The following is a 57,671-nucleotide window of genomic DNA, read 5'->3' on the forward strand; positions in this document are numbered from 1 at the left end:
ATATGTCGAATTGATCTCTTAATTAGACGGTCATCTGTGGATAAAAATATATCGGCACAGCTTCGTTCAGCACTGGCGATGTGGGTGGCATCGTATCCAGAGAATCCTAATTGGACAAGTTCTCTAGAACGGTTTTCTATCCATTGGCTACTGATTACCTTAATTTTAGCAATGCTCAGGATTGCCTTGACGTTCTTGAGTTTTTCAAAATCGGGAGTTTGAGCGAGTTCTGCATCTAAGGCGGCGCTAGTGATAAGTTTCCATTGTCCTGATTGGCATTGGCTCAAGATAGAGAGAATGGCTGGAGTTTCTAAGGCGATTCTAGACTGGGTTTGGTCGTCAAATGGGCGATTGAGGCAGCAAGCATCTAGATAAATTCTGTAACTTTCACTCATAAATCTGATAGCCTTTTTTTCTTACCTCCAGTAGGTCATAATTGATCAATTATCATCCTCCTCCGGTAACGCTGACTCTAACAATCGCTGCCAATCCTCATCCGTTGGTAGTAGCCCCTGATATTCCTCCGGCACCTGTGGGTAAAGCTGGTACGTCGCCACCCCAATCGGATTCGTCTTTGACTTCAGGCTAAACTCTACCTCTAGCCTATCCTTCTCTGCACAGAGAATAATTCCAATCGAAGGATTGTCATCCGAGGCACGTTCTTTCTCATTCAACACCTCCAGATAAAAATCCATCTTGCCTGCATATTCTGGGCGAAAGCGTCCGGTTTTGAGATCAATCGCCACCAAACATTTCAAAAAGCGGTGGTAAAATAACAGATCGAGAAAATACTCATTCTCTCCCAACGTCAACCGATACTGACTGCCAATAAAACAAAACCCATAACCCAACTCGATTAAAAAATCCTTGAGTCGAGCAATCAAATTTCGCTCCAACTCCTGCTCGTGAACCGCCTGCGTCAAGCCCAAAAACTCTAAACTGTACTGACTCTTTAGCGTTTCTTCAGCTTGTTCTGCCAAATATTCCGGTAACGTTGTCGAAAAGTTATGGCTTTTGTCTTGCAGGCTCACCTCATAGGCACCTGCTTTAATTTGGTTGAGCAGCACATTGCGCGTCCAACCTAACCGAGCCGTCGCTTCCAGATAATAATAGCGAGCCGCCTCATCCTTAATGCGCTGCATAATCAAAATATTATGACCCCAAGGAATTTCTGCAACAAGCTGTTTCAGAAATTCAGGTGCTTCAGCATAGGCTTCATAAAACTGCTTAATTAACCACAAATTGCGCGGCGAGAACCCAGTTATTTGAGGAAATTCAGCCTTGAGGTCAGCCGATAGCCGTTCTACTACAGCTTTACCCCATCCTAATGCCTCCTGTCGCTCTACAATCAACTGCCCCAAAGACCAATACAACCCAATCAGTGAGCGATTAACCGCCCGCGCTGCCTCAATCCGGCTTTGCATGACCTGAGTTTTGATTTCCTGGAGAAAATCCTGATAAGCACGATCAAAAGAAGGTTTAATGGTACTCATAATTAGGGTCTGCTGAATCCCTCTTGTGGTGGGGAGAGGCAATAGGCAATAGGCAATGGGCAATGGTTTCAACCCTCTGTCGAGGGAAAATTCGGCGCTGAGGTCGGCAAAAATTCCAGGATGCAAGACGGTTATAGTGTAAAAACCTTGCACTTTCTTGACTCGCTTCCACCAAATTCAGACTGTAGCCTAATATAGCGCTACGCGCTAGGCTTTCTTGCAATAGGCAATGGGCAATAGTGAAGAAAAACACTTACCTTACAAGGGATTGAGCGATTTAAATTTTTCTTCTTTTGTCCTAACGTGTGTGCGTAGTGCTATAAGTCTTAATTAATTTTATGGCTAAACATCCAATCCGATCACCCTAAATTCTGGCAAATACTCCACCGTAAACTGATAGGACAACTCCTGACAAGCAAGAGAAGGCAAAGTTAGTAACCATTCCAACACACCCAACTCACCGATTTCCAGATGAGGATTAGCATCAGTCAGCCGAACTTTGAGTTGGGAATGACAACTCACCGGGAGTTGTTCCATCACCTTAACCTGTGCATCTTGCTCCCGTGAATTCGCCACCGTTAACCGATACCCATACGTCACCGCTTCCCGCTGCTGATTGCCTATCAACTTCTTATCTACTTGTCGTTCCACCAGATACCGCTCAATTTTCAGCCCATCGTCCACGCCTAAATCGAGTTGAAACTCTTGCCCTGGGGCAATATTCGGGATTTCGCTAGTGCCAATAAACGTATTATCGCGAAAGATGGTAATCTGTCCCGGTAATAAAGTAACGCCATTCAACGGATTCGTCACCGTTGCTTTCAGGTAAGCAAAATTAAGTTGGCGCGATATCGCCACATATTCAGCCCTACAGGGATAATCATCTCTGTGGAAAATGGCAACCTTATGACTCACCCCGTCACTGGGAATCGTTGCTTTACTGTCAAGGGTAAAGGTAACAATACCCTTTTGTCCCGGCTGTTCCCCCAGTTCCTTTTCGGCTCTCAACCGCTCTAACTCTTCATCTATCGACGGTTCAGGTTCTGGCGCTATCCCCGCAAAGGGCATATTCATCAATGTAGGGCGGGGTGAGGTATGTTCCTTTGGAGTTGTGGTGCGATTCGCCAAGGCGTTAGACTGTTGCAAATCAATATACCAGGGTGTAATTGGCGGAATTTGTCGCCCTACTCCAGGCTGAGCGGTGGAAAGGGTAAGCGCTACACCTAACCAATCCTCACCTGTGTTTTGGGTAATTTGAGCCAGGTAACTGAGTCTGGCGGTTTGCTGGCTATCTTGCCAATGGACATCATAGACGGGTTCCCAACTTGCCCCCTTAACTCGGTAAGAAACTAAGAGCGCCAATTCACCCGCCCCCGCTGGTTCTAGGGTGACAATAATATTAAAGCTGTCATGAATCTGGGGCGTAGAGAGCTGCTGAAACTGCCCTCGCACCGCCTGCAACTGAGTGTTAACCTGTTTCTGCTCCTGATCCTGTTGCGCGATCGCACCAGATAAATTCTGCCACCGTTCTCCCACAAAATCCAGCAATTCCCCGATTTGAGTTAAGTTGAACGGTTCAGGGTTTTGGGATTTTGTCAAGCGTTCCAGATACTGATTACCTAAATTTTTGATAAAATTCCGCTGTAAATTCAGCAACGTCAGCATATCTTGTCCCTGACGTCTTTGATCTTCTAACTGACCAATTTCTTCAGACAGTTGGCTAACTTTGGGGTGAGTCGCTTCACGAGTAGTGGTTTGTTCCGTCCGCACCTCCAATAACTGCCCCCCTGCATGACCCGTACTCGACACCTGAACGGACTCACTCAGCAGGGTTACGGGCAAATTAGCAATCACCAGTTCCCGTTCCTCACCCGTTAGCTGTACAACCCCTCGGCGCGTGACTAGCGCCTGGTTATCATACACTGTAACGTTACAAATTTCGGTATCTACCGTCTTATTCATCCGTTCCTTTGTCCTCAAATCAAGCTCCTAACCTTAGTTCAGAGCTTGAATATAAACCCAAAAATTAAACGTCAACATCCTTGCTGTTCAAGAGATGATTTTTGACGTTTTAGCTACACCTGATTTATCCTCATTCCCAGTCGGTCAATCAGGACATTGCCTGGAAGGTGAGCCATTGCCCACTCTATCAGCCAATATCTCCTGACGAATGCTGAAAGACCTACTCTTAACCACGATTACTGTCTCTTTCCCTACTCCCAGACGTGCCATGGCACATCTAGAACATCGCGATCGCAACCGAAAACATTTCGGTCTATGAAATTCATTTTACCGATTCAGAGGTGGGATTTCCGCTAAATCCAGAATCTGGGGAATCAAATCTTCTCGCTTAATCACCATAATATGCACACCCTGACACAATTGTTTCGCGAGTTTGATTTGTTCAGCGGCAATTTTCATCCCTTCTTGCAGGGGATCGGTGGCTTCTGCCAGTCGATCAATAATTGATTCGGGAATATTAACACCGGGAACATATTTATTCAGAAATCGAGCATTTTTCGCCGATTTAATCAAAAATATCCCCGCTAAAATCGGCTTATCGGTGTCAGCCGCAATCTTATCCATAAACTTTTCCAGCCGCTGGAAATCAGCAATCAGTTGACTCTGGAAAAACTGGGCACCCGCTTCTAGTTTACGCTCAAACCGACGTTGTAATCCAGACCAACTTTTTAACTGAGGGTCAACAGCGGCTCCAGCAAATAACTCTGTATTGCCATCCGACAATGGCTTGTCGTTAGCATCGAAACCGCGATTGAGTTTACTGATTAGCTGGAGCAAACGTACTGATTCTAGATCAAAAACGGGCTTGGCGTCAGGATGATCACCGACTTTTACCGGATCGCCAGTTAGGGCAAGAATGTTACGAATGCCCAAAGCCTGCGCCCCCATCAGATCCGCCTGTAACCCCAATCGATTGCGATCGCGGCAAGCCATCTGACAGATCGGTTCTATCCCATGTTGGACTAAAATAGCGGCGGCGGCTAAAGAAGACATCCGCAACACTGCCCTAGATCCATCGGTAAGATTAACCGCATGGACACGATTCTTTAGTGGTTTTGCCAGATTAATCATCTGACTGGCGTCACCTCCCTTGGGGGGGCTAACCTCTGCCGTAATTAAGAATTCCCCTGATTTAACGGCGTCTCGGAATGAGGGTTTAGTAAGGTTTGTCATTTCTTATTTGTTATTTGTCATTTGTTATTTGTCATTTGTTATTTGTTATTTGTCATTTGTCATTTGTCATTCGTCATTTGTCATTCGTCATTTGTCATTCGTCATTTGTAATCCGCTCCCCCTGCTCCCCCTGCTTCCCCTACTCCCCCTGCTTCCCCTGCTTCCCCTGCTCCCCCTGCTCCCCCTGCTCCCCCTGCTTCCCCTGCTCCCCCTGCTTCCCCTGCTCCCCCTGCTTCCCCTGCTCCCCCTGCTTCCCCATCTCCCAGACGCGCCATGGCACGTCTCTACAGAGGTGTAGAATACCCCATAGCTGCCTTGACTCTAGATAGGGTTGAGAGAGCGATCGCTTCTGCTTTCTCGCGCCCTTGACGTAAGACTGACTCTAGATAGCCTTTATCGTCCATAACCGCTTGATAGTTCTGCTGAATTGGTTTGAGGGCTTCAATCGTGGCTTCACTCAACACCGTTTTGAACTGTCCCCACCCCATATCCTGACATTCGGCGGCGACGGCTTCCTGGGTTTTCCCCGAAAGTAGGGTATAAAGGGTGAGTAAGTTATGACACTCTGGACGTTCAGGATTGTCAAATTCTAGCCCCTTAATCGGATCAGTTTTACAGCGCTTAATTTTCTTTTGTATCTCCTCTGGAGAATCCAGTAGATTAATCCGACTCATTTCCGAGGGGTCAGATTTGGACATTTTCTTTGTGCCATCCGTGAGACTCATCACCCGCGCTCCTTCTTTGCGGATCAAGGGTTCTGGCAGTTTCAGCACGGGCTTTTTCTTGCTGCCATACTGGTCATTAATCCGAATCACAATATCACGAGTCAGTTCGATATGTTGCTTTTGGTCTTCTCCTACGGGTACTAAGTCCGCATCATACAGCAAAATATCGGCTGCCATCAGCACCGGGTAATCCAGTAAACCCGTACTAACATTTTCGCCCTGCTTCACCGCCTTTTCTTTAAACTGAATCATCCGTTCCAGCCAATTGATTGGCGTGACGCAGTTAAACAGCCAGGTAAGTTCACAGTGAGCGGGGATGTGAGATTGAACAAAGATGGTGGAATCGTTCAAATCCACGCCACAGGCTAGATATAGCGCCGCGATCGTGTAGGTATCGGCGGCTAGAGTTGCTGGATTATGGGGAACCGTAATCGCGTGTAAATCGACGACGCAAAAGAAATTTTCATACTGACTCTGGGCTTCTACCCAATTACGGATGGCTCCGAGATAGTTACCCAGGTGAAGATTTCCAGTTGGTTGAACTCCAGAGAGAACGCGCTTTTTGCCCATTGATATTTAAGGATTTGTCCAGCAAAGGTGGCGATAGTCCCAGGCTTGTACCTGCTTTCGGGTCAAGCGCTGGAGGAATCGCCGTGAAACGGTGCAGATTTTTGGCAGGAACCTGAAAAACCTTCTCCTCTAAGGGGGGTAAGGTGAGCCAGGATTTACCGAGCTACGCTAACGCCAATGAGAGAGCGATTGATAATTTTTTGATGATCTGCTCTATCAATTTTGCCATTACCTCGGTCGTTATGGCAGGAAAACGGTATTTTTTTGTTAATTGTAAAGTTTTTGCTAAAATCACTATGAAATCTAAACGCCAAAATCGCTTGCTGTTCTCAGGTAGGACTAGATGGGCGGAGATTAAACAATCGGTGATCAGTGTCTGGACGCTCAAGACGCAGCAGTTCCTCGGGGTTGGACGTAGAACTGGATTCACACCTTGAGGAAATTTCCAACTCCAGTCGTTGTGCAAATGGCAAGCACGGCTGATCATTCAATTGGTGATAACCTTCTTAAATTTTGATTGAACGGCTCATGGCTAAAATTCAATTTATTAAAGGCATTGACGAAGAAGTTGTACCTGATGTGCGCCTGACTCGCTCTCGTGATGGCAGCAATGGTACGGCAACATTTTATTTTGATAATCCCAAGGCGCTTAATGGCAACTATGGTGAAGAAATAACAGGTATATACCTGATGGACGAAGAAGGAGAGCTGGTCAGCCGAGAGGTTAAAGGCAAATTTGTCAATGGACAACCGACGGCATTAGAAGCAATTGTGATCATGAAATCGCAAGAAGAATGGGATCGTTTTATGCGTTTCATGGAGCGCTATGCTGAGGAGAATGATTTAGGATTTAGTAAGTCTTGATTCTCCCACTGCTCAAAGGATGAGTAACTCAGTGGTATTCTTGTGGGCATTGAACCTGTAGATCTCAATTCTTTGGGATCTACGGGACTTTAGTCTCAGATGCTAGCTTAGATATCCCCTGGATCAGCCTAAAGACCGCCGATATGACTCATCAGCCTCATCCCGATACAGGCTCAAGCTCGATCGCTTGTGCTGTGGTAACTGTTAGTGATACGCGATCGCCCGACTCTGATCGCAGTGGTTCCTGCATCCAGCAATTGCTGTGTGATGCAGGTCATTCGGTTGTCGCTTACGAAATTCTTAAGGATGAACCGAACCAGATTCAGACGTATCTGCAAGTCCTCGCCCAGCGTTCGGATATTCAGGCGGTTGTGGTTAACGGGGGTACAGGGATTGCGGAGCGAGATACCACCTATGATGCCTTAGCGAGGTTGTTAGAGAAGACCTTACCCGGATTTGGTGAGGTCTTTCGTTGGCTCAGTTACCAAGAGATTGGCTCACGCGCGATCGCGTCACGGGCTGTCGCTGGAGTGTATCGCCGTAAGCTAGTTTTCTCCCTTCCTGGTTCTACGGGAGCGGTCACCCTCGCCATGGAGAAGCTTATTTTACCAGAGTTGATTCATCTGGTCACTCAGTTGGAGAAATAAATTTTCCCGATTAATTTTTTGGCTCAGGAGTTGACAAGCCCAAAAATGTTCGTTATATTTATTAAGGTCTGAGAAACAAGCCCCCATCGTCTAGAGGCCTAGGACACCTCCCTTTCACGGAGGCGACAGGGATTCGAATTCCCTTGGGGGTATTAAAAGATTAAAGGTAGAGGCGTTACAGGTAACGTCTCTACTATTTTTTTGTGTACTATTTTGGGCGTTGTGGCTTGGAACTGGAGTTTATACCAAATCCGCCTTTACAGCACTACGAGGTACGGAAAGGACATCAGTTAGTCCAAGAGGGAACAGGGAACAGGGAACAGGGAACAGGGAACAGGGAACAGTTCAGTTTAATTGTGTTCACCTACTTATCACGCCTACAATCCTGGTATCTCTGGCGTTTCCGGTGTTTCCGGGTTTTCTGGTGTTTCCGGGTTTTCTGGCGTTTCCGGCGTCTCTGGCGTTTCCGTCGTTTCCGGCGTTTCCGGGTTCTCTAGCTGACTGGATATAGTTTGAAACCGCTCAGGCGAACCCAGGGAGTAATCCTCTAGGCGAAAATCCCCAAAGGGTGTCTGTTCCAAGCGCGATCGCAAGGCTTCATCGACAATCACACCAGGGGTTTTATTTTTCACGCCGATAATAATAATACTACGTTGGTACGACGTAGCATCTTGATCCGGTAAACAATCGTCTCGGTTAAATTGACCCAGATTTAAGAGGCGATAGTTGTCCACCGAGGCAACATCCCGAAATAACTTTTTCGCTAACAGTTGGATTTGCTCGGCGCGTTGAAAGGCTCGCTGTTCTTCTCCCACGGGCGTTCCTTCACAAGAAGCGGTTCCCACAGAAATAATTTCACTGGGATTTTCCATCAAACTTTGTATCCCTTCATCCTCTAAATTTGACCGTAACGCATTAATAGGGATCATCTGCTGATTATAGTTAACTTGAAACGTACTCCCCAGTTTCCATTTATATTCCCGCGACAGTACCGCCACACTAAATTCAGCCGTTCTCCCTTCACTATCGGCTCCCTCCACGTAAGGAAAATAATCCACATCTCCCTTTCGTTGCGGTGCTTGCGCTGGGGTAAATATCCAAACCCATTGAGAATTTAACCCGCCTGAACCGATAATTCCAATCCCTAAAATAACCAGTATCGCTAACACTAAAATCACCACTTGCCAGCGCCCAGAGTGGCGTTCTGGGGCGGGTTCGGATTGAGGGAGGGGAGCGACTCCCACTCTCAGAGTTTCGGTTAATGTGGAAGTTTGGTCATCTAAGGTGTCCAGGCGTTGTAGAATAGCTTGGGCAGTTGGCGGGCGATCGCGAACCTGTCGCGCCATCAATTCATCGATAAACTGCAATAGGTTTGGGGAAATCCCGGTGGTATGATTCCGCCAGTTTAATGTATCCGTTTGAGCATCATACAACTGGCTGGGATGATGTCCGGTTAACAAAAAGACGAAAGTACGTCCCAAGGCAAAGAAATCCGATTGTCTTACCGCTTCCCCATTCATTTGTTCGGGGGCGGTATACCCGGATGAAATAACGGCTGTAATCCCGCCGCCAGCGCCTACTTTAGCTAGATAGGTGCGGGTAACTTCTCGCGCTGTACCAAAATCAATTAACACCAACTGCCCATCAGGGCGGAGCATAATATTAGAGGGTTTAATATCCCGATGCAGATACTGCTGATCATGAATAAGCTGTAGAATAATCGCAAGCTGTTTTAACCACGCGATCGCTTGCGCTTCAGAAATGGGTCGATTGTGCTGTTGTTCTAACCACTGCTCTAAGGTGGGTCCGTCTATCTTTTCCATCACCAAGCAGTGCAACCCCAAACTATTGCGCGTCTGATAGAGGAAGGAACTATCTACTTGCGGAATCCCCGGATGATTCAGTCGCCCTAATACAACCGCCTCTTGTTCAAACAATTCCACCGCCTTAGCGTCTTGGTTGAGATGATCCTTGAGAACTTTTAGGATTTTCGGTGTACTTCCTTCGTAGACTTCGTAGATATTGCCAAAGCCACTCTTATCACTAATCAGACGCATCACCCGATAACGCCCATTCAGCAGCAATTCTGAGCCACAGCTTTGACAGAAACGCTGATGCTCATTCTCTGAGGTGTCGGGTTTTGGGCAGGTTGGGTTAATGCAAAGGGGCATAGGTGGCGATAGAATAGCGACAGTCTCCCTATCTAACTATAAATGAATCGGGTTAAACCCCCTCACTACGGCTCAACAGCCAGGAGAATCCGCCACCACCTGTCCCACATCACCCATTCGTAGCAGCGCACGGCGTACCATTGGTGTAGGGGAACGGCAATACCCATCCGTGTCAACTTCAGACTTTGTATGACTAGCGCTCAAAGTTTAGATCCCCCTAAATCCCCCTTCAAAAGGGGGACTTTGATTACAGGGGTTTTCAAGTTGGTGTTAGCTGATTAGCATTTCTTTAAATTCTTCTCGCCTCGACCAATATGCAATATCAGATACTTTTTCTAAAAGGCGAATATTTTCTGAATTCCATACATCCAATCTATCATCAAACAATGAGATAAAGCGTGAATTACTTTCTGATTGTTTTAAGTAGCTGAGGTCAGACCAAGCACTAAAAACATTATCAGCTCTGTTATTCGCGACTGTCTTACTTCCTATACTAAGAACATTTATTAACGAATTATGTCGAGGAGGTTGGGTATAAAAATCTAATTTTCGAGAACGACCAGAGCTACCCGTGATTTTTTTGTCTTGTTCAAAAGGTATTTGTGCTTCTTTTAAGAATTCCACAATATCCTCAATAATTGGCTTAAATGCTCTTGTTTTAAAGGTAAACCAAATATCAGAAATTCTCAACGCTGCTTGAGATAAACGTGTGATTGCCGAAGCTAAATTTTCTTCTTTTTGTATCCGAAGTATAAGCATTCCCCGGGATCGCTCGATTCCATGAGTTAAGAGGGTATCTTGAATAAGGGTTTCTTGCTTCTCGGAACGCTTAGGAGATCTGGTTTGCATGTGCAACCAGCGTAGAGTTTCACCCAAATCTGTTAGTACATACTGTCCGTCTTTCTCTTTTAAAAAGAGATCAATTACGTCACCGTCTGGGTAGAGGTAGGGGGTGCGGATACGGATAAAGCCGTTGACGGTAGAGCAGGTAAACAGCTCTCCGATGGTTTTAGCTATTTCTTGGCAAACGGTAGACATCAGAGGAACAGATCCAACTGTAACGGTGGTGGTTCTTGCATAATTCCATTATGGGTGATGCTTGACTCTAAACAAAACTGCTGCCATACTGTGACTGGCTCAGTAATAAGAGCCGTTATGTCGGGTGGAACATAGGCTTTTTTATCTCGATAAAGTTCGTCCCAGCGATGCTTGTGTTTTTCTCCTACTTGTTCGCCATCGGGATTTTTGTGGTCTTGCCCTAAATCTAAGCCATAAATCCTACCAGCAGCTCGATGTATGATAACATAGCTAAGCTTCTGAGCAAATGCGTTATAGCTTCCTTTGATAGAAATTGGATAACCAGCATCCGAAACTACCTCTGCACGAAACTCTACAGCAGGAAAATGATCCTCATCATTATTCCATAAGATATCTCCTTCTATTCGTTTAGTTAAATCGCTTATTATTTCCTCAAATTCATTTTGAGATAGCATAAATGCCGCCTGTATAAACGGTATCTTTACTAAGATAAATCTAAGGGGGTGAAAAAATCAACTAAAAAGTAGATTATACGAGCAAGTTTAGCGGCTTATAAATGGGATATTAAGACTTCTAAGCAGTCTTGTAAAGCTTGTTTGTCATTAATTACTTTGATTGTCATCTTCTATCTCCAAAATAAAATTATCCTTAAAACGGAGGAACCTCATTTCCTTAATACTAGCCATATTAGCAACTTGCCCAGCCGCGCGATCGCACGCACGCTGACGCCATCTCTTTTTATGCTGCATAGCGGATAATTTCTACCTCTATCCCATTATTCACAGCCACCTCTGCTCGTTGTAGTACCTGCTCTGTAATCAAATCACTCAGATAATACTCCCCACAATTATCACAAACCTCTGCTGGTACCCGCTTGATCATCACAATACTTTCGTCTCGTTCTAGAGTCACAGTCACCAAACCAGCTTGTGTTTCGCCATGCTTACAAATTACACACCTCATTTTTTTATCTCCGAGTTCTAAAATATTTGTCCAAAGATTCGGATCAGGACGATAAGCCGTTACCACATATCCTGTATCCGTAGATTCATCATAGGAAAATACAACATGAATGGGTTTACCTTCGACAAAATACAATAAAAGATAACTAGGAAACGGCGTATCATCTAGATTTTCTTCTATCACTTCTCCATAAGCAACAACAGTTTTTACATCACCTTTACTAATCCGGCGCAGAAACATCTGTTGGATAGCATGACGTGAAAAAACTAGATTTTGACAATCCATAATTTATTGCTTAACACATATACCCCAATCCCTTCAAAGTATCCCGAATCTCGGCTTCTAGTTTGGCACTTAGGACAAACTTTTTCTCCAACTTCACCCTCAACCGTTCGTTCCATTAAACTATCTTGCCATCCCTCAGCCTCACGCCTCATAGCACTACAGCCTCACGGCATACGCGAATCTGTTCTTCCCTCATTCCCAACTCGACTCTGCACGTCTCCTGAGCAAATCCTCCACCGACACCTGACAATCAGGAAACGCCAAAGGTGCGATTAAATCCGACTCAGCCAACACAACGAAATTAGCATAACCCTCCACCCCTGGCTCCCGATACACATATAATTGACGAGCATTAACATCCAAAATCCAATACTCCCTAATCCCAGAACGCCCATAAGCCGGAGCCTTTAAATCCCTATCCCGCTTCAATGTCCGATCAGAAACCTCAATCAATAGATAAATTTCCGCTGGCGTGGGATGATGGTCTTCATAATCCAACGGGTCAGGTCGCACCACCGCCACATCCGGCTCAGGCTCTGAATCATCACTTAACCGCACCGGGTCTTGAAACCGCAGCAACACCCGATTTCCTAACCGTGTCTCCAGCAACCGTTTTATCCGAGTAATTGCCGCACTATGAAACGTCCCCTTCGCCGCCATCTGATAAAGCTGTCCTTCAATTAACTCCACCCGCTCATCCGGTGCCAGAATCCCAGCCTCTACCATGCGATGGTAATCTTGCACACTCAAGCGCCGAATTTCTACTGCAACCGTCATCGTTTTTATCTCATTCCTCCTGATCAATGTCTACCGAACATTATGACCCCAAGGAATTTCTGCCACAGCCTGTGGCAGATTTTGCCCATCCAATTCTGCCACAGGATTAGACAGTTCTTGTACCTGCTGGGTATAAGCCAGATAGCGCGATCGCACAATCCTCTATAGTGGTAGCATCATCGTGAGTCAGCCCCTGGCGTGGCAGGAACCGAAGTATCATTAACAGTCCTATTGGAAAATCTTAATAGGAGTAGCAACTCCTGTAGACTCTGAACAGATTCAATCAGTATCCTACAAGTCCAACGGTGCAGTTAGTTTGATAGTCTATGTCTACTTCATATAATTTTGCTGATGCTCAGCAATTGCTCATAAAACCATTCGAGAGACTCAAATTTGTCATTCTTTTTATACTGATTACGGCATTGAGTCAAGTTGCCGCTTATTTCGTTGAATCTCAGCCCGCCTTTGACCTTCTCTGGGAACAAAGTCAACTGCAATATGGAGTTGTGATTGGACTCATTCGAGGTACGCTAACAGGAGCGGCTCAATGGTTTATTCTTCGCAAGTATATATCAGATTGGAAATGGATTTTAGTCGTGGCTACTATGACGACATTTGGAAGCTGTATCCGAACAGCTTTGAATATGTGGCAAGAGTCCCTTTTTTTCTCTGGTAGTGGATTTACCACACAAATAATCCTAATTTATCTAGTTACCATTTTAATGGGAATTGGGACACCCTTAATTTATGGATGGCTACAGTGGTATGTTTTGCGCCCATATATTATTAATGCCAGATGGTGGATTTTTATTCCACTGATTGCAGGGCTAGCAAATATTTTTCTATCTGTCCTTGCAGGTTTACTCTACTATATGGAATTTTCTCCTGATGTCTGGCTACAATTCAATAGGGCTATTATTCACCCAACCCTACTGCCAGCAACTCAAGCTATTGGCTTTTGCCTGCTGAAGAAGAAATCTCTAAGTGAGCAGAGTCTACTTCATTCTCTTTTAGCTTTAGCCACTGATATTGCTGACTATTGGGACGTTAAAAAAATAGAAAAAATCCTGTATTCCAGTATTAAGCAAAGATGGAAAACGAATCTCAGCACATCTATCGGCAAACTAAAATATCTGGTTGGAGTTAACCGTAATGGCAGCATGATTATTTATGAACCCATCAACCCAGTTTCGAGTGACAATGTTGACCAAACTCCATTACCTGAATTAGCTAGCGATTCTAGTTGTGTTACTTGGGAAGACGAACATTTAACGGGCTTTGCTAAGTTTAAAGTTGTGTTTATTCCACCCGGTATACTTCAAATTTACTCTTGGAGAGGTATTCCTCTACTTTGGCTTGGGGTAGCTGTTTATGGAGGAATTATTGGGATTAGTATGTTGTCTCTATTGGTATTGTAAACTATAACACTTCATGATGAGTCAATCCCTGGCGTGGTAGGGGCGCACCGACGTGCGCCCAATGCTGACAAAAAACTGTAACGTTACCCCCCTATCGCCTGCGCCCCAAGCTGACGCCCAAAAAAACCATCCATTTACCTGATCATCTTTTGGGCAAACTCTCCAAATTCGATACAATTAAAACCATACCCTTGGGCAATGCCATTTTTACAGGTTTTAGCATTTAACCTGTTCATGCAGCCTTATCCCAAACTATTGGCATTCAGAACGTCAACTAAATAATTAATAAACCCAGTTTTCTATTCCTTATTCCCTATTCCCGCTAACCTATCATGTCTAATCGCGCCGAAACCCTAACCAAAATTATAGAACAACGCCAACCCTTGGTTCAGAGCATCGCTGATGTCGAGGAACATCTGAGAAATCTGACCAACTTGCTCCGCTCCCTAGATCAACGGCGTCATATCTTAAAGGATAAACTAGACCAACCCGAAGTGTGCGATCGCCTCACCCAAATCGACTTTTCCCCATTGCGCTTACAGATTAGCACGCAACTGGAGCAACTGCATCAACTTCGCGATCGCTTCTCCCGCCCTACCTTAAATATTGGCGTCGTTGGACTCATGGGTCAAGGAAAAAGTACCTTCCTCCAGAGTATCAGTGGACTCACCGATGATGAAATTCCCGCCCTCCGAGGCGGTGCTTGTACCGCTGTTCGCAGCACGATTTATCATCAACCCGGAGAACCCTACGCCGAGGTAACAGTTCATTCTGAACAGACTTTTTTACAAGAAGTCATTCAGCCCTATTATCAGGAATTAGAATTAGATCATCCTCCCAATACCATAGATGAATTTGCCGGAACTTTGCCAGAATTTTCGGGAACAGATGCGACCAAAAAGTCAATGTATGAGCATCTCAAAGAAGATTATCATAAACACTTACCCATGTATAGACACTTACTCCTGTCTGGCGCACCCCGAAAACTACCCCCCATTCCCAAAGAACGAATTCATGAATATGTCGCCCAACGCCGCTTTCCCCAAGGCGAATTAATTACCTTTGACCATTTAGCCGTTCGCGAAGTTAAAATCTTCTGTCCCTTCAAAAATTCTGATGTCGGTAAAATCGCCTTAGTCGATGTACCCGGTTTAGGAGATACTCGTTTAGGCGATGAGAAACTCATCCTAGAAACCATCGGACAAGAGGTGGATTTAGTAATTTTTATTCGCCGTCCCGATAGACTCCGCTATGGCTGGGAAAAACGGGATACAGATTTATACAATACCGCAGCCGAAGCATTAAACAATCTAGAGAATCGTTCATTTATGATTCTCAACCACGTTACCGGAACCGATGACAACATGGAAGCCTGTCAGAAACATCAAACCAGTATTCATGATAAACATATTGATGTCATCCGCTGCAAAATTGCCGATTGTGCTAATCCAGAGGAAACCAATGCCATTCTCGACTTAGTTCTCAACTATCTAGCCAATAACATCACCTACTTAGATGAGCAACATGCCCGCCTCTACCAGAAAAAACTCAAGGAACTGCAAATTTTAATTAATGCGGAACTAGAGAAAGCCCGTCTGGTTTGGTCAGGTGGATTAATTGTTGATGACATCAATGAACAAGCCAAGTTTTTGCGCCTATTCAATAAACTCTGGGCAAATCTAACGCGGGGGCTGGAAGAATTATTAGATCACCTGGATTTGGCAAAAGATCGCGATGAACAAGATATCTTTAAGCAACAGGTTGAAGCCATTATCCAAACCTGCAAAAGCGATACCGGAATTCCCACAGAGGAACCCCTCAACGAAATCATTGCCCGACGGTTTGAAGAAGGGGATTGGCAAACCACTTATGCCAAATATCTCCATGAAATCCGCAATCATCTCACCCGACATTTCCACGCCATGGACATGGGGTTAAAAGAGTATGTGGAACAGGCAAAATCTCAGGTAACTGAGGTACTGGTGAATCAAGGACAATTAAGAGAACTCACACCAGCCAAAGGGTCAGAGTTTCTGCAAGCCATGGCAGAACGGATTCCCGATAATTTAGTCCGACTTAAGCACGCTTTCCATACCCTATCAAATTTTGAAATGTCGTATAAAGCCAACTTTCACTATCGGATTCGCCCTCATTTAGATAATCTCAATCCTGATAAAACCAATCTGCGTTTATCTGCATCGAATGCTACAGAGTCGCGGGAGATTAAGGCACAGGAAATCTTCACCTATTTAGAAACATTACAAGAAGAAGCCGTGTTTAAATGTCAACATGCCTTAGAAAATTTTTATGGCGAACCCGGTCAAGCGGCGTTTGCTGAAGTTGAAGAGTTTGTTGATCAGGTGCTGCGAGCAAAAGACGTTAAAAATGAATGGCAAATCTTTCTGTTTCAAGAAAAAGATCAGGTTTGGTCGAAGGAATTTGGCGATAACCAAGAAGGTGATGATCGTCAGCAATGGCTATCGTTAGTGGATCAAGCAATAGCGGCTAATTCCCTAAAAAAACTCCAGTTTCTGAATTGATTTAGACTTGGCGCGATCAATTCGCTCGTAGTGAGCGCTTTAGCGCCTCCGTTCGTAGTGAGCGCTTTAGCGCCTCCGGGTGGCGATTCAAAAAAAGCAATCCGCTTTCATAAGAACTGGATTTCAGCGACTCGCCCCTACATCCTACATGAGATACACAGACTTGTTCGAGAATTATATTAAAATTAAGGGCAGGTTTTGTATCAAAGAAAAAAAACAATCAATAGTTAATCCCTAAACCCGCCCCTACAAACGTGTCATAGCACGTCTATACCCAAAGGATGGAGAAAGATGGCTAAAGAACTGAATATAACAATGCTAGGTGCGAGTGGTGTCGGCAAAACCACATTATTGACCTCAATGTATGAGCAATTTGAGGCAACCAGTCGTCAAGCCAATCTGCACCTAAAACCCGATGTTGAAACAGCAGCAATTCTAGAACGGTATCTCGCTCAACTCAAAAGTTTAACCTACGAATTTAAAGCCGATGAACGCACCAAAGGAATTCGCGGCACCTTAGCCGTCGCTGGACCCGAATCCTTACCCTCTTACCGTTTTGATTTAGGGTTAAATGACAAAAACGATGATCTGCGGCTACAGTTTCGAGATTATCCTGGTGGCTATATTTTACCCAGTGATGTGGCGGGACGGCGATTTGTGCAGAAGATGTTGCGGGAATGTGCAGCGGTTATTGTGGCAATTGATACGCCAGCGCTGATGGAACTGAATGGCAGATGGCATGAGGTGAGAAATAAGCCGGATGAGATTATGACATTGTTTAAGACAGCCTACCAAAAACTGGACGAACCCAAGTTAGTCATTTTGGCTCCTGTCAAGTGTGAAACTTACATGCAAGATGAAGTATCTGCCCACAATCTGATTAAACGAATTCAAGAAAAATATGCCCCATTACTGGAATTTTTTCAAGCGCCAAGACGAGCCGATAAAATTGCCGTGGTGACAACGCCAGTGCAAACCGTTGGCTGTGTGGTGTTCTTGAAAATCGAGGTAGAAAATCTGAATCAACCCCGCTTTTATTTTCGCAAGACGAGTTTTGATGCCCAATATAGTCCCCAAGACAGCGAACAGTTGCTGCGGTATTTACTGCGATTTTTGTTAAAGGTCTATATTCAAAATCGCAGTTGGTCGATGTTTAACGTGGTTCGGGAATTTTTCAATCCGGATGCTCAACTCAAGCAAGCGGTAGAGCAATTTGCTCAAGGGTGCAAAACCAAAGGAGGATTTGCTGTACTACAAGGTAAATCCTTGTTGACACTTTAGAATTTGTAATTTGCCTATATAGCTCAAAACTATTTTTAAATTAGGAATCAACTGATGGATATCTATATCCAGAGTCGCGGCTTTGAACAAGATTATGATTACCGTTGGCTACAGGTTGGTAACGATGGGTCAATTCAACCCAAATTGCCACCCATCGGATTAACGGTACCCAGTTTAATCGATCGCGAAACACCAACGGTTGTGTTAGAACGATTAGTGGATAACCAGTTGCTGCTGCTACTGACAGGGCTTGAACCCAAAGGACGAGTCGATTTTCTAGACCGCCAAATCCGCATCGCTATGGCTTGGGTGGGTGCAACGGCTGACGAACCCCTGCTGCGAAGTTTAGCCGCATCTGCATTAATTGACGAAGAGTATCACCCCCTCGTGGCACAACTCAATCAAGCGGTATGCTTAGGCGGTAACTATGGCTTTCAGGTGTCATTACCGGAGATGAAGCGATTGATTACCGTAATCCGAAATCCCCAGCAACTCTCCAGTCAACCGCCGACTCTCACCCCCAAAATCGGACGAAATATCACGACACTGAGACATGAATTAGCCGAAGAACTACGCACCTATCATTTACCGCCAACTCCCGGTATTCTCATCGTCGTCACCGGGATTAAAAAGCCCGAAGCGCTGCAAGAGGCTGGTGTGTGGCGCAGTTTATCGTTATTGGTAGAGGGCGAGAGTTGGCAGGAGTTCTCGCCTCAACCCGGGTTTTTGCCCGCCAATTTTCAGGAGGGAATCCGCTCCAAGAATCCCCTAATTTGGCTGATGGTGTTGATATCGATTCTCTCCTACTGGTTAGCATCGCTGGTGAAATTGCTCTCTAGCCAAAAAGATACTTAGTGCAAGACGGCAAAAGTTGATGATTACCTTAGTGCATACAGAATACTGTTGGCAAATTACCTCAAACTGACTACAGAACCTAAAAACAGTAACGTACACTACAAAATCAGCTAAGTTGCGTGACAGGTCACTGCTGAGTGGGGAGCATCCCAATTTGGCAACTTGGCTTTTTGAATGGGGCTGAAACCATTGCCATTACGTTACTTGAGGTAATGCTTTGTCCAAAACGGGATGCTCCCATCTCTTATACGTATATTTTGTAACAAAGCTGTAACAATCTAGTGATCCCTTGTTCTATAAAGCTTGTATCGTTTAAGAAAGAGGTGACAAGACGATAAAGGGGAGGGGGGAAACTTTTTGATGATGTCTGTACCTGCTCTGGAAGCAGAAGCACGGGTGGGGGATAGAAGTAATTTTTATAGTAATTCCGGTTGTCATAAATTCAATCAGACACCCTGAACATCATCTTCACATAAACTTTATATGAAATTCATCGTAACTTTATAGACAACTTCAAGAATCCAGTCTACGATTTATTTAGTCGAAAGAAAATCACAACTTTAGACAATCCATCAAACATTAAACCAAGTCTTTACAGATTAAACATCTACTCACTCTAGGGAACCACATCATGAAATCTCTCTCAACTCTTTTCCGCCATTCCGCTACCGTTGCCTCGCTGATTGCTGCATCTACAGTAACTGCAGGTCTCATAGCTCCTTCTGCTTCCGCCCTCGTCCCCCAAGCGGAAGGCGAAGTTGAGCTTGTGAATTTAGCTCCCCTGCCTGGTGTTCCAGTTGTTACGCTGCCTGGCCTAATCACCAGTGTAGAGAGTTTAGCCAATCCAGATGGCACATTCAGCCGTCTATTCGTTGACGACCTAGACACTGATAATGACTATGGCAGCATAAAGTTTGACAGCGAACAAGGTACTTTTCCGTCAGGTTTTTGGTATCGTCCTTCAGAAGGAGTGGAAGCCAAGGGACAATTGGAAGTCGGAACCTTTAAGTTCACTTTCAAGGAAACTCTTCCAGAACTGACTGTTAGATATTTCGATACCGAGTCTTCTGACACAACTGGCGTTCCTGAATTCTTCGCCGATGCTGACACTGACGGAATCTTGGTCAGCGGTGTGAATCCTGTTCCTGAAGGAGAAGATGGAAATATCTATACCCAAACTTGGGAAGATGTTAGCTTTATTACCCTAAAATTAGGTAATGATACGCCAGGTGGTCTAGGTGATGGTGTTAACTTCCAGTTAGAAAGCGTACCCGAACCAGGAACCGTCTTGGGCTTAGGTACTCTGGCTATGGCAGGTGGTCTCGGCTTACGCAAGCGCAACAAAAAGTCTGATGCCTAAATTGGCTAAACAGGTGCTATAGTTTTCAACCTTTAGCACCTGAACGAATTTGTTAACTCCGCTATTAAAATCTAAATAAGAAATTTTTAGGGATTCGAGGTGTTCATCTCCAATCCCTATTTAGTTGCGTATACCACATCACTAGGGTGTGGTATACCTGATTTTATGCATTAGATTGGGTTTGTAGTCAGGGATGCGAGTCCTGAGTTTTGTTGGGTTTCGGCGCGTCAACCCAATTTACAGTACCATCTCCCTAATAGTACATATAAACTATATGTGATGGTTATAATACACTTAAGAATTCTTAATTAAATCAATGGTGATCAACCTGCGAACTGTAGGGACTTCAGATGTCTATTTATAACTGGGTGGCAAAAACCATTAAACTATTGGTATCGGGTCTCTCGGCAAAATGCCCCAACAAAACAAGGGCTACGACGCCGAGCGCTCCACCTATTGTGCATCAAGCAACGATTATTGAAACCCAAACTCAGGGTGTTATTCAAAAAGGGGACTCTATGCCAAGTAAAAAACTTTTTAACCGAGATGTTTTCATGCTCATCGACCAAAGTGGGTCAATGGTGAGAAGAGATCCAGAATTTAATAATAATATTCGCTGGAAAGTTCTACCGGAAGTCATTGAAGGGCATGTTTATCGCATTCTCAATGAAACCAGTCTGGATGGGGACAAGGTTTGTGAGGAGATTGCCTTAACCTTTTTTAGTCCCAATCGCCCTTGTGACAAAATAATCTACATTGAAGATACCGCTCAGGTTCCTAGTGTCTTTGATGAAAATCAACCCGATAGTAGCACGTTTATCACACCAACCCTTGAGCAAGTGATTAATCAATGGTTTGCTAATCGTGAAGCAAATCGGGAAGGGTTTATTGTTATTTACACCGATGGTCAGTTTGATGACCGCGATAAGTTTTTGAACCTGATTCAGACCACCAGTGCCAGATTGAAAAGTCAGGATGAACTGAAAATTGTGATTATCGGGTTTGGGAGTGAATTGAATCCCAAGTTTTATCTGGAACTGGATAAAAATGTCAGAGGATTCACCGATTCTAAGGGATTAGATTGCAATATTGTGGTGTTTGATTTGTTAAGTAAAATGCCCAATATTATTGAGCTACTGAACCGTCAGCTTGAAAACCCAGCCGCCGGTTTGCCGATGTGGGCTAAGGAGCAATATCCCGATTTGTTTACTTGACAATCAGCCCTCACTCCCCGCCTCTCTCTATCTCCCCCTTACCCATTTTTGAATCTCCCTCTACCCAATTAGATCCCCCTTCCGTCCCACTTTTGATCCCCCTTTTGATCCCCCTCCCGTCCCCCTTATAGATCCCCCTCCTGTCCCCCTTAAAAAGGGGGAAGCCAGCGGATGCTTCGCTTTTGGTTCCATGGGGGAAGCCAGAGGATGCTTCGCTTTTGTTCCATGGGGGAAGCCAAAGGATGCTTCGCTTTTTTTTGCACGGGGATGGCAGAGGGGAGCCGGAGTTTTGTCAGATGAACTGAATAAATTAATCGGAATTTCTGGTTGCTTCTAAGAGGTAAGAAAAGTAAAACTGGGTACTGGTCATTCCTGTGCGTTGAATGGAAAAGCCGTTACGCTCCAATATTTTGATAATATCGGCTTTGCGGTGTAGGTAAGCACGAGTGGTTTTAGAAGGACCGGGAAACAATTCGCCAATTTTCTTGAGCAAACTGTAGACAATGTTTTTGGGAGCAAAGCTAAGAATTAAGCGCGACTCCGCTAGAGAAGCAAGATGGGAGATCATCTGATCAGCTTTATCTTGGGGATAGTGAATCAGCACATCTAGGCAAATAACGGTGTGATAGCTACCACTCAAGTCTTCCAAATCCTGCACGGCAAAGTTAAGCTTGTCAGAATTCGCCAAGCTAGCGCCAGCCTTTTCCTTGGCTTCACCGACCATTTTTTCGGAGATATCACTGGCAAAGACTTTCGCACCAGCTTCGGCTAGGGGAATGCTGAGACTTCCCACACCACAGCCAGCGTCACAGATGGATAACTCAGCTAAATTGCCATCAGCCTTGAGCCAGCTTAGAACAGTATCTACGGTTTGCTGGTGTCCGTTACGGATATCCAGTTGGACTTTATTTACCTCGCCCTCGCCGTAAATCCGCCGCCAGCGGTCAAATCCAGTGGCGTTGAAATAGTCTTTAACTACGGTTTTATCATCAACGGTCTTCATAGAGTCAGCTTGGATGGAGGAGTTAGGACGATTAATTACTTTACCATGAGCTAGGGGGGTTACTGCCATCATGCCTTTATCAAGAAATATCAGCCAGAGGGCAAAAGGCAGAGAACTTACAGAAAATGATGAGATGTTTGATTAACGTAATGTTCTCATAAAATGGAAATAGAATGTTGGGATAGTTGATGTATTGTGAGAGAACGTGCCAGGTAAAGCCATGGGTGTAGGTGAAGTTAAAGCAAAAGTCAAGCTCACCAATCCAACGGATGACGAATTAGTACGGCGAGGACAACTAACGGCTGATCAGGTTCGTGTATACGAAACAGAAGCTGTGATTGATACAGTTGCAGTCTGTTCAGTGCTTCCTATTCATGTCGTGCAGTGTCTTGGTTTAACCATTCGCGCTCAACGAGTAGCCGGTTATGCTGATGGACGAACAGAAGCTGTAGGCGTAGTTGGAGTTCTAATTGATTGGCAAGGACGTGATACATTGGAGGATGCGTTAGTTTTGGGTGATGAGGTGCTGATTGGTCAAACTGTATTAGAGAAATTAGATTTGTTGGTCGATTGTCAAAATCAGCGATTGATCCCCAATCCTGCCCATCCTGATCAACCTGTTAATAAGGTGAGACATCTCAAGTATGAATTATGAAGGATAAATTATGAGTTCTCCCTTACTTAACAAAGGACAAAGGACATAAGACTAATGACAAATCATCCATTGAATGGTAAACGCTGCCAACTTAATTTTGATCTGTCCTCATGCCAATGCCATCGCAACAAATTGGCAGGTTGTCCTACTCCAATCCCAGGTAAACCGATCGCATATCGAGGAGACTCCGTTGCTAGGGCGATCGCACTCTCAATTCCACACACACCCCACTCTACCAAATTCTGGACTCCCACCAATAACGGTAAGGTGGTTCCCGCCAATGTACCATCCGCTAATCGTGCCGTACCCTGTTTCACTTCAATCTGACGCTGATCCCAGGGATAAATCCCATCGCCTAATCCTAACGGCGCTAACGCATCACTCACCAGAAACAATCCCGCTTCATCCCGACTCGCTTGCAGTAGAATCTGTAACATTGTCGGACAAACGTGCTGTCCATCGGCAATCACCCCACAGCGCACTTGAGGATGAGTGATGGCGGTACCCAATAATCCGGGTTGCCGATGGTGTAATCCCGGCATCGCATTAAAGGCATGAGTCACCATCGATGCACCTAAGGCAAAGGCTTCCTCCGCCTCAGCCGCCGTTGCTTGGGAATGACCTAAACTCACGGTAATTCCTAAAGAACGCAAATAACTAATCGCCTCACCTGTCTCGTCTAACTCCGGCGCTAGCGTCATCACTTTAACCAGTTTGCCATAATCCCCCAAAACTTGCTTGACATTTACTAGGTTTAATGGTAATAAATATTCTTGAGGATGCGCTCCTCGCTTCTGAGGATGTAGAAAAGGTCCCTCTAAATGCACCCCCAAGATTTGCGCCATTCCCGCCTGATAGGAAGCGGTGGTTAAAAAATCAGCAATCACCGCCAGCGATTGTTGAATTTTCTCAATCGAGGTGGTTACCAAGGTGGGTAAAAATCCATCAATCCCCTGATTCCCCAAAAATTGGCAAATATCCTGTAATTTCTGGCTATCCCCCAGCGTTAAATCAGGAAACGCCAAACCCAGCGCCCCATTAATCTGTAAATCGACCCCAGCTAAGGAGAGCCAATCGCCTGTAATATCGAGTGTATGGGAATCGGGGGCAATATCCGTCATGGGTGCGATCGCGGAAATTTTTCCCTCAGCATTAATCCTTACCTGTTGCAAGCCTTGATAACCTGGCACTCGTGCATTAATAATAATCATTTGTCCTTTACCATTAATCCTGCATCATTGTCTGATACATCTTTGATCAATAATCAGGGAACAGAGATAAAAAATTCCGAGAGTTGTGTAGGGGCGGGTTTGACTATTATCGTTTCTGCTCTCACCTAGATGAAACTAAACCCGCCCCGACCGAGTTTTGACTCTTTTAGCAATGACGAATGACAAATGACAAATAACAAACCCCAAATTGGTATTATCATGGGCAGCGATTCCGACTTGCCCACGATGCAGGGTGCGATCGCAATTTGTGAAGAGTTCGAGGTTTCCTGTGACGTCGCGATCGTTTCGGCGCACCGAACTCCCCAACGTATGGTAGACTACGCCCAAACTGCTCATCAGCGTGGACTCAAGGTGATTATCGCCGGAGCGGGAGGGGCGGCTCATTTACCCGGTATGGTGGCGTCTCTGACACCATTACCCGTCATCGGCGTTCCTGTTTCCACTCGCCATTTACAAGGGGTAGATTCCCTCTACTCGATTGTACAGATGCCAGGTGGAATCCCTGTCGCTACCGTAGCCATTGGCAATGCTAAAAATGCCGGGTTGTTAGCCGTACAGATTTTGGCATCCCAACAACCTGAGTTACTCGAACGAGTGCAGCAGTACCGCCAGACTTTAACCCAATCCGTCATGGATAAGCAAGCGGCGCTAGAAAAGCTGGGATATCAGCAATATTTGTCACAAATGTCGTAGATTAAGTTTTGACCCTTCACAGGCAGGGTGTGGGGTATGGGGTGTGGGGTATGGGGTGTGGGGTGTGGGGCTTCTCGGTAAGGAACACAAAAGCCCCTAAGAGGAGATAGGGTAAGGAGCGAGCGCTCTCCAGGCGAGCCAACGCCATCAATCCTTCGGACTTCAGGGTCAAAATGAATAAACAATAGAGTTTTTGGTGACTTCCTGAGTAAAGTTCAATTTTTCTCTACACCCTACACCCTACACCCTACACCCTACACCCTACACCCTACACCCTACACCCTACACCCTACACCCTACACCCAGTAGTACCTTCAAGTTCCTTGTCACCCCCTCAGCCCTTACCCTCAAACCTTTCGCTCTACTGCATTAAAGTATCACCTCTCAAGCCTTTCTCTGAAAAGATTAGCGATAACAATCAAAACTTAACACCAAAGAAATTTTTCTTAATTAATTAAGACGTTATTTGAGAGACCTAAATTCTTAGGCTTACTTAAATCTTAATCATTGTCAAATCAATAGGCTTAGGCAAAATCAAAAGGGCGGCTCGCTCTCGCGTAAAAAACCGCCAACTCAGGCTGCCAAACTGGTGGCGGGTTGACCCAAGTCTTGATGACAGAAGCTCTTAGCTAGGGAACTACCGCAATATATTTTAAGGACTCACGCCTAAAATAGTATATTTTGTTACAGAAATATCCAGCCAGAAAATTGAAGATTTGAGAATTTCCTAAAGATAATGAACCCAGTTATTGAGAAGAATTGAGGCTCTTGACTATCTGGCAACTTATTTGTAGGGTTTTGTCTAACGTAGACACGCCAACTTCCAAAACTCCCGATTCCTTAATCAGGCAGCACTATTTAAAAGCTGGCAGTAAACCAAAGAAAATAGGCGAGGAGTTATGTCATACTCAGATACTTACCCCCTCTTCTACGTCATACTTCCAATGACTTTATTTACCGCTTCTTAGCTCAATGTTAGGATGTGTTCCACCAGAAATACAGGAAAGAGAGCGAAATGATGTCTAGACGAACGTTCGAGAAAACTTCCGACCGAAAAAAGTCTCCCCCAAAAACTAGACAAGTTGATTTACCAGGATATTCCCAATCCTTCTGGGATTCTCCCTATTTTGACCCCTTAAAAACCATAGCCAAATCTTTTTCTCCGTACTGGCTAGCTTGTATTCCGCTAACGGCAATTATTGTCGTGGTTTGGAATACGGCAGCCGTGGCTCAAACTGAGGCGGTTGACGCCGATGCTGTTGCCCAACTTCAGGGAACGTTAAACGCGATCTGGGTTTTGATTGCTGCGATTCTGGTGATCTTCATGAATGCCGGATTCGGTATGCTAGAAACCGGATTCTGTCGTCAGAAAAATGCGGTTAACATTCTCTCCAAAAACCTGATTGTCTTTGCCCTAGCAACCATTGCATTTTGGGCAATTGGGTTTTCCTTCATGTTCGGTGCAGGAACTGGATTTATTGGTTTAGGTGGATTTTTCTTAACTAGCACCGATCCGGGTACTTATGGACTCGATCCATTTCCTACCGGGTTACCGATCTCCGTGTTTTTCCTGTTCCAAGCTGCCTTCGCCGGAACTGCTGCCACCATTGTTTCGGGTGCGGTTGCTGAACGGATTAGGTTTATTGACTTTCTCGTTTTCAGTCTTTTGTTGACGGGAATATCCTATCCGATTACCGGACACTGGGTCTGGGGTGGTGGTTGGCTAGGAGACATAGGAGAAATAGGCTTTTCCGACTTTGCTGGCTCAACCGTGGTTCACTCGGTTGGTGGTTGGGCGGCGTTAATGGGAGCTGCCTTTCTCGGACCCCGTGAAGGAAAGTATAGAGACGGTCAAATCAATGCAATTCCCGGTCACAATATGAGTATTGCCACACTGGGATGCTTGATTCTGTGGATCGGCTGGTTTGGTTTTAACCCTGGTTCTCAACTCGCTGCCGATGCCGAAGTTCCCTACATCGCAGTAACCACAAACCTCGCCGCTGCTGCTGGAGGTATTGCCGCCACCATTACCTCTTGGTTAAAAGATGGTAAACCTGACCTGTCGATGATTATTAACGGCATCTTAGCTGGCTTAGTGGCGATTACCGCCCCCTGTAATGCCGTTTCCTATCTATCAGCCGTCATAATTGGTCTGATTGCAGGAATTATCGTGGTTTTTGCGGTTTCCTTCTTTGACAATATCCATATCGATGACCCCGTGGGTGCGATTTCTGTCCACTTAGTTAACGGGATCTGGGGCACCATTGCTGTTGGTATCTTCACCTTCGCTGAAAATGATGCGGGTCAACGACTCGGCTTGATTTATGGGGGAGGACTCGGTCAACTGGGTGTTCAACTCCTGGGTATCCTCTGTGTAGGCGGTTTCACCGTCGCATTTAGCTCCATCGTTTGGCTAGCCCTGAAAGCGACTTTGGGACTACGAGTACAAGCCGAAGAAGAAATCCATGGCTTGGATATTAGCGAACATGGAATGGAAGCCTACAGTGGATTTGTCAAGGAATCCGATGTGTTGACCAGTAGCTCGTTTGGTAGCGTCAGTGGTAGTACAGCTGACATTCCTCGCGGCTCAGAAGTTTAACGGGAGCGCTTCTGGTTAGACGGAAGCTAGTTAATTCGCCAATAACATCCTGTAGGGGCAATTCATGAATTGCCCCTTTGTCATGGTTTTTATGATCGGCAAAAGTGGAATAGGACTACAATCTGATGAGAGAGCCGATGCTGAATCTAGACAAGTGTCCACAACCTCGAAAAGCTTTCCAATTTGGGCGGTTTTCTCCCTCGCTGTCAATGGCTTACTGGTGCTAGCGATCGCGGGGGTATTGCTGCGCCAATACCAAGGAGCTATCCCTTCTGCGGTTAGCCAGTCTCTAGCCACTGATGCGGCTCCAGAAGCAGAAGCAACCCCTACCCTTGTCCCCGAACTCGGACCCCGCCACCAATTCAATTACCAGCAGTGGGTGGCGCTGCTGGAGCAAGAAGCTGAGGTGATGGTGGATCAGAAGCCAGAGGATTTAGCCATCCTCCTGGGAGATTCCATCAGTCTCTGGTTTCCCAATGAGATGCTACCCACGCAACGAACGTGGCTTAACCAGGGAATTTCTGGCGAAACGACAGCCGGATTGTTGAACCGCTTGGATGTGTTGGATCAAACCCAGCCAGATATCATCTTTTTGATGATTGGCATCAATGACATAATTCGAGGGATCACAGATGAGACGATTTTAGCCAACCAACGGCTAATTATTCGTTACCTGCGGCGCACTCATCCTGAAGCCAAAATTATCGTCCAATCGATTTTGCCCCATAGCGGGGAAAAAGCCACCTGGGAAGGGCGCGATCGCCTTCTGGAAATCCCCAACAGTCGTATCGTTGAGATTAATCAGCGATTGAAAGCGATCGCGGAGTCAGAAGATGTCATTTACCTGGATCTCTATCCCCTATTTGCCGATACCGAAGGCAATCTGAAAATGGAATTGAGTACCGACGGCTTGCACCTAAATCCTCAAGGCTATTTAATTTGGCACTATGCTCTACAAGTTACGGATCAACTCGTTCTCGATGGCGGTTTGTGACGGGGGATGGGGTGAGGGAGATGGGGAAGCTGGGGGAGATGGGGGAGATGGGGGAGATGGGGGAGATGGGGGACGATGGGGGAGATGGGGGAGATAGGGGAGATGGGGGAGATAGGGGAGATGGGGGAGATGGAAAGTCTGTTGTAGGGGCGGGTTTTACTGCTAACGTTTGCTTTGCACCCTGATATAACTAAACCCGCCCCGACTTGACCAATGACGAACGACGAATGACAAATGACAAATGACAAATGACGAATGACTAAACCGGATTCGTCTTAAGATCAAAAGGAATTAACAATTGTATACACTCATCTGCTAGACAAGTTTCATGGATACAAAAGCCTTCAAACGTTCACTCCATAGTTCAGAAAACTATCACCGTAAGGGATTTGGTCACGATGCTGAGGTGGCGACTCAGCTTCAATCTGAATATCAAAGCAGCTTGATTCAAGAAATCCGCGATAATAGCTATCGACTCAAACGGGGAAATGTGACCATTCACCTGGCAGAGGCATTTGGCTTTTGCTGGGGTGTGGAACGCGCTGTAGCGATGGCGTATGAAACTCGCCAACATTTTCCTACCGAGCGCATCTGGATGACAAATGAAATTATTCACAATCCCTCCGTCAACCAGCGCCTACAGAATATGAACGTCAACTTTGTCCCCGTTGAGGATGGAACAAAAGACTTTTCCATCGTTGGTGCGGGTGATGTGGTGATTTTACCCGCCTTTGGTGCCAGCGTTCAGGAAATGCAACTGCTCAATGATAAAAAGTGTAAGATTGTCGATACCACCTGTCCTTGGGTATCCAAGGTGTGGCATACGGTGGAGAAGCATAAGAAAAAAGAATACACCTCCATTATCCACGGCAAGTATAAGCACGAAGAAACCATCGCTACCAGTTCCTTTGCTGGGAAATATTTGGTGGTGCTGAATCTACAAGAAGCCGAATATGTCGCTGACTATATCCTCAATGGTGGGAATCGGGACGAGTTTTTGGCAAAATTCAGCCGCGCCACGTCCGAAGGATTTGACCCAGAGCGGGATTTGGAGCATGTTGGCATCGCTAACCAAACCACCATGCTCAAAAGCGAAACCGAGCAAATTGGTAAGCTGTTTGAGCGCACGATGATGAAAAAATATGGTCCGGTTCAGCTAAATCAGCATTTCCAGAGTTTTAACACCATCTGCGATGCCACTCAAGAACGGCAGGATGCGATGTTGGAATTGGTGGAAGAACGGTTAGATTTAATGGTTGTGATTGGTGGTTTTAATTCATCCAATACCACGCAACTGCAACAAATTGCCATTGAATGGAAAATTCCCTCTTATCACATCGATAGCGCTGAGCGAATTGGTCCGGGGAATCGGATTGATCACAAGGTACTGCATCAAGATATGACGGTGACGGAAAATTGGCTTCCAGATGGTGAAATTGTTGTCGGTGTAACGTCTGGAGCATCTACACCCGATAAGGTGGTTGAAGATGCCATTGAGAAGATTTTTGAGTTGAAAGCCACTCCGGTAGTTGTTTGATTTTGGTTCGGTTAGAACAAGGTAGGGGCATGGCACTGCCATGCCCCTACATATAGCTGATGTTTATTCAATCTCAATCGAGGTTGGTTGCGAATCGCTGGTTCCCGTTGTGGTCAATGGCGTGCGATACTCAGCATAGAGGCGATCGCGCCAGTCGAAGAAGGTTTGATACACGCTACTATCGGCTAAACCAGGAATCCCTTTCCCTTTCAGAGAGTCAGGCAAATCCAGATAGGAACCTTCGGGAAATTTCAGCAGTAAACTCACCCCAGCCACGGCAAAATCAGCTAAACAGGGACTATCGGTAACCAGATAGGGGCGATCGGACAAGATTAAGCTGAGGGCTTCTAAGTCTTGCTTCAGGCTGTCTCTGGCGTCTTTGAGGGCGTCTGCACTGCAACCGAAACCAATCCCCAAAACCTCAAACACTTCTGCCGGAACACCACCCAGAACGGTTTTGAAGAAATCTGGCGTATCTTTGGGTAATACTGATGTGCGATAGCTGGGATTGTGACTTAATGCCCCATAGAAGACTTTACGACTTTTGACACCAATGGATTCATCTGCCCATTCTTCCATCAGCAAGCATTGGGCGCGTTGGTGGGGATCGGTGGGAATTAGGGGCTTGTCGGGATACTTGCGATCTAAGTACATCGCGATCGCAGTCGAATCAGCAATGACGGTATCTCCATCTTTGAGAACCGGGACTTGCCGTTGACCCGATAGGCGATACAAGTCTAGCTGTCCGATTCCGGGAGTAACTTCAATTTTGCGATAGGCTAGCCCTTTGTAATCTAGAATCAGCCGCACTTTTTCCGAAAACTGCGACATTTCAAATTGATACAGTTCCAACATGATTTATCTCCTTAGGGTTTAGTTTGATCGTTTGTCCTTTGTCCTTGGTGATTGCCTAAATTGAACCAATAACTCCGGACAAGAATGTGCAAAATACTAAGCCATTTGAGGTGTCAGGTTAAGTTCCAGCGCTTCGTTTGGCTGAGGATCAATCACCTGAGTGGATAGGTTGTGCTGTGCCAGTTGCGATCGCAACTCCTCCAGACTACCAACCTGATTCAACAGGAAATCTAACATTCCCTCGTACTGAACTCCACCTCCGGCGGCTGTGGGTAGAAACACTTGGGGTTGCACCCATTGTGCCAGTTGCAGTGCGGTACGATGCCCTTGGATAATCGGTCCCAGCACAGGTAATTCCAACGTCACCACGGGACTAATCACCACATCGATGGGAGCATACTCTTTTAACTGATCTGGTGGATACCCATGAGGTTCATAATAGAGACTTGTACCACTCTCTAACTGTTTGACCAGATAAGCGTTTTCCTGCAAAAAAGGACCAATCGGTGCCCCTGGTAAGGCGCGGATTTCAATTTGGTCAGCGAGGGTGAAGGTTTGACCAAAGGCTAACGGCGTCACCTGAGTATAGCCCAACTCTTTCACCACCGTTGCTGCATTCTCTGAACCCACGACGGGAATCGTTTTGTCCAGCTTTTCTAAGGTAGGTTTGTGGGCGTGATCATCGAGTCCCTGAGATAGCAGAATCAAGTCTATCTGATCAGGAAGTGCATCCAAGGCTGGAGGTTTGTCGCCTTTGAACAACCAGGGCATATTGCCAAAGATTAGGGAATCCACAAGCCAGGGATCAATCAGGATGTGTTTTTGCCCAAGTTCGAGTAGCCAGCTATTGGCGCCGAAGTAGGTTAGGTGCATGGCAGTCCGACTATAGTGTCATCTCTCCCAATTGTAAAGTTTCTTAAAGTTTCTGCCCGTTGTCTAGGGGGAGATGGGGGAGATGAGGGAGATGAGGGAGATGGGGAAGATGGGGAAGATGGGGAAGATGGGGGAGATGGGGAAGTTAACTCAAAACTCTACCTTACCTGTTCCCTGTTCCCTGTTCCCTGTTCCCTGTTCCCTGTTCCCTGTTCCCTGTTCCCTAACAAATGACAAATGACGAATGTTAGGGTAGAAACGAATACAGGGAAATCTACCAAAAGCTAGTCGGAACTGTTGAGCATTTAAACCCTACCGTAGGGTGGGCATTGCCCACCAAACCTAAGTCAGTATCATTCATCGATATCCAATGTCAATGCATGACAGCTTCCCGAAATTTCTATCCGAGAATTAATTAGCTGATTTTCCATGTCAACCCTAATCGAAAAATTACTTGCCGCCGGCTGGTGTTACGAAAGCAATCGACCCAGCCATAGTCATGAAAAGACCGAAATCTATAAAGATTGGGAGATTATTACCTATCCTGAATTAGCCTTACATTATCTGCCAACTGGAGAATATTTTATTGGTTCGACTAATCCCACCTTAGGGTCAAAAGTCTCCCAAGCTAAAATCGGCGTCATTAAGGCACTAATTGACTCTTCCGACTAAAATCACGCATTTGTAGTGGTATGGCACATCTAATTTGATCAATTAGGCTCATACCCAGCAACTGTAGGGGCGCAAAGCTTTGCGCCCGATTCAATGGTAAAATCTATTCCACTGACAAAGGACGAATTACACCTAATGAGAATTATAAGAGCCTTTAAAAATACGCTCTTGCTGTTCTGGCGTAATCCAAGTGGCTCTAGCAAATTGGGTTCTTGGTGGTATGAACTGACCTTGAACCGGGTTATATTCCATCACTTCTCCCGATTCAATTTCATACACCCAAGCATGGAGTTGTAATTTCCCAGCTTTGAGTCGAGACTGAATTACCGGATACGTGCGTAAATTTTCCAATTGGTTAAGAACATTCTCTTGAATAGACGCATTGAGCAGGTCTTTCCCTTCGTAGCTTTGGTAATGTTCCTTAATAATTCGCCGCGTCGCTTCCGCGTGTTTGAGCCATTCGTAAACCATTGGCATTTCCTCTTCCAGCTTGCTGAGTTTCAGTAAGCCTTTCATCGCACCACAATGGGAATGACCACAAACAATCACATCTTCAATCCCTAATGCATGAATCGCATACTCTACGGCTGCACCTTCTCCGCCGTTCGTCGCCCCATAAGGGGGGATAATATTACCCGCATTACGGATGATAAACATTTCACCCGGCTCAGTTTGGGTAATCAGATTGGGATCAATCCGAGAATCGGAGCAAGTAATAAACAGAACTCGCGGATGTTGTCCTTGAGAAAGTAACTCAAATAACTCTCGGTGCGCTGTAAAGTAATTGGTCTGGAACTCGTGTAGACCCTGGATTAACTGTTTCATCGATCAACTTTTCCACAAGACAAGGGGACATCATAGTCTATGATCCCACACAAGTGTACCAATTATCTTACTTATTACAACCTATTTAGGGTTGCTATAGTCGAAAGTCCAAGTAATATTGTTTACCGGAAAGCATCGAAACCATTGCATAGCCATGGTTTCAAGACTCAATTTCATCGAGTAAGTCGGTTGCGTCTTTCCAAGCCACCACTTTGCCATCTTTATACACTTTTGCAATGAAAGGAGCCTGATTTTCTGAAATGAATTTCAGCATGGATGGTAAGGCATCTCGAAAGGCGGTCGCTATTTCTTCTCCAGACAGTTTTTTAAAGACAGTTGTTTTTGGCTTGAGATTCATGCAGCAACAGGGCGACTCACACAGCGTATAGCTTCCTCGATTTTCTGGATTTCACATTCATAGTCATCGGCAAGCTGTTGGGAAGAATCACCAGCATAAAATCGTTCGCCAATGACATCTACAGGAATTCCTGTACCTGCAATGACCATTCTACCAAAGGCGACACGCGGGTCTATCACCACAAAACGTGGGTTATTTTCTTCTTGATTGCGGGTGAATGGGAATAGCTTGATGGCTAAACCTTTCTCATCGGCTTCGATTCTTTCTAAGTGGGTTTCTAATGCATTTTTCAGGATTCTTTTACCATCCTGTGAGGCATTAATTAGAGAGCCATAATGGTCAATGAATAAATCAACACCATCTGTATAAAATTCTTGATGTGCGAGAGAATGGGGGATATTAATTGTTTTGTTTATGTAATCTAATGCCACTCTGACTTTTGCTAAGTCGATGTGATGATGTTGGCGGATAGCTCTGAGAACATGAATTTCAATTAGGTTGATGAATGTCAGTATTAAGGGGTTTCTTTTCTCAATGTCAATGACGGGTTCAAATTGTTTATTGCCGTCTGTGACTTTGTATTTATAGCCGACTGTCCAAGACCGAATGGTTGAGTATGGTATATTCAGGTAGCGGGATGCGTCCCCAGCCGAGTAGGTGGGAATGTCGCGTGGATCTTTACCGCCATAAATATCAATCATTGTGATGTTGTTTAACCTCTATCTGTTATTATTTTAAGCCTAAATGCCTCTGTTTTATTAAATCCTTAAGGTAAAAATAGTCAGGACTTACACAGCTACGCTATCCATAGTGGTAATGGTGAGTTAAGCTAGGTTAGGTTAACACACCTGAAGGGGTGATATAGCCTTACCAAGGCAGGTTAGGATATTCCTACAGTTCTCTATTGCCTGTTATCAGGTCATTACTAGTGCAGCGGGCATAAAAATACTTGAGCAGCTTCGTAGATACGATTAAGCAGGGGGAGCAGAGGGAGCAGGGGAAGCGGGGGGAGATATTAGCTGTTCAGTTATTTCTGCCTTCTTGCACTAGGATTAACTGATGTCCTAACGTGTCTGCGTAGCGCTATACAGTAATCGAAATCAATACGAGACTCGCTAAAAAACTGTAACAAAAGCTACAAAATACCCCTTTTTTAGAGATGTGACCGTGGAACGTCTCCACAAACCGCTATTACGCTTACCGATGCTCTAGTAGAATTCAATTTTTCCCTACACCCCATAACCTGTCTGACCCTCAATTCCCTGGTCATCTGGTGAGATGAAAGTGAAGCCGAAAGCTTTCAAGAAGCTCGAACAGGCGCAAGATAATTATCCAATGGTTACAGATTGATTACTCTAATGGTAATAAAATTTCAAAGGTTGTCCCTTTCCCTAACTGTGAACGCATTAACAACTTTCCGTTATGTTTCTCGGTGACAATTTGATGAGTAATTGCTAACCCTAATCCTGTCCCTTTTCCGACTGGTTTAGTCGTAAAGAATGTCTCAAATATCCGCTCTTGAATATCGGGTGCTATTCCTGAACCATTATCACTAATTTTTACCAAAACCCAGTCCCTTTTATCCTGTTGCTCTAGGTGAGTGTTAATTTCAATCTGAGGCTGCCATGAGCCAGACCCATTCCCAGCTTTTTCTGCCTTTTCAGTCAGGGCATCAATAGCATTACTAATCAGATTCATAAAAACTTGGCTTAGTTGACCCGATGAACAATTAACCAATGGCAATTTGCCATAATTTTTAATGATATTAATTCCTTTTTTAAGTCGATTATTTAAAATAATTAATGTACTTTCAATGCACTCATGAATATTCGCAGGCTGATGTCTCGACTCATCCATGTGTGAGAAGTTTTGCAGACTACCAACAATTTTGGTTAATCGTTCTGAGCCTAATTGCATACTTTTCAGGATTTTCGGTAAATCCTCTAAGATAAAATCGAGTTCATAATCTTCTTTGAGTTGACTTAAATCTTCTGATGGCTGTGGAACTTCTGCGGCGTAGGCTGTCAAGAGTTCAATTAACTTGTCACAATAATCATCTAAGAATTCAAAATTTCCGGTAATACAACCGACTGGATTCTTAATTTCATGAGCAATCCCAGCAACCATTTGCCCCAAACTTGCCATTTTTTCGGTTTGAATCATTTGAGCTTGAGTTTGATCATGCAAAAGCTGGGTGGTGAGTTCCTGAATTTGCGACTGAGCCACGAGTAATTGATGCACATCTAGCAAGCGGTAGGTTCCTGACTCTAGTTCTACAATAATGGGTTCGTAAACAAATTTTGGTGTACGCTGAAGTGAACGACGAGCCGCATCAACTATTTTTGTATCTCCTCTGAGGATTAAAATATCTGCATTGACAAAGCGGTATAACGAGTGCAGCGGACGTTTTAAGAACAGTTCTAATCCATAAGGACTGCTCATTTGTTCTAAAAATTGCCTTCGGGAAATCATCCCGACAAGTTTTCTCTGTTGGGTGAGAATAACTCCGGGTAATAGAGGATTTAATTGGAACGATTGAGCCACGTCTCTACCGGGTTGAACTGATTCCACCTGAAAGTGATAGAGATTAAGTTCTCGGATGGTAGAATCCAACGTCAGATTAGCGGTCTCGGCTTGGGGCAAGACGCATAAGTCGGGGTAGTAGTCTTGAAGAGAAACCATAAACCTATAAATTTAAACCTCTATTTTTCATATAAACCCACAATCAACTATTTGTCTTATGGTTTGTAAAATGATTTAATAGTTGGTTGGTACGAAATATTCTAGAAAATGAAGATGCCCTGAAACGTTAATATCGTTTTAAGAAACGATTAAACTTTAATAAAGACCAAGTGAACACGGAAAATCGATCCAATTTAAGTAGAGAATCCCTGGTATAAACTAGAGACGGTTAAAGTTATCCGTCAAAATTAATGCCAATGGGTATGAACAACCACGCGATCGCGTCCGGCTGATTTAGCTTGATATAATGCAGCATCGGCGGCTGCGGTCAAGGTTGTTGGTGATCTGCGTGGATTAGGAATGGTACTGGCGACACCAAGACTCAAGGTAACGCAGTGACTCACAAAAGAGGTTGCATGGGGAATGTTTAAAGTCCGCACCGCTTCTGCAATCGCTTGAGCCACCTGAATTGCACCATCGAGAGGAGTCAGGGGTAAAATGACCACAAATTCTTCACCCCCATAACGCGCTACTAAATCGGCGGGACGCTTAACTTGACGTTGGATAGCCGATGCAACTTCTCGTAAACAGTCATCACCCGCCTGATGACCGTAAGTATCGTTGTAGTATTTAAAACAATCAACATCACACATAATTAGCGACAGCCAAGAGTTCCCCACACAATGTTGTTTCCAGCAGGTTTGTAAATAGTCATCAAATCGCCGGCGATTAGCAACCCCAGTCAAACCATCAGACTTGGCGAGTTCCTCTAGTTGCAGGTTGGCGACTTCTAACTCCTGATAAAGTTGCTTGAGTAACCGGGTGGCTAGTTCGTGAATATACAACTGAGCCACTAATAATTGATAGGCGTCTAATAGGCGGTAGGTTTGGGTGGTTAACTTCACAGCGATTGGTTCATAGAGTAAGGCTGAAGGACGTTCTAAACAATGGCGTGCTGCTGTAACAATTTGGGTATCCCCGGTTAAAACTAACACCTCAGTCTGGGCAAAACGATATAATGATTTGAGTGGTCGCCGCAAAAAGAGTTCCAGTCCATAGGGACTGCTCATCTGTTCCAGAAACCGTCGCCGCGAAAGTATACCCATAAATCTCCCCTGTTCAATTAAAATAACTCCTGGTAATACAGGGTTTTGTTGGAATATCTGAGCCACTTCCTCTCCAGGTTGAGACGCTTCAAATTGAAAATTATAGAGAGGTAATTCTTGCAGCGTCGCATTTACACTCAATTGTTTTATCTCTGGGTAAGATGTCTCAAGTTGCATAGATGGCTGTTGTATAGAATACATCGATGAATCCATAAGGGTTCTCTCTTCTCTCTAGCAACTGTTAAAAATAAAATTTTAACACCGATTCACAAATAGTTCGGATTTAAATTATACATTTTGGGGCAATAGATTTAAATTAAGTTAAGCAAATAAAACAAGGTTAAGATTGGGTTATTAAAAAGTAATCAATAGAAAGTTAAAAGGGTAGCAAGTAGGTTGGGTCGAGGTACGAGACCCAACGCAACAAACCTGAAAAGGGTAGAAGGGTAAGGTTTGTATGGCAGTGAACTACAGGTATGACGGATGAACGACACAACCGGGTTTAATTGTGTTGGGTTTCGGCGCGTCAACCCAACCGACAACAGTGAAAGCTTGACTAGGTTCCCCACAAACCAAATAGCCGGTGGGGATGTTAGCCTAGATCAACAATTGATCTTTCAAAAGGATTAGTTGTCCATTCATGTCGTCAGGAACCCCACGGCTATAAGCCGGAGGCATCGAAATTGCCTATACCTGACCAGCCTAAGACCTACGAGGTCTACGTTACGCCCAAGAGTTAAAGTTCCTACCTTGGGATGCGTTCGCGTAGCGTGCGCGTAGCGCGTAAGCCAGTCCCATGCTCTAGAACTCCAGCATTAAACAGGCTTATAGGGTTAAACCAGTGTGTTGGAGATAGTACCGAGGCGTAACATTGGCGAGGCTAACGTCACCCCTCCAAACGGGAGTTCGGGGCAACCATACCCCACCCATATCGTACAGGTTGAAAACACGAGTCTGTAATTGCCCAGACGAAAGGTGAACGCAATACATCGAACGAGGTAAGTAAATCCAAGGCGGTAGGGGTTTGTACAGACGTAGCATGCTACGTCTGTACAAATAATGCAGTTTTGTACACGGGAAATGGAGCCGATGCACTTCCCAAAAAGGAAGTCCTGTCGGACTGCTATTTATGTAAGGGAACGAATTCCTCCCCATACATAAATGACAGGGGTTTCCATTCGCCCCCTTACCAACCCCGATTTTCGATGAATAAAGTTGTCGTCGGTCTATCCGGTGGAGTTGATAGTTCAGTTGCCGCCGCTACCCTGTATCATCAAGGTTATGAAGTCGTTGGTCTAACCTTGTGGTTAATGAAAGGCAAGGGTCAATGCTGTTCTGAGGGAATGGTCGATGCGGCGTTTATTTGTGAGCAACTGGGCATTCCTCATCATATTGTGGATAGTCGTGAGGTTTTTCAGGCAAATATCGTCGATTATCTGGTTTCGGGGTATGAATCGGGAATCACGCCCTTGCCTTGTTCTCAGTGCAACAAAACGGTTAAATTTGGTCCGATGCTCGCTTATGCGCGGGAGACGTTAGGCATTGATAAAATTGCCACGGGTCACTATGCGCGGATTCGCTATGATGCAAAGAGCGATCGCTATCAGTTGCTGCGGGCAGTAGACTCGAATAAAGACCAGTCTTATTTCCTGTATGACTTAAGCCAAGACTTACTCGCCGCCTCGATATTTCCTTTAGGCGAACTCCAGAAGACGCAAACGCGACAGTTAGCGGCTGACTATCAACTCAAGACGGCACAGAAGCCAGAAAGTCAGGACTTGTGTTTGGTTGAGTCCCATGGTTCAATGCGGACGTTTCTGGATCAGTATATTTCCCAAACCACGGGAGATATTGTTGATACTAATGGTAAAGTCTTAGGTCAGCATCAAGGAATTCACCATTACACGATTGGACAACGCAAAGGACTCGGCATTGCTGCACCTGAACCGTTATACGTGGTGGCGATTGATGCAGGGGCGAATCGTGTTATTGTAGGCGATCGCGCTAGTGCAACTCAACCTGAGTGTACCGTGGGGCGAGTCAATTGGGTATCGATTCATCCGCCAACGACTCCAATTCAGGCGTCTGTGCAAGTCCGTTATCGCAGTCGTCCGGTGGATGTGACGGTTATTCCCCTAGACGGGAATCGGATGAAACTGATTTTTGATCAGCCGCAATTTAGCATTACTCCCGGACAAGCCGCCGTCTTATATGACGGGGAAATGCTGCTAGGCGGTGGAATTATTGAACGAAAGCAGGATGCAGTGTAGAGACGTGCCATGGCACGTCTGGGATATGGGGGGTTGTTCTGTAGGTAACTGTTTTGGCAATGGTTCAATCTGTCCATGAGTAGGCTGGGTTTCGTTCCTCAATCCAGCAAATTCTCTGAGGAGCGTAGCCTTAAACCAAGGGTACGGCAATGCCGTACCCCTACGGGAGAATTGATTGGGTAGGGACACGATACCATCGTGTCCTGATTTAGGCTATAGGCTCCATTGTCATCGGTAAAAACTATATCAGAGACAGGGTGCGATCGCGCTTTCTCTGATCTTGGTCTGAAAGGGTTAATGAAGAGGTTATAGGCAGGCACATTTTTCCATGGTGATAAGTATACCAGAAAATCGTGCGATCGCGTCCAAGAGGGAACAGGGAACAGTAAAGAATGTCCTAACCTGTCTTAGTACCGCTATAACTGGGTAAGCTGGACGAAGGACAAATGACATAAGACGAATGACATAAGACGAATGACATAAGATGAATAATTGCCCAGAACCCATAAAGCAGATTATTTTAGAGGTGCAGTTGACGCAATAAAGGAAAAGACATTGAGTAAGCATTCGGATGGAATCGCCCCTCATGGGGGTCAACTTATCAATCGCATTGCCTCAGAACAACAGCGATCTGAATTTTTAGAGAAAGCGGATTCCCTACCCAGGGTACAACTTGATGCCTGGGCAGCATCTGATCTAGACTTAATCGCGATCGGTGGATTTAGTCCCTTGACCGGGTTTATGGAGCAAGGGGATTATGAGTCAGTCGTGGATAATATGCGTCTGGCGAATGGTTTACCTTGGTCTATCCCAGTTACCCTATCCGTTAATGAGGACGTTGCTGAACCATTAAAGGAAGGCGACTTAGTGCGTCTGGATGACCAGGATGGGCGCTTTGTCGGCGTTTTAGAACTCACGCAAAAATATCGCTATGACAAAAAGCGGGAAGCGATGAATGTTTACCGCACCGATGAGGAAAAGCATCCGGGTGTCAAGGTGGTTTATAACCAAGGAGACGTGAATCTAGCCGGTCCAGTTTGGTTATTGCAACGGTATCCCCATCCTCTGTTTCCTAAGTATCAAATTGATCCGGCTCAATCTCGGACGTTGTTTAAAGAACGGGGATGGAAAACGGTGGTGGGTTTCCAAACCCGAAATCCCATCCACCGGGCGCATGAATATATTATTAAGTGTGCCTTGGAAATTGTTGATGGTTTATTCCTGCATCCCCTAGTTGGTGCAACCAAAAGCGATGATATCCCCGCTGATGTGCGGATGCGTTGCTATGAAATTATGATGGATAACTATTTCCCCCGAAACCAGGTAATTTTAGCGATTAACCCAGCCGCTATGCGCTATGCGGGTCCAAGGGAAGCGATTTTTCACGCGATCGTGCGTAAGAATTACGGTTGTACTCACTTTATTGTGGGGCGGGATCATGCAGGTGTGGGTGACTATTATGGAACCTACGATGCTCAGCATATCTTTGATGAGTTTGAGCCGGATGAATTGGGGATTATACCCCTGAAATTTGAACACGCCTTTTACTGCGAAGTGACGGAGACAATGGCAACAGCCAAGACAAGTCCCAGCACTCCAGATCAACGGATTCACTTATCGGGAACTAAGGTAAGGGAACTGTTGCGTAAAGGTGAGTTACCTCCGCCGCAGTTTTCTCGACCTTTAGTCGCGGCGGAATTGGCGAAGGCGATGAAGGTGGAAGATTAACATCTCCAAGTTCCTGAAGTTCCCCTAGCCAAAAACTCGAAACTGCCTCATCGTGAAACTTTCTGTGATGTTTTACCCCTTCTACTTGCGTACAATCGCTGAAATGTTGATTTAGCAGGGGTTTCAACCGATATCTTCTCTATATCTATTGCGAGAATAGCGCGATACGTTCCTTCGGAACAGGCTCCGCCAACGCGCTATTCTCGCAAAAATTACTTATGCCAGCCAGAGATCAAGTTCTCTTTTCCCATTCCATCAAAATAGTGTACAACCACTGCTCCACGCGATCGCCCATCGCCTGCGTCGAGTATTTGGCTTCGGCTTGTTGACGACAGGTATAGCGGTTAATCCTATCCAATCCGTTAATCGCCTCAACCAATCCCGCCACCGAATCCGGTTCTACCAAAAACCCCGTTTTCCCCTCCTCGACAATTTCCGCCGGTCCACCGCGACGGTAAGCAATCACAGGAACGCCACAGGCGAGGGCTTCTATCGCCACATTGCCAAAGGCTTCTACCCAACGCGGCGTCATTAATAATCCCCGACATCGCCGTAACTGTTCCTGCAACTCACTCGTCGAGAAAAACCCTAAATAATCAATCGGCGCCTCTGGGTAATCCCGCAAAATCTGTTGCCAATAGTCCTGATTTTGCAGCACTCCCATAATTTTCAGGGGAATCCCCGTCTTATGAGACGCCGCCACTGCATCCTCTAGCCCCTTTTCTGGGGCAATTCGCCCCACCCATCCGATCCATGGTTCGGGTTCTGGAAAAAAATTATAGCATGATATATCAATACCATTACCCAAACACCGACAGCGATCGCCAAATGTAAACGTAGCCGCCTGTGCATGAGAATGAAGCGCCACTGTACCCGGAAACGCCATCACCACTTTCTCAATAATCTCATCCATCGCATCGGAGATAGAACCCATACTCACCCAATGGGCAATGGGACGAGAAAAAAACGGCGTTACATAAAAGGGCAGCCAATCATACGCAAAATTAACAATTAAATCATAGTCGAATTGTACTTGTCGTGCGTAATCCCAAAATCCTGCCAAAACCGAAGCTGGGGGAATAATAATCGGTGTATCTCGTGCTTGCGTTTGAGCGCTGGTTTGCACAGTTCCCCCAATTTCCACGAGGGGCATACCCCAACCCGTAGACCCTTCCATTGCCACAATTTTAACCTGATGTCCGCGTCTGACTAAATCGCTAGCCACATTCCGCAACGTTAATTCAACACCGCCCGTCAATCCTGGACCCAAGGGACCCACGGGACTAGAAATGAGCAGTAATTTTAGAGAATGATCGTTCATTAAATTATGACTTATAAAATAACCCGTCAATTAGCAGTATAGGTTGAGCTAATCTAGAAATAGATTTATCAATAACTGCTCCACACAAGTTGACCTGCTTCATGGTTTTCGCTTAGTAAGTCTCGAAGCTTACGCGCCTAACAATGACTGTTACTGAGTTTAATTGAGCCATTATCGATACATAATATCTGGACTTCCTAAAATCAAAGCTGCCCGTAACTTTTCGGGACTATTCGCAATCTCATGTTTAGTTTGAGCCGAAATACTATCCCCTAATGTATTAAGCAGTTGACTCGCATCCACCGATTGATTATCACCCAAGCGTCCCTGGGCTATCGCCGTTGCCAAACTGACCCGTCGCAGCATCGCATCGGGGCTCAACCAAGCCTCTTGAGTATTTTTATAGCCCTCAGGCGTGGAACAGTTATAAAGCGGCATACTCAGTTGATTTAACATACCCGAAATTCGCTTTAAATTTGGCTCTTTTGTACCCGTCGCCCGGACAGCGGAAATAATATAGTCATAGGGTGTCTTAAATTTATGACCATAATCATTCGCTTGCCAAAACTCAGGACTTTGAAAAAGGGTGTCTAAGACAGCGCGAATATCCCCCTCTGTCTGCAAAAATTTCTTAGCCAGCCGCTTCACTAAACCGGAATGCGGGTCATCGGTGACAAAGTATTGGGCAAGTTTATAACTAATATAACGGGCAGTCGCTGGATGGCTAGCCAAACTATCGATCGCCTGTTCCACTTCCGCTACGCCACTGCCTTTAATCCGTTGACCTAGAAATAGTTTATCACTATAGTCATGGCGGTTTCTATCGAAATAAAAGCCATTGCTATCCCCCTTATTCTCATCCAAATCCAATCCCCATCCGGTTAGAATATGAGCCAAGGCAATTACATCATCCTGACTATAGCCGCCATCAACACCCAAAGTATGAAGTTCCATCAATTCACGGGCATAATTTTCATTAATACCGCGAAATCTCCCCTTTGCACCTGGACTATTGGGGGCAGTATTGCGCCAGTTATCTAAATAAACCAACATTGCCGGATGATGAACCGTTGCGGCTAGCAAATCCCGAAAACGACCCAACGCATAAGGTCGAATGGCTTGCTGTTCATAGACACCGATCCAGAATTTAATATCTCCTTTTCTGGCAAAAACATTAAAGTGATTAAACCAAAAGTTTACCATTACTTCTTGCAATTGCCGAGGACTGGCGATCGCACGAAGTAATCGCGCCTGTATTGCTTGCTGTAAGGGTTGTTTAGCTTTTTGGCGAGCTTGCTGACGTTCCTCCTCTGAACGCTGTTTTTGGCGGCGAGGTTTATACTGTCTGAGTAATTGAACTGGAGTCAGTTTTAGAGTACGCCATTGATTGAGTTGGCGAGTTATTTGGGGAGATTCGGGAATGGAGTCTGGCGAAAGTTGAGATTGAATATAAGCCTCAATCCCCATCGATTGGATTTGTTCAATATCACCGGGACGAAAACCAAAACTGAGACGATTTAGAATATGGAGGGATTTCGTCATTTGTCAAAGAAAAGGGAATAGGGAACAGGGAACAGGGAACAGGGAACAGGGAATCCGTAATAGGCAATACATAATTTAGAGGGGTTGGTTTAGTGACATTAGGACGAAAAATAACGATATGATCATTCAATCTTCCCCATCTCCCCCAGCTCCCCCAGCTCCCCCAGCTTCCCCAGCTTCCCCAGCTCCCCCAGCTTCCCCAGCTCCCCCAGCTCCCCCAGCTCCCCCAGCTCCCCCAGCTCCCCCAGCTCCCTCAGCTTCCCCAGCTCCCCCAGCTCCCCCAGCTTCCCCAGCTCCCCCAGCTCCCCAGCTCCCCATCTCCCCCTATGAAGCTACACGATTATTCTCCAATGCCACAAAATTATCCACTGGGCGCACTTGTTGCAGCAGATTTTGTAAATTTTCCCCTTCAATCACCTCCGTTGCTAATATCTGTTGTGCAATTTGTTCGAGTAAATCGCGATTGTGATTGAGAATCGCTAAGGCTTTCTGATGAGAGGTTTCCACAATTTCTCGCACTTCCACATCAATCGCTTTTGCCGTTTCATCACTCACACTCCGGCGTATATTCCCGCCACTATTGCCCAGAAAACTATTGCCTTGAGCCTGATTATACGCCAAAGGACCCAACACTTTACTCATGCCATAAGTCGTGACCATGCGTTCAGCTAACTCTGTGGCGCGTTGCAAATCATTCGCCGCCCCTGTGGTGATATTACCAAAGACAATTTCTTCCGCGGCGCGTCCTCCTAATAGGGTGGCAATATCGCCGCGAAGTTCCACTTCATTCATCAAAAAACGGTCTTCTGTGGGGAGTTGCAGTGTGTATCCCAACGCAGACATTCCCCGTGGCACAATGGAAATTTTCGCGACTTTACCACTTCCTGGCATTAACGCACCCACTAAAGCATGACCAACTTCGTGATAGGCGACAATCTTTTTCTCGACATCGCTGAGAACCCGGCTTTTCTTCTCTAACCCCGCCACGACTCGTTCAATGGCTTCAGCAAAGTCGGCTTGAGCAATGGTTTCCTGTCGCTTACGGGCGGCTAATAAGGCGGCTTCATTGACTAGATTGGCTAAATCAGCCCCAGCAAACCCAGGAGTCCGAGTTGCGATCGCGTGCAGATCCACATCCTCGCCCAATTTGACTTTCTGGGCATAAATGCTTAAAATTTCTTTACGTCCAGCTAAATCAGGACGGTCAACCAATACCTGACGGTCAAAGCGTCCTGGACGTAACAAGGCGCGGTCTAAGCTTTCGGGGCGGTTCGTCGCCGCTAGGACAATCACCGTCGCATCTCCAGCCGCAAATCCATCCATTTCTGTAAGCAACTGGTTCAGCGTTTGTTCCCGTTCATCATTTCCGCCACTGTGGAAATTCCCACTACTCCGAGATTTGCCGATCGCATCCAATTCATCAATAAAGATAATACAGGGTGCCTTCTTTTTTGCCTGATCAAACAAATCCCGCACCCGCGCCGCACCCGTACCCACAAATAGTTCCACAAACTCCGAAGCGGAAATACTAAAGAAGGGAACCTCGGCTTCCCCAGCTACCGCTTTTGCCAAGAGTGTCTTCCCCGTTCCTGGAGGTCCCACTAGCAGTACCCCTTTAGGGATTCGCGCCCCAATTGCGGTAAAGCGATCGGGGTTTTGCAGGAATTCGACAATTTCCACTAATTCTGTCTTGGCTTCCTCCGCCCCGGCGACATTAGCAAAGGTAATTTTAGCCGATTCTCCTTCTACATAAACCTTTGCCTTACTTTTACTAAACGAAAGCGCACCTTCAGCATCTCTGTCATTGCGGCGTAGGAAAAACTGAAAGGCGGCGACGAGGATTAGCGGCGGAACCACCCAACTTAACAGACTCAGTAACCAACCATTTTTGGGAGGAGGCGCAGCAAAAAATTCAATCTCCTGTTCCTGAAGCGTGTTCACCAAGTCTGGATCATAAACCCGGAGTGTGGCATAGATTTGTCCTTGTTGCTCATCCGGGTTGAGCAGTTCATCGGTTGGGTTGAGCGGATCATCAGATGGTGAATTTAACGGATTGTTGGGTGTATCCAGATCCGGTTCTACTTCTGTGTCTAGGGGCGGTTCTGGCGTTTCCAGCAAGTCTTGAGTGGCTTGGAGAGGATCTTGAGTGGCTTGCAGCAAGTCTTGAGTCGCCTTCAGGGGATCTTGAGTGGGCTTAAGCTGAAAAATCACTTGGTCTTCCCCCACCGAAACCCGTGTGACTTTACCGTCGTCCAGTTGGTCGAGAAATTTGCTATAGGGTACTAGGGGAAACCGAGGAGATTTGGGTACAAACAAGTACCCCAGTAAGGATACACTCGCCAGAATCAATAGAATAAGACCAATCTGGCGACCGTGGGGCGATTTCGGTTTGTCTTTAATACTCATACATTTGTTATCTGCACGCTTGATGCCGTGGGCTTGGGTGGATGGGAGAATTCCTATTTTTAGGGTAACAAGTTAGCACTCCCTAGCCTAAAGAGGTGGGCATTCTTCATTCACCAGGAGCCGGAGCCTTCACTTGGGAAAGAGAACATGGTTTTACCTCGTCCGGGATGTGAGCCTTCCCCTCCAGAAGCCCAGTTTAGGCAATGCGAATTTGATACAAACCTTACAACCTTTTGTCCTCTGTCTTCTGCCTTTTTGGACTAACGCTCATATTCCACATAATCCACTTGTCTATCATCAAGAGGAGGCGGTATTACTTCAGTGCGCCGCCTAGCTGAGGGGGCATAAGGAAGCGCATTGTAGGGATGGGGGACAACGTAAGTCGTCCGAGGTGGACGGGGTTGTTGTTGTCGCGACAGCACTGCTAATAATCCCACAACGACAACACCACCACTAATCGTTACCGCCATACCACCCAATCCCCAAACCAAGCCGGAAATAATCGAATTATCTTGCTCAGACTGCTGCACAGGAGTTACAGGGGGCGCTGCTTCAATCCGAGGGGGTATGAAACTATTGGGATTATTGGGATTAGTTTGTCCCATAAGATTGTCAATCAACGCTTGCTGGTTTTGCACTTGAGCTTTTAGCTGTTCCGTTTCAGCGCGTTGCTGTTCCAGCATACCTTTCAAGCGTTCTACTGTAACCTGTTGCTGTTCAAAATCATTACCGGCAAAACCCGGTGTCGTCTGAACTGGCATTTGCGGGTTCTGCCCATAAGCCGGATTATAGGGATTATAAGGATTGCTCTGTGGAAGTTGAGCGGTTTGAGAGGGAGGGGCATTGGTAATGCCAAGACTATCTCCGCCTTTCATCATAAACAGAACCGCTACCCCCGCAAAGGCAGCCCCTGTTAGGAATGCCATACCATCACTCATCACTCTTACCTCACATTTAAAACTGAACTACCACTCATTGTTACTGATACAGGCTGACTGCCGTTGGTGAGACTTGACTCCTTATGAGTTTATACGTCATTGAGTCTATTGGGGGGGTTCTCTAGCTGTTGTCCGTTTTCTAATTGAAAACGAGAAAGGCTCAATTGTCCATCCCCAAGGATTTTAAAACGTTTCTAGGCAGTATCACCAGGGTTATAAGAATTTCTATAGTTCCTGATATTGGTATCAATTTAAACCCAAATGCTCGGAATTGACAGACAGGTTTCGCCCTCACCCCTATCCCCTCTGCCAAGCCTGGGAGGGGGGATAGAATTTTTCCAGGTGGGTATTTTAAGCTACCTTAGGTCTAGAATTCAAGGTAAATCTACTCTACTATAGCCGCACAATCCGGATTGTGCTTCGATTCTAGACCATCTCGCTCTCCTGCGATCGCGCTTTCCCTATCACTTCATCGAAAGCTAGGGTAGGTAAGGGATAGGGAAAAATTTTTCGAGATGAGCGATCGCGGACACCTTAGCCGTTTTCTCAACCTATGACAACTTGATCCCATGAGCAGTGATTCATAATAATCACTAATCTAAAGCAGACGATGATCCCCTGTCTGTGGGAGAATAGAACAGGACTGACGCTTGCTTCATGCTTTATCGGATCAATAGCCAATATTAGCCTTCTTGCGGGTATGGGTTGTGCGTCAGGTATCAAAACAGCCGACTTAAAAAGCCACATCTACTGCTGCTCACTACACAATTAATCTATGTCCACAGCCCCCAAAATTATCTCACAAAATCGATGCTTCGGTGGTACAGTTGGCTTTTACTCCCATCACTCTCAAACCTGCAACAGTAAAATGCGGTTTGCTGTTTACCAACCGCCTCAAGCCAAATCAGAACGAGTCCCCGTTCTTTATTTCCTTTCTGGCTTAACCTGTACTGAAGAAAATTTTATGGCAAAAGCGGGGGCGCAGAAGTTTGCGGCGAAGTACGGATTAATGCTGGTGACACCGGATACCAGTCCCCGCGATACCGGAATTCCCGGAGAAAATGACGACTGGGATTTCGGTACAGGCGCGGGTTTTTACGTCGATGCGACAGCAGAACCCTGGTCAGACCATTATCAAATGTATAGCTATGTCGTTGAGGAATTACCAGCAATTATTGCCCAACATTTCCCGGCTCAAATTGATCATCAGGGCATTTTTGGTCATTCCATGGGGGGTCATGGGGCGCTGATTTGTGCCTTAAGAAACCCTGAGCAATATACCTCTGTTTCGGCTTTAGCTCCCATTGCCGCACCAACACAATGTCCTTGGGGACAAAAAGCATTTACAAATTATTTGGGTGAGGATGAGGAAAGTTGGGACATCTATGATGCTAGCGAATTAGTGTTAACTGTGGGATATAAGCGTCCAATTCTTATTGATCAAGGGACAGCCGATCCTTTTTTAGAAAAGCAGCAATTGCTTCCTGGTATCTTTGCCCAAGCTTGTGAAAAAGCCGGAGTTCCTTTAACATTACGCTTCCAGGAAGGGTATAATCACAGCTATTATTTCATTTCCTCGTTTGTTGAAGACCATATTCGCCATCATGCAGCGGCGTTAAAGCTAGAAGATTAAGATATGTACGATGCTTTTGGTTAAAGGAAAGACCCCTCCCTAACCCTCCCCTGCAAGGGGAGGGAACCGGAATATATTTGTTATTTGGAGGTGCTTTCCAACTCCCCCTTCCGTATAAAAAAGCGAAGCATTCCCTCCCTATCAACGAACCCTCTATTACGTCTACAAAAACCCAGCGAATCCAGCCGTTCAAGCTGTCTTAGGTTACGCAAATTCACCCCAGTTTATGCCGTCTTCAACGGTGCAACCACCCTAACCATCGTTTTTGGTTGAAGTGAAATTCCCAAAACTCCACTAATTTATAATAATTGTGTCAGCGTTGCTGATTCATACTCTCTATCTTCATATCGCTGAAGCAGACTCTCTTCAATTCCCAGCCGTTGAGCAAGTTCTTTTTGGCTAATTTTAGCCGCAATACGGGCTTGAATCACAATGCGGGGAAGCTGAGCAAGAGAACCGATTTCAAAAATGATTGGCTCGCTCTCATCCCGATTAATTAGAGCTTCATACTCCTGCATCTGGGCGGTAAAGTCATCGATCAGACTTTGGACTCCATCGACATTAAGTTGCCACATAATAGGATTAGTGTTCTTCAATTCATTATCCGGGGCATTTAACAGTGCTAACGCCCGTTCAAATCCCTGAATACGCTCTTGAGTTACTTGGTACTCTAAATCATTTAAAATCATGGTTCCCACTTTTCCACAACCCTTGATCGGGGCGGGTTTAGTCGCATCTGGGTGAGGTAAAAAACGATAATCGTAAAACCCGCCCCTACAGTCTATCCAACCCTATTGGACTGACACAGCTAAAATTGTAGGATAGATTTTACGATTTGATGGGCGCACGCTATGCGCCCCTACAGTTTCTGGATGTAATTCTAATTCACCAATTAAGGTGTGTCACGTCAGTATTCTCCCTTCCCTATTGCCTGACGAATAACTAATGACAAATAACAAATGACGAATGACCAATGACAAAATCACACAACATTGGCAGGTTCGACTTGTGCCAAAAACTGGAACGCCTTAGCAATATAAGCCGCACACTGTTTAGGAGACGTATCATAAAAAGCCCGCCAAGCGGCTGCCTTATATTCGTCATATTTATCGGCTCGTTCTGGATATCGCTCCAACCAGCCTAAACGTACCGCATGACCAATTAAAACATCCAGGACAATGTATTCTTCAATTTCCAACTCTGGATTCCGTTCCAATATCGCGGCTAATTCCACAAGTGCCTCAATATTCACTTGTCGATAGGTTGGCACTTGAATTTTATTGAGTAAATGCTCAACCCGCAGAGCAAAATTCTTTTCCCCAGGTGTCATTTCTGAGAGCAGCGGTTGACTATCCAGTCGATTGCGACGCTCTAATTTATCGCCAATCACCAAACCCTTACAATGTTTCATCACTTGCCAGACTTTCGGATAAAAGTCTTTCGGAACCCGACCTGCACTACCATCCATTTGCCGTTTTCTCAGCCAATTTCCCGCCGTTGCTAGGTCTTCGTCGATATAGATTTGCTCCTCTGGCAATATCACCCAATTAATCGCATATTGCGGTTGTTTAACATGCAGCGATTCTTGTTGGCGTAATTTTTGGTTAACGCCTTCATACCCTGCCAAACAGGAACGCAGTCGCATTTTAATGTCAAAGGGACTTAAGCGCATCAATGCTTCATAGGCTTCATCCTGAGTCACACCTAATTCAGCCGCTAATTCACTCGTCAACAGCAGGATTAAATACCCAACTCGCAGTGTGAGTAAGCCATCAACCAGATGCGGTTCGGATTTAATCAGAATACTCAAGTAAATCAGGATTTCCTGAGTTAAAACGCGATCGCGAATATCTTCTCGGCAAAATTCGTCAATCTTTGCCCGGAGTTCCAGATGAGACATTGGGTTTTTAATTAGAGAAGCCTCACTGTAAGCTTTGCCAACAGTAATCTGTTTCCCGCGCACTAGAATATCTGTTACCGCATCGGACAAACTAATTTCGACTTTATTCAGTAACCCCGCCGCTTGACGAATCACACCCCAGTAAGGCGATGCTCCTTCACTACTGGCTCTGGTATACACTTCATTCAGCAAATCCGCCACCGTCACCACTCGTTGAGGTTGACCAAATCCTGTATCAAAATCCAGCCCCCGCAAGTTTTTCAGAGTGCGTAATAATTCAATTTGCTCATAAAAATTTTCTGAATGCCGCAAACTATCGAGCAAGGGTTGGAGATTCGTTTCGCATTCCAGCAAGAATTCCTGCGTATGACTTAACGGACCATTTTTTCGCGGATGATTCCTCAGGTAATACTCAGGCGGTGCTGCATCTTGAACCGCAGAGTCGCTAAACTCAAACCCTTGCAGCGTATCAATGCGTTCAACGCCTGCTGTGAGCATTAACTGATTTAAACGCCCTAACTTGACCCGCACCCCATTACAGAATCCCTCTTGCAATTCTTGGATTAATTCCAGTAAAGCGGAACCCTGAAGTTGCTCTTGTCTCGGATGACTGGTTTCTTCTGCCGTCTGCACCATCTGATGCGTTAACAGCAGCGTCACCGTTGGACGTCCCAACTCACCCCAATGGCGTTGAATATACGTCAGTTCACTTTTAATTTGAGCCACCAGGAAATGATAATCCAGGGTTAAATAAAACTGTTGCTGGTCTAAAAACGCCGGCAAAAATACAATCGTTTCTTGCCCGAAGCGAAAAATACGAGATGTGGTCAAACTTCGCAGGCGTCGAATCGGGCGTCCGGTTAATCCCAAAGCGTCACACCGTCCAATTTGGGCATACAATCGGGATAAATCAGTCGCCTGACGCACTTGCACAGGATCGACTTGTTTGGGGGTCTGGGTGGCAATCCCATAAGCAGCCAGTTGCGCCTGTAATGCTTCATCCTCTGCCAACAGCGCAATTTGTACCACCGGATCTTGATGACGCCCTACGCAAAAATGACGCCCTAAGGGGTCAACATCTCCCCGCGTAATTAATTCCTCATGAAGCATTTGGGCAAACAGATACAAACTCTGCGCCCAGACAAGCGGCAAATTTTCATTGGGTTTGCGATTCTGGGAACGGGGAGAAGCGCGTTCGGCTTCAATTTTGTCCTCGGGAACGTAATACACTTCCGGTAATAAGCGCATCCCATCTCGCTCAACCAACAACGTATCCAAACGCCCCAGATAATTCCGCGCCCGTTCAACGTCTCCCCGAAACCAGCCATCTAGGGCTAAGTAGGTAAAAAATAGGGGCCACTCGCATTCAATATGTTCAAATTGTTGCAGTTCCCAGGGTTCATAATGCAAGCGGGTGGTATCTTCGAGTACGGTTTGATGTCCATCTCGCAGGAACCGCTTACACCCGTAGAGTCCTTGTAATTTATCGACTATTTTCTGACGAGTTCTATCCAGCAGTTCCACATCTTCAATGGCAAATGCCGGGAACCCAATCACACTTAACAGCGCCGCATCAGTTTCTTTGGAACTTGATTCCCGTGGTAATAGGGATTCTAACGTAATCCGCGATCGCGCAATTTCATCGGGGAGAACGTGAATCACGGAAGCTTGAGACCCCCGCACACCAAATAAATCGAGTCCGTTAATCGCCTCTAATGCGGCTTTTGCCATACCGACGGAACTGGCGTTGAGTTCCGGATTACCGTGATTAACTTTATTTCCCCGTTCCCAAATTCCGTAATCCGGTGTGCGATAGGTACGACCAATGTAATACACCAGATTCTGAATGAAATTCACTTCAGCAATGGTGTAAACAATGTGTAACCCTGATGCGGTCATCTGAGCCAGCATCAACAGGAATAGGGAGGTAGCATCAAGCTGCAAATGACCCCACTCATCATCCCCGACGACTACATCGCCAGTGCTGGTATCGTACTTGGCGTGCAGTGCGTCTAGCAGAGATTGGTTGTCTTTGAACCGTTCCACTTTGGCGGCTTGCCGCATCATACAAAACAGCAGCCCCCGCATCAGTTTGACCACACTTTGTTCCAGTTCAAAGGTGCGCCCACTATCGGCGTCAAGTTTGCGGTACGCTAAGGCTAATCCCCAAACCGCCAAAATGCTGTAAACGTTATCCCTAACCCAGGCATCGGTGTAGTCACCATGGGCGTTGACGGCTGTACTGGCAGGTAATAATCCGGTAATTGGATTTTGGCGATCAAGAATAATCCGAATCTGCTGGTAATAATCGTTGAGTCGAGCGGGCAGTTGAGTGGCGGTGATAGACATCCCTTAATCAAACTTTAAACAAAATTTATTTTTCCGGAGTCGTTCGTTAAAGCTGCTAATGAGTAATTTTCCTTAGTATTCCGGACATAATATTCACCTATCTTTCCGTCACCTTGACCCAATTCTTGTCGTTTTGCCAACAATTCGTTACATTAATTTACATAATGTAACTAAAACAACGAAGTTATGGACGAGCAACAGCAAAAAGAAGCCAAATTTGGGTTCACGGCGAACGCGGAGAATTGGAATGGTCGTTTAGCGATGATTGGTTTTGTTGCCGCGTTGATTACGGAATATGTTTCCGGTCAAGGTGTGTTACATTTCTGGGGACTTCTGTAATACGGCATCGTACAGTCTTAACCAGAATGGCACTGACTGGTATGCTGGTGGGTTGAGCGGAGTCGAAACCCACGATGGCGGCGTGACCCAGCTAAAATTGTGGATTAGATTTTACCATTGAATCGGGCGCAAGTCTTTGCGCCCCTACGGTTTCGGGTCTCCCATTCTAATTCATCAAATAAGGTGGGCCATGCCACTACGGTATATCAAGGGTTTCGGCGACCCAAAATGCACGCTTTTCAGCACCCTGGGTCTTAAGCAATACCTGTCGGAATTCTACCAAAATTGTTAGTGTTTCGCTTTCCCCCACCTAAATCTTGTGATTTTAGATGGGGACTGCGCTCAACTTTTGTTCAATCCGATGAACCCCAGCTTTCTGGTATTGTCCTAGTCCTAGCGGATATACTCCTTGAGAATACTGTTGCGATTAGGATGGCGTAGTTTCCGCAGGGCTTTTGCCTCGATTTGGCGAATGCGTTCGCGGGTCACGGCAAAGATTTGACCGATTTCTTCTAGGGTTTTCATCCGTCCATCATCTAACCCATAGCGCAACCGGAGTACGTCTCGTTCGCGGGGGCTTAAGGTATCCAGGACGCTTTCTAAGTCTTCCCGCAGCAGATTTTTGGATACTTGGTCTTCTGGCGTTTCACCATCGGCTTCGATGAAGTCACCCAGGCGAGAGTCTTCTTCTTTACCAATTGGTGTTTCTAGGGAGATGGGAAGTTGGGCAGATTTGGCAATAAATCGCAGCTTCTCGATGGTCATTTCCATGCGATCGGCAATTTCTTCTTCCGTGGGTTTGCGACCCAATTCTTGAGAGAGGATTTTGGTGGTCTTTTTGATCCGGGAGATGGTTTCGTAAAGGTGAACGGGGAGGCGAATGGTACGAGATTGATCCGCGATCGCACGAGTGATGGCTTGTCGAATCCACCATGTCGCGTAGGTGGAGAATTTGTATCCTTTCTCGTGGTCGAACTTTTCCGCCGCCCGGATCAGTCCTAAAGATCCTTCTTGAATCAGGTCTTGAAACGACAGACCCCGATTCATGTATTTCTTGGCAATGGACACAACTAGACGCAGGTTAGACTGCACCATTTTCTCTTTTGCCCGCCGACCCAGGAAAAGGCGTTTGCGAAAGGCGGGAAGTTCCATTTCTACCTCCTTTGCCCATTCTCCTTCCTTCGGTTCTCGCTCGAGCTGATCATACAAGCGATCGCGAATACGTTCTAACTCTAACAAGTCAGCAATTTTACGCGCCAGTTCAATTTCTTCATCAGCGCGTAATAGCCGAATTCGACCAATTTCTTGTAGGTAGAGGCGAATGGAATCTTCGGTATAGTGCTTCTTTTTCGCTTGTGTGCGACGGCGGGTAGAACGCACCTTACCAGGCTTACCATCTGCCTCCTCCGGGGGTTGAACGGCTTCCGAGTTTACGTCCGCCATATCATCTTGAGTGGCGTCATCCTCTAGCAAGAATTCAAACTCGCTTTGAGGCTGAGAAATTGTTGCAAGTACGTCGTGTGCCTGGGTCATGCCTTTTTCCTCATGCTCCTTCAGTTAAAGACCAGTAGATGTCTAATAATCTACTTAAAAGTTGAGCCAGCGATTTCATCTTACCTTTTGCATTCTAATCGGTTATTGAATTGTTGAGCCTGAGAAACTCAGATGAAATTTATTCCTCTTAACTCAATAGGGATATGAATGCCGGGTAAAGTAATTTTCCATCCTGGCGGCTGTTGAGACTTTTTGATTCTAGCTTTAATTCAAAAAACTTGTTCGCGCTTTTGGGCAACTTAGATTGGCTGATAATCTTCAGCGGTTAAGAGCTTTTGCGCGAAATCGAAATGAATGTTTGCCTAAAGAATGAAACCATTATAGATTGTCTTTCCTCGATTTGCATGGGCCAATGAATTGAGGGACTAAAGTTTAACTTGATGGAAGTACGCGAATAGAGTCGTAAGCTTTACTGTTACGCTGGAGAAAGCCATCGGAACTGAATCCGCCTGCTTGATGTCTCCCGGTTATGTCAATCCTTCTTTAATGTACTCTGGGACTCGACTGGTTCGTCCCGGACAAATCGCTGAAATGTGATCAGCCATTTTAATGAAGTTAGCTGACACTTCAACAGCCTTAGTTTCTCTAGAGTTCATGAAACACCCTATTTTAGTACAAACGTTCTGTTCTGTATTGAGAGAATTCTTCTTCTTTGACTACGTTAGCGAAGTTCAGCGTACATGCAACAAGTTTTTTGAGGGTAGAGGTAATGCATAAGTCACGAAGGCTCGATGGTGTGTAAAACATTTGTTTTAGCACACAATAGGAGTAGTTGTGTTTAAAATCTGAATAAAATTCGCCGAGACGGTTACAATACGTAACGCTTGTGTCATCTTGTGTAAACTGGCAGTCGGAGATGGAGATAAGGCAGAGGGGAGACAGTAGAGGGGAGATCTAACTCATTTAACTCTATATATAGTTGAAATAATGCCAGTTTTTGGCTGATGCCACTCTACAGATAGCGCTAACGAGAACTGAGTTCGCAGTCAGAATGCCTTATTTGAGTTGCCAGAGTTGGTCAATGGTCACAAAGTTAAATCCTTGATTCAGTAGGATTGGGATTAACACGGCTGTGGTTTGGGTAACATCTTCTCCTCCACAGTAACCATCATGCAAGACCAGGAGTGATCCATTCTGTACTTGCTGTAGGACTCGCCGGACAACGACTGAAGTCCCAGGACGTACCCAGTCTTCTGGTACAACACTCCACATCACAGGTCGGTAATGCCATTGGTGTAATAATCTGAGAGTCTGGGGAGTAAACAACCCATTCGGTGGGCGAACATCCCGCAGGCGATCGGAGTTCAGTCCACAAGCTTGGGTAATTGTTGCTTGGGTTTTTTCTAAACTTTGCTTGAGCGTATCTGGTGTCAGCAAAGGGAAAGAGTGGTGATGATAGCCGTGCAATCCAATCCAATGACCCTGGGCGTACACTTCGCGAGCAACGGTTGGGGCTGATTGAACGCAAGTCCCTAACCAAAAAAAACTAGCTTTGATATCGTAGCGCTCTAGGACTTGCAGAAGATGGGGGGTGTACTGAGGGTGAGGACCATCATCAAACGTGAGCGCAATGGTTCGCGACTGGGGTGAACCTGACCAAAGACAATCAGGAAAGACAGTTTTCAGAATTGGGTACAGCAGGGGATAGAGGGGGGCAAACTGCATAGGGTAGGAGGGGGAGCTGGGGGAGCCAATGTAGAGACGTGCCATGGCACGTCTGGGAGATGGGAATACAGTCGATTCTGTAGGGGCGGGTTTTACCCATAACGTTTTGGCACAAACCGATAACTGAACTAAACCCGCCCTTGTCCGGATTCAGGGGACGCAAAAATTAAGGTCAAAACTCAAAACTCAAAACTCAAAACTCAACACTCAAAACTTAAGTCATCCAGGGTCAGTTGACCGTCAAAGGCATAGAATGTAATGCGAGAGATATTCGGCGCATTAATCTGTAGCTGGGTATTGGGAGGTGTAGATGAATCTGATCCAGCTAAATTGGGTTGAGTCGTCACCTGATCAATAAGCATACCTTGGGAGTCGTAAGCAGACATGATCGTTCGCTGGGAACTGGTGACGTAGCAGCAGAACCGAGCAATCGGCTGCAAAAACGTTGCTTCTAGCCAACCGCTTTTAGGTGCCGCCATGAGTACGATTGTACCGGAGCGGGGAGGATAGGCAGGGTTTGATGGCTGTAGAGCGATCGCGTTTTTA

Annotated in this window: 53 protein-coding genes, 1 tRNA gene and 1 pseudogene (1 of these 55 running past the window's edge); 21 read left to right on the forward strand and 34 right to left on the reverse strand. The window is 45.7% G+C overall.

Going from position 1 to position 57,671, the window contains the following annotated elements:
• The 6 genes from RIC07_RS27410 to trpS all read right to left on the reverse strand — a co-directional run.
• The coding region (locus RIC07_RS27410; protein ID WP_446397285.1) for a PIN domain-containing protein at positions 1 to 395 on the reverse strand (395 nt) is incomplete at its 3' end.
• A 45-nt stretch (positions 396 to 440) separates the two neighbouring features.
• Positions 441 to 1,646 carry a PDDEXK nuclease domain-containing protein gene (locus RIC07_RS27415; RefSeq protein ID WP_446397286.1) on the reverse strand — a complete coding sequence of 402 codons (1,206 nt, stop codon included), beginning with the start codon at positions 1,644 to 1,646 and terminating at the stop codon, positions 441 to 443.
• Positions 1,647 to 1,835: 189 nt separating this feature from the next.
• Positions 1,836 to 3,455 carry a mucoidy inhibitor MuiA family protein gene (locus RIC07_RS27420; RefSeq protein WP_446397287.1) on the reverse strand — a complete coding sequence of 540 codons (1,620 nt, stop codon included), beginning with the start codon at positions 3,453 to 3,455 and terminating at the stop codon, positions 1,836 to 1,838.
• Between the two features lie 327 nt (positions 3,456 to 3,782).
• Complete coding sequence (locus tag RIC07_RS27425) at positions 3,783 to 4,688, reverse strand: methylenetetrahydrofolate reductase (protein ID WP_446397288.1); 906 nt, start codon at positions 4,686 to 4,688, stop codon at positions 3,783 to 3,785.
• A gap of 101 nt (positions 4,689 to 4,789) precedes the next feature.
• A complete protein-coding gene (locus tag RIC07_RS27430; protein WP_446397289.1) occupies positions 4,790 to 4,963 on the reverse strand; it encodes a hypothetical protein in 174 nt (57 codons plus the stop codon).
• Between the two features lie 9 nt (positions 4,964 to 4,972).
• On the reverse strand, positions 4,973 to 5,983 hold the full coding sequence (trpS, locus tag RIC07_RS27435) for a tryptophan--tRNA ligase (RefSeq protein WP_446379584.1): 1,011 nt from the start codon (positions 5,981 to 5,983) through the stop codon (positions 4,973 to 4,975).
• 528 nt (positions 5,984 to 6,511) lie between these two features.
• On the opposite strand from trpS, the gene psb28 reads away from it, so the two are divergent.
• The 3 genes from psb28 (at position 6,512) to RIC07_RS27450 (ending at position 7,646) form a co-directional block, all read left to right on the forward strand.
• Positions 6,512 to 6,847, forward strand: a complete 336-nt coding sequence (gene psb28, locus RIC07_RS27440; RefSeq protein WP_446379586.1) for a photosystem II reaction center protein Psb28 — start codon at positions 6,512 to 6,514, stop codon at positions 6,845 to 6,847.
• Positions 6,848 to 6,990: 143 nt separating this feature from the next.
• Positions 6,991 to 7,494 carry a MogA/MoaB family molybdenum cofactor biosynthesis protein gene (locus RIC07_RS27445; protein WP_446397290.1) on the forward strand — a complete coding sequence of 168 codons (504 nt, stop codon included), beginning with the start codon at positions 6,991 to 6,993 and terminating at the stop codon, positions 7,492 to 7,494.
• 79 nt (positions 7,495 to 7,573) lie between these two features.
• Positions 7,574 to 7,646: transfer RNA gene (locus RIC07_RS27450), tRNA-Glu, on the forward strand.
• A gap of 225 nt (positions 7,647 to 7,871) precedes the next feature.
• Here the strand turns inward: RIC07_RS27450 and RIC07_RS27455 are convergent.
• From RIC07_RS27455 to RIC07_RS27495, 9 genes and pseudogenes are all read right to left on the reverse strand, one after another.
• Positions 7,872 to 9,665 (reverse strand): protein kinase domain-containing protein, encoded by a 1,794-nt coding sequence (locus tag RIC07_RS27455; RefSeq protein WP_446397291.1) that lies wholly within the window; start codon positions 9,663 to 9,665, stop codon positions 7,872 to 7,874.
• Positions 9,666 to 9,737: 72 nt separating this feature from the next.
• Positions 9,738 to 9,869 carry a hypothetical protein gene (locus RIC07_RS27460; RefSeq protein WP_446397292.1) on the reverse strand — a complete coding sequence of 44 codons (132 nt, stop codon included), beginning with the start codon at positions 9,867 to 9,869 and terminating at the stop codon, positions 9,738 to 9,740.
• Positions 9,870 to 9,935: 66 nt separating this feature from the next.
• A complete protein-coding gene (locus tag RIC07_RS27465; RefSeq protein WP_446397293.1) occupies positions 9,936 to 10,703 on the reverse strand; it encodes a DUF1828 domain-containing protein in 768 nt (255 codons plus the stop codon).
• Positions 10,703 to 11,158, reverse strand: coding sequence for a DUF6978 family protein (locus tag RIC07_RS27470; protein WP_446397294.1), 456 nt, complete (start codon positions 11,156 to 11,158; stop codon positions 10,703 to 10,705). The genes RIC07_RS27465 and RIC07_RS27470 overlap by 1 nt, the downstream gene beginning before the upstream one ends.
• A gap of 283 nt (positions 11,159 to 11,441) precedes the next feature.
• Complete coding sequence (locus tag RIC07_RS27475; protein WP_446397335.1) at positions 11,442 to 11,666, reverse strand: type II toxin-antitoxin system MqsA family antitoxin; 225 nt, start codon at positions 11,664 to 11,666, stop codon at positions 11,442 to 11,444.
• A gap of 108 nt (positions 11,667 to 11,774) precedes the next feature.
• Positions 11,775 to 11,951: pseudogene (locus RIC07_RS27480) on the reverse strand (DUF4258 domain-containing protein); the annotation flags it as partial.
• Positions 11,933 to 12,103 (reverse strand): hypothetical protein, encoded by a 171-nt coding sequence (locus RIC07_RS27485; RefSeq protein WP_446397295.1) that lies wholly within the window; start codon positions 12,101 to 12,103, stop codon positions 11,933 to 11,935. The gene RIC07_RS27485 and the pseudogene RIC07_RS27480, both read right to left, overlap by 19 nt.
• 40 nt (positions 12,104 to 12,143) lie before the next feature.
• Complete coding sequence (locus RIC07_RS27490; protein WP_446363910.1) at positions 12,144 to 12,728, reverse strand: Uma2 family endonuclease; 585 nt, start codon at positions 12,726 to 12,728, stop codon at positions 12,144 to 12,146.
• Between the two features lie 30 nt (positions 12,729 to 12,758).
• Complete coding sequence (locus RIC07_RS27495) at positions 12,759 to 12,884, reverse strand: hypothetical protein (RefSeq protein WP_446397296.1); 126 nt, start codon at positions 12,882 to 12,884, stop codon at positions 12,759 to 12,761.
• A gap of 170 nt (positions 12,885 to 13,054) precedes the next feature.
• Between RIC07_RS27495 and RIC07_RS27500 the strand changes: the two genes are divergently transcribed.
• The 6 genes from RIC07_RS27500 to RIC07_RS27525 all read left to right on the forward strand — a co-directional run bounded on the left by RIC07_RS27500 (position 13,055) and on the right by RIC07_RS27525 (position 21,396).
• Positions 13,055 to 14,146 carry a hypothetical protein gene (locus RIC07_RS27500; RefSeq protein WP_446397297.1) on the forward strand — a complete coding sequence of 364 codons (1,092 nt, stop codon included), beginning with the start codon at positions 13,055 to 13,057 and terminating at the stop codon, positions 14,144 to 14,146.
• Between the two features lie 332 nt (positions 14,147 to 14,478).
• Entirely contained in the window at positions 14,479 to 16,686 is a 2,208-nt protein-coding gene (locus RIC07_RS27505) for a dynamin family protein (RefSeq protein ID WP_446397298.1), read from the forward strand.
• Positions 16,687 to 16,977: 291 nt separating this feature from the next.
• Complete coding sequence (locus RIC07_RS27510) at positions 16,978 to 17,967, forward strand: hypothetical protein (RefSeq protein WP_446397299.1); 990 nt, start codon at positions 16,978 to 16,980, stop codon at positions 17,965 to 17,967.
• 54 nt (positions 17,968 to 18,021) lie between these two features.
• Entirely contained in the window at positions 18,022 to 18,822 is an 801-nt protein-coding gene (locus RIC07_RS27515; protein ID WP_446397300.1) for a hypothetical protein, read from the forward strand.
• A gap of 631 nt (positions 18,823 to 19,453) precedes the next feature.
• Positions 19,454 to 20,182 (forward strand): LEVG family PEP-CTERM protein, encoded by a 729-nt coding sequence (locus RIC07_RS27520; RefSeq protein WP_446397301.1) that lies wholly within the window; start codon positions 19,454 to 19,456, stop codon positions 20,180 to 20,182.
• 350 nt (positions 20,183 to 20,532) lie between these two features.
• Positions 20,533 to 21,396 carry a VWA domain-containing protein gene (locus tag RIC07_RS27525; RefSeq protein WP_446397302.1) on the forward strand — a complete coding sequence of 288 codons (864 nt, stop codon included), beginning with the start codon at positions 20,533 to 20,535 and terminating at the stop codon, positions 21,394 to 21,396.
• A gap of 310 nt (positions 21,397 to 21,706) precedes the next feature.
• On the opposite strand, the gene bchM is transcribed toward RIC07_RS27525, so the two are convergent.
• Positions 21,707 to 22,399, reverse strand: coding sequence for a magnesium protoporphyrin IX methyltransferase (bchM, locus tag RIC07_RS27530; protein WP_446397336.1), 693 nt, complete (start codon positions 22,397 to 22,399; stop codon positions 21,707 to 21,709).
• 220 nt (positions 22,400 to 22,619) lie between these two features.
• Between bchM and RIC07_RS27535 the strand changes: the two genes are divergently transcribed.
• Positions 22,620 to 23,054, forward strand: a complete 435-nt coding sequence (locus tag RIC07_RS27535) for a clan AA aspartic protease (RefSeq protein ID WP_446397303.1) — start codon at positions 22,620 to 22,622, stop codon at positions 23,052 to 23,054.
• A 62-nt stretch (positions 23,055 to 23,116) separates the two neighbouring features.
• Here the strand turns inward: RIC07_RS27535 and nagA are convergent, their stop codons facing one another.
• Positions 23,117 to 24,265 (reverse strand): N-acetylglucosamine-6-phosphate deacetylase, encoded by a 1,149-nt coding sequence (nagA, locus tag RIC07_RS27540; protein WP_446397304.1) that lies wholly within the window; start codon positions 24,263 to 24,265, stop codon positions 23,117 to 23,119.
• Between the two features lie 186 nt (positions 24,266 to 24,451).
• On the opposite strand from nagA, the gene purE reads away from it, so the two are divergent.
• The 5 genes from purE (at position 24,452) to RIC07_RS27565 (ending at position 30,109) form a co-directional block, all read left to right on the forward strand.
• On the forward strand, positions 24,452 to 24,979 hold the full coding sequence (gene purE, locus RIC07_RS27545; protein ID WP_446397305.1) for a 5-(carboxyamino)imidazole ribonucleotide mutase: 528 nt from the start codon (positions 24,452 to 24,454) through the stop codon (positions 24,977 to 24,979).
• A gap of 1,015 nt (positions 24,980 to 25,994) precedes the next feature.
• Complete coding sequence (locus RIC07_RS27550; RefSeq protein WP_446397306.1) at positions 25,995 to 27,578, forward strand: ammonium transporter; 1,584 nt, start codon at positions 25,995 to 25,997, stop codon at positions 27,576 to 27,578.
• A 154-nt stretch (positions 27,579 to 27,732) separates the two neighbouring features.
• Positions 27,733 to 28,572, forward strand: a complete 840-nt coding sequence (locus tag RIC07_RS27555; protein WP_446397337.1) for an SGNH/GDSL hydrolase family protein — start codon at positions 27,733 to 27,735, stop codon at positions 28,570 to 28,572.
• A gap of 20 nt (positions 28,573 to 28,592) precedes the next feature.
• On the forward strand, positions 28,593 to 28,757 hold the full coding sequence (locus RIC07_RS27560) for a hypothetical protein (RefSeq protein ID WP_446397307.1): 165 nt from the start codon (positions 28,593 to 28,595) through the stop codon (positions 28,755 to 28,757).
• A 143-nt stretch (positions 28,758 to 28,900) separates the two neighbouring features.
• On the forward strand, positions 28,901 to 30,109 hold the full coding sequence (locus tag RIC07_RS27565; RefSeq protein ID WP_446397308.1) for a 4-hydroxy-3-methylbut-2-enyl diphosphate reductase: 1,209 nt from the start codon (positions 28,901 to 28,903) through the stop codon (positions 30,107 to 30,109).
• A gap of 63 nt (positions 30,110 to 30,172) precedes the next feature.
• On the opposite strand, the gene RIC07_RS27570 is transcribed toward RIC07_RS27565, so the two are convergent.
• Together RIC07_RS27570 and RIC07_RS27575 are read right to left on the reverse strand one after the other, a co-directional pair.
• On the reverse strand, positions 30,173 to 30,964 hold the full coding sequence (locus RIC07_RS27570) for a glutathione S-transferase family protein (RefSeq protein WP_446397309.1): 792 nt from the start codon (positions 30,962 to 30,964) through the stop codon (positions 30,173 to 30,175).
• 96 nt (positions 30,965 to 31,060) lie between these two features.
• Positions 31,061 to 31,837 (reverse strand): MBL fold metallo-hydrolase, encoded by a 777-nt coding sequence (locus tag RIC07_RS27575; RefSeq protein ID WP_446397310.1) that lies wholly within the window; start codon positions 31,835 to 31,837, stop codon positions 31,061 to 31,063.
• A gap of 15 nt (positions 31,838 to 31,852) precedes the next feature.
• Between RIC07_RS27575 and RIC07_RS27580 the strand changes: the two genes are divergently transcribed.
• Together RIC07_RS27580 and RIC07_RS27585 are read left to right on the forward strand one after the other, a co-directional pair.
• A complete protein-coding gene (locus RIC07_RS27580) occupies positions 31,853 to 32,071 on the forward strand; it encodes a hypothetical protein (protein WP_446397311.1) in 219 nt (72 codons plus the stop codon).
• A 195-nt stretch (positions 32,072 to 32,266) separates the two neighbouring features.
• Entirely contained in the window at positions 32,267 to 32,509 is a 243-nt protein-coding gene (locus RIC07_RS27585) for a hypothetical protein (protein WP_006105755.1), read from the forward strand.
• Between the two features lie 132 nt (positions 32,510 to 32,641).
• Here RIC07_RS27585 and RIC07_RS27590 read toward each other — a convergent pair whose 3' ends face one another.
• The 5 genes from RIC07_RS27590 to RIC07_RS27610 form a co-directional block, all read right to left on the reverse strand.
• Positions 32,642 to 33,334: a carbonic anhydrase gene (locus RIC07_RS27590; RefSeq protein ID WP_446397312.1), complete on the reverse strand. Its 693-nt coding sequence runs from the start codon at positions 33,332 to 33,334 to the stop codon at positions 32,642 to 32,644.
• 160 nt (positions 33,335 to 33,494) lie between these two features.
• Positions 33,495 to 33,692 carry a hypothetical protein gene (locus RIC07_RS27595; RefSeq protein ID WP_446397313.1) on the reverse strand — a complete coding sequence of 66 codons (198 nt, stop codon included), beginning with the start codon at positions 33,690 to 33,692 and terminating at the stop codon, positions 33,495 to 33,497.
• Entirely contained in the window at positions 33,689 to 34,393 is a 705-nt protein-coding gene (locus tag RIC07_RS27600) for a DUF433 domain-containing protein (protein ID WP_446397314.1), read from the reverse strand. The genes RIC07_RS27595 and RIC07_RS27600 overlap by 4 nt, the downstream gene beginning before the upstream one ends.
• 649 nt (positions 34,394 to 35,042) lie before the next feature.
• Positions 35,043 to 36,374: a sensor histidine kinase gene (locus RIC07_RS27605; RefSeq protein WP_446397315.1), complete on the reverse strand. Its 1,332-nt coding sequence runs from the start codon at positions 36,372 to 36,374 to the stop codon at positions 35,043 to 35,045.
• A 248-nt stretch (positions 36,375 to 36,622) separates the two neighbouring features.
• Complete coding sequence (locus RIC07_RS27610; protein WP_446397316.1) at positions 36,623 to 37,693, reverse strand: diguanylate cyclase; 1,071 nt, start codon at positions 37,691 to 37,693, stop codon at positions 36,623 to 36,625.
• A gap of 992 nt (positions 37,694 to 38,685) precedes the next feature.
• Between RIC07_RS27610 and mnmA the strand changes: the two genes are divergently transcribed.
• Positions 38,686 to 39,750 carry a tRNA 2-thiouridine(34) synthase MnmA gene (gene mnmA, locus RIC07_RS27615; protein ID WP_446397317.1) on the forward strand — a complete coding sequence of 355 codons (1,065 nt, stop codon included), beginning with the start codon at positions 38,686 to 38,688 and terminating at the stop codon, positions 39,748 to 39,750.
• A gap of 555 nt (positions 39,751 to 40,305) precedes the next feature.
• Positions 40,306 to 41,478, forward strand: a complete 1,173-nt coding sequence (gene sat / locus RIC07_RS27620; protein WP_446397318.1) for a sulfate adenylyltransferase — start codon at positions 40,306 to 40,308, stop codon at positions 41,476 to 41,478.
• A gap of 232 nt (positions 41,479 to 41,710) precedes the next feature.
• Here sat and RIC07_RS27625 read toward each other — a convergent pair whose 3' ends face one another.
• The 5 genes from RIC07_RS27625 to RIC07_RS27645 all read right to left on the reverse strand — a co-directional run bounded on the left by RIC07_RS27625 (position 41,711) and on the right by RIC07_RS27645 (position 47,673).
• A complete protein-coding gene (locus RIC07_RS27625) occupies positions 41,711 to 42,799 on the reverse strand; it encodes a glycosyltransferase family 4 protein (protein WP_446397319.1) in 1,089 nt (362 codons plus the stop codon).
• Between the two features lie 171 nt (positions 42,800 to 42,970).
• On the reverse strand, positions 42,971 to 44,341 hold the full coding sequence (locus tag RIC07_RS27630; protein ID WP_446397320.1) for a DUF1800 domain-containing protein: 1,371 nt from the start codon (positions 44,339 to 44,341) through the stop codon (positions 42,971 to 42,973).
• A gap of 126 nt (positions 44,342 to 44,467) precedes the next feature.
• Positions 44,468 to 44,659, reverse strand: a complete 192-nt coding sequence (locus RIC07_RS27635; protein ID WP_446397321.1) for a hypothetical protein — start codon at positions 44,657 to 44,659, stop codon at positions 44,468 to 44,470.
• A gap of 6 nt (positions 44,660 to 44,665) precedes the next feature.
• Complete coding sequence (ftsH, locus tag RIC07_RS27640) at positions 44,666 to 46,747, reverse strand: ATP-dependent zinc metalloprotease FtsH (protein ID WP_446397322.1); 2,082 nt, start codon at positions 46,745 to 46,747, stop codon at positions 44,666 to 44,668.
• A 260-nt stretch (positions 46,748 to 47,007) separates the two neighbouring features.
• On the reverse strand, positions 47,008 to 47,673 hold the full coding sequence (locus RIC07_RS27645) for a hypothetical protein (RefSeq protein ID WP_446397323.1): 666 nt from the start codon (positions 47,671 to 47,673) through the stop codon (positions 47,008 to 47,010).
• A 787-nt stretch (positions 47,674 to 48,460) separates the two neighbouring features.
• Between RIC07_RS27645 and fghA the strand changes: the two genes are divergently transcribed.
• Complete coding sequence (gene fghA / locus RIC07_RS27650; RefSeq protein WP_446397324.1) at positions 48,461 to 49,318, forward strand: S-formylglutathione hydrolase; 858 nt, start codon at positions 48,461 to 48,463, stop codon at positions 49,316 to 49,318.
• 299 nt (positions 49,319 to 49,617) lie between these two features.
• Here fghA and RIC07_RS27655 read toward each other — a convergent pair whose 3' ends face one another.
• Positions 49,618 to 50,007, reverse strand: coding sequence for a helix-turn-helix domain-containing protein (locus RIC07_RS27655; protein ID WP_446397325.1), 390 nt, complete (start codon positions 50,005 to 50,007; stop codon positions 49,618 to 49,620).
• Positions 50,008 to 50,300: 293 nt separating this feature from the next.
• On the reverse strand, positions 50,301 to 53,567 hold the full coding sequence (locus RIC07_RS27660) for a glycoside hydrolase family 15 protein (RefSeq protein WP_446397326.1): 3,267 nt from the start codon (positions 53,565 to 53,567) through the stop codon (positions 50,301 to 50,303).
• A 186-nt stretch (positions 53,568 to 53,753) separates the two neighbouring features.
• On the opposite strand from RIC07_RS27660, the gene RIC07_RS27665 reads away from it, so the two are divergent.
• A complete protein-coding gene (locus RIC07_RS27665; RefSeq protein ID WP_446391598.1) occupies positions 53,754 to 53,906 on the forward strand; it encodes a chlorophyll a/b-binding protein in 153 nt (50 codons plus the stop codon).
• Positions 53,907 to 54,299: 393 nt separating this feature from the next.
• On the opposite strand, the gene rpoD is transcribed toward RIC07_RS27665, so the two are convergent.
• From rpoD to RIC07_RS27680, 3 genes are all read right to left on the reverse strand, one after another.
• Positions 54,300 to 55,439: an RNA polymerase sigma factor RpoD gene (rpoD, locus tag RIC07_RS27670; protein ID WP_446397327.1), complete on the reverse strand. Its 1,140-nt coding sequence runs from the start codon at positions 55,437 to 55,439 to the stop codon at positions 54,300 to 54,302.
• 1,017 nt (positions 55,440 to 56,456) lie between these two features.
• Positions 56,457 to 57,125: a polysaccharide deacetylase family protein gene (locus RIC07_RS27675; protein WP_446397338.1), complete on the reverse strand. Its 669-nt coding sequence runs from the start codon at positions 57,123 to 57,125 to the stop codon at positions 56,457 to 56,459.
• Positions 57,126 to 57,325: 200 nt separating this feature from the next.
• Positions 57,326 to 57,671, reverse strand: the 3' portion of a protein-coding gene (locus RIC07_RS27680; RefSeq protein WP_446397328.1) for a hypothetical protein. Its footprint extends 203 nt past the window's final position; the window shows 346 of its 549 coding nt (coding positions 204–549); its start codon lies beyond the right edge, outside the window; it ends in the stop codon at positions 57,326 to 57,328.

Source organism: Coleofasciculus sp. E1-EBD-02, assembly GCF_040218245.1.
Classification (GTDB): Bacteria; Cyanobacteriota; Cyanobacteriia; order Cyanobacteriales; family Coleofasciculaceae; genus Coleofasciculus.

Coding starts and splice junctions, on each gene's coding strand:
- RIC07_RS27420 (WP_446397287.1), bottom strand. CDS start 3,455: ATGAATAAGACGGTAGATACCGAAATTTGTAACGTTACAGTGTATGAT.
- RIC07_RS27425 (WP_446397288.1), bottom strand. CDS start 4,688: ATGACAAACCTTACTAAACCCTCATTCCGAGACGCCGTTAAATCAGGG.
- RIC07_RS27430 (WP_446397289.1), bottom strand. CDS start 4,963: ATGGCGCGTCTGGGAGATGGGGAAGCAGGGGGAGCAGGGGAAGCAGGG.
- trpS (WP_446379584.1), bottom strand. CDS start 5,983: ATGGGCAAAAAGCGCGTTCTCTCTGGAGTTCAACCAACTGGAAATCTT.
- psb28 (WP_446379586.1), top strand. CDS start 6,512: ATGGCTAAAATTCAATTTATTAAAGGCATTGACGAAGAAGTTGTACCT.
- RIC07_RS27445 (WP_446397290.1), top strand. CDS start 6,991: ATGACTCATCAGCCTCATCCCGATACAGGCTCAAGCTCGATCGCTTGT.
- RIC07_RS27455 (WP_446397291.1), bottom strand. CDS start 9,665: ATGCCCCTTTGCATTAACCCAACCTGCCCAAAACCCGACACCTCAGAG.
- RIC07_RS27465 (WP_446397293.1), bottom strand. CDS start 10,703: ATGTCTACCGTTTGCCAAGAAATAGCTAAAACCATCGGAGAGCTGTTT.
- RIC07_RS27470 (WP_446397294.1), bottom strand. CDS start 11,158: ATGCTATCTCAAAATGAATTTGAGGAAATAATAAGCGATTTAACTAAA.
- RIC07_RS27475 (WP_446397335.1), bottom strand. CDS start 11,666: ATGAGGTGTGTAATTTGTAAGCATGGCGAAACACAAGCTGGTTTGGTG.
- RIC07_RS27485 (WP_446397295.1), bottom strand. CDS start 12,103: ATGAGGCGTGAGGCTGAGGGATGGCAAGATAGTTTAATGGAACGAACG.
- RIC07_RS27490 (WP_446363910.1), bottom strand. CDS start 12,728: ATGACGGTTGCAGTAGAAATTCGGCGCTTGAGTGTGCAAGATTACCAT.
- RIC07_RS27500 (WP_446397297.1), top strand. CDS start 13,055: ATGTCTACTTCATATAATTTTGCTGATGCTCAGCAATTGCTCATAAAA.
- RIC07_RS27505 (WP_446397298.1), top strand. CDS start 14,479: ATGTCTAATCGCGCCGAAACCCTAACCAAAATTATAGAACAACGCCAA.
- RIC07_RS27510 (WP_446397299.1), top strand. CDS start 16,978: ATGGCTAAAGAACTGAATATAACAATGCTAGGTGCGAGTGGTGTCGGC.
- RIC07_RS27515 (WP_446397300.1), top strand. CDS start 18,022: ATGGATATCTATATCCAGAGTCGCGGCTTTGAACAAGATTATGATTAC.
- RIC07_RS27520 (WP_446397301.1), top strand. CDS start 19,454: ATGAAATCTCTCTCAACTCTTTTCCGCCATTCCGCTACCGTTGCCTCG.
- RIC07_RS27525 (WP_446397302.1), top strand. CDS start 20,533: ATGTCTATTTATAACTGGGTGGCAAAAACCATTAAACTATTGGTATCG.
- bchM (WP_446397336.1), bottom strand. CDS start 22,399: ATGAAGACCGTTGATGATAAAACCGTAGTTAAAGACTATTTCAACGCC.
- RIC07_RS27535 (WP_446397303.1), top strand. CDS start 22,620: ATGGGTGTAGGTGAAGTTAAAGCAAAAGTCAAGCTCACCAATCCAACG.
- nagA (WP_446397304.1), bottom strand. CDS start 24,265: ATGATTATTATTAATGCACGAGTGCCAGGTTATCAAGGCTTGCAACAG.
- purE (WP_446397305.1), top strand. CDS start 24,452: ATGACAAATAACAAACCCCAAATTGGTATTATCATGGGCAGCGATTCC.
- RIC07_RS27550 (WP_446397306.1), top strand. CDS start 25,995: ATGATGTCTAGACGAACGTTCGAGAAAACTTCCGACCGAAAAAAGTCT.
- RIC07_RS27560 (WP_446397307.1), top strand. CDS start 28,593: ATGGGGAAGCTGGGGGAGATGGGGGAGATGGGGGAGATGGGGGAGATG.
- RIC07_RS27565 (WP_446397308.1), top strand. CDS start 28,901: ATGGATACAAAAGCCTTCAAACGTTCACTCCATAGTTCAGAAAACTAT.
- RIC07_RS27570 (WP_446397309.1), bottom strand. CDS start 30,964: ATGTTGGAACTGTATCAATTTGAAATGTCGCAGTTTTCGGAAAAAGTG.
- RIC07_RS27575 (WP_446397310.1), bottom strand. CDS start 31,837: ATGCACCTAACCTACTTCGGCGCCAATAGCTGGCTACTCGAACTTGGG.
- RIC07_RS27585 (WP_006105755.1), top strand. CDS start 32,267: ATGTCAACCCTAATCGAAAAATTACTTGCCGCCGGCTGGTGTTACGAA.
- RIC07_RS27590 (WP_446397312.1), bottom strand. CDS start 33,334: ATGAAACAGTTAATCCAGGGTCTACACGAGTTCCAGACCAATTACTTT.
- RIC07_RS27595 (WP_446397313.1), bottom strand. CDS start 33,692: ATGAATCTCAAGCCAAAAACAACTGTCTTTAAAAAACTGTCTGGAGAA.
- RIC07_RS27600 (WP_446397314.1), bottom strand. CDS start 34,393: ATGATTGATATTTATGGCGGTAAAGATCCACGCGACATTCCCACCTAC.
- RIC07_RS27605 (WP_446397315.1), bottom strand. CDS start 36,374: ATGGTTTCTCTTCAAGACTACTACCCCGACTTATGCGTCTTGCCCCAA.
- RIC07_RS27610 (WP_446397316.1), bottom strand. CDS start 37,693: ATGGATTCATCGATGTATTCTATACAACAGCCATCTATGCAACTTGAG.
- mnmA (WP_446397317.1), top strand. CDS start 38,686: ATGAATAAAGTTGTCGTCGGTCTATCCGGTGGAGTTGATAGTTCAGTT.
- RIC07_RS27625 (WP_446397319.1), bottom strand. CDS start 42,799: ATGAACGATCATTCTCTAAAATTACTGCTCATTTCTAGTCCCGTGGGT.
- RIC07_RS27630 (WP_446397320.1), bottom strand. CDS start 44,341: ATGACGAAATCCCTCCATATTCTAAATCGTCTCAGTTTTGGTTTTCGT.
- RIC07_RS27635 (WP_446397321.1), bottom strand. CDS start 44,659: ATGGGGAGCTGGGGAGCTGGGGGAGCTGGGGAAGCTGGGGGAGCTGGG.
- ftsH (WP_446397322.1), bottom strand. CDS start 46,747: ATGAGTATTAAAGACAAACCGAAATCGCCCCACGGTCGCCAGATTGGT.
- RIC07_RS27645 (WP_446397323.1), bottom strand. CDS start 47,673: ATGGCATTCCTAACAGGGGCTGCCTTTGCGGGGGTAGCGGTTCTGTTT.
- fghA (WP_446397324.1), top strand. CDS start 48,461: ATGTCCACAGCCCCCAAAATTATCTCACAAAATCGATGCTTCGGTGGT.
- RIC07_RS27655 (WP_446397325.1), bottom strand. CDS start 50,007: ATGATTTTAAATGATTTAGAGTACCAAGTAACTCAAGAGCGTATTCAG.
- RIC07_RS27660 (WP_446397326.1), bottom strand. CDS start 53,567: ATGTCTATCACCGCCACTCAACTGCCCGCTCGACTCAACGATTATTAC.
- RIC07_RS27665 (WP_446391598.1), top strand. CDS start 53,754: ATGGACGAGCAACAGCAAAAAGAAGCCAAATTTGGGTTCACGGCGAAC.
- rpoD (WP_446397327.1), bottom strand. CDS start 55,439: ATGACCCAGGCACACGACGTACTTGCAACAATTTCTCAGCCTCAAAGC.
- RIC07_RS27675 (WP_446397338.1), bottom strand. CDS start 57,125: ATGCAGTTTGCCCCCCTCTATCCCCTGCTGTACCCAATTCTGAAAACT.